Annotated in this window: 23 protein-coding genes and 1 pseudogene (1 of these 24 running past the window's edge); 17 read left to right on the top strand and 7 right to left on the bottom strand. The window is 43.6% G+C overall.

Annotation, left to right across the window (positions count from 1 at the left end):
• Positions 1–62: 62 nt before the first annotated feature.
• Both B7360_RS15785 and B7360_RS25270 read right to left on the bottom strand, forming a co-directional pair.
• Positions 63–803 carry a PLP-dependent aminotransferase family protein gene (locus B7360_RS15785; protein ID WP_254048130.1) on the bottom strand — a complete coding sequence of 247 codons (741 nt, stop codon included), beginning with the start codon at positions 801–803 and terminating at the stop codon, positions 63–65.
• Positions 804–836: 33 nt separating this feature from the next.
• A pseudogene (locus B7360_RS25270) lies at positions 837–1,052 on the bottom strand (GntR family transcriptional regulator); the annotation flags it as partial.
• A gap of 359 nt (positions 1,053–1,411) precedes the next feature.
• Between B7360_RS25270 and ampC the strand changes: the two are divergent.
• Together ampC and B7360_RS15775 are read left to right on the top strand one after the other, a co-directional pair.
• Positions 1,412–2,563: a class C beta-lactamase gene (gene ampC, locus B7360_RS15780; RefSeq protein ID WP_085343963.1), complete on the top strand. Its 1,152-nt coding sequence runs from the start codon at positions 1,412–1,414 to the stop codon at positions 2,561–2,563.
• Positions 2,564–2,657: 94 nt separating this feature from the next.
• Positions 2,658–3,302, top strand: a complete 645-nt coding sequence (locus B7360_RS15775; protein ID WP_085343962.1) for a CatB-related O-acetyltransferase — start codon at positions 2,658–2,660, stop codon at positions 3,300–3,302.
• Positions 3,303–3,485: 183 nt separating this feature from the next.
• Here the strand turns inward: B7360_RS15775 and B7360_RS15770 are convergent, their stop codons facing one another.
• A complete protein-coding gene (locus B7360_RS15770) occupies positions 3,486–4,484 on the bottom strand; it encodes a 2-oxoacid:ferredoxin oxidoreductase subunit beta (protein ID WP_085343961.1) in 999 nt (332 codons plus the stop codon).
• On the bottom strand, positions 4,474–6,315 hold the full coding sequence (locus tag B7360_RS15765) for a 2-oxoacid:acceptor oxidoreductase subunit alpha (RefSeq protein WP_085343960.1): 1,842 nt from the start codon (positions 6,313–6,315) through the stop codon (positions 4,474–4,476). The genes B7360_RS15770 and B7360_RS15765 overlap by 11 nt, the downstream gene beginning before the upstream one ends.
• Before the next feature lie 266 nt (positions 6,316–6,581).
• Between B7360_RS15765 and B7360_RS15760 the strand changes: the two genes are divergently transcribed.
• The gene (locus B7360_RS15760; RefSeq protein WP_254048129.1) at positions 6,582–7,511 is read left to right on the top strand and encodes a LysR family transcriptional regulator; all 930 of its coding nucleotides are present in this window, start codon (positions 6,582–6,584) and stop codon (positions 7,509–7,511) included.
• Positions 7,512–7,766: 255 nt separating this feature from the next.
• Here B7360_RS15760 and B7360_RS15755 read toward each other — a convergent pair whose 3' ends face one another.
• On the bottom strand, positions 7,767–8,741 hold the full coding sequence (locus B7360_RS15755) for a peptidoglycan DD-metalloendopeptidase family protein (protein WP_085343958.1): 975 nt from the start codon (positions 8,739–8,741) through the stop codon (positions 7,767–7,769).
• Positions 8,742–9,122: 381 nt separating this feature from the next.
• Here B7360_RS15755 and B7360_RS15750 point away from each other — a divergent pair, with 381 nt between their 5' ends.
• The 4 genes from B7360_RS15750 (at position 9,123) to B7360_RS15735 (ending at position 27,891) form a co-directional block, all read left to right on the top strand.
• Positions 9,123–19,520 (top strand): tandem large repeat, encoded by a 10,398-nt coding sequence (locus B7360_RS15750; RefSeq protein WP_085343957.1) that lies wholly within the window; start codon positions 9,123–9,125, stop codon positions 19,518–19,520.
• A gap of 782 nt (positions 19,521–20,302) precedes the next feature.
• Positions 20,303–21,997: a hypothetical protein gene (locus B7360_RS15745; RefSeq protein ID WP_085343956.1), complete on the top strand. Its 1,695-nt coding sequence runs from the start codon at positions 20,303–20,305 to the stop codon at positions 21,995–21,997.
• A 3-nt stretch (positions 21,998–22,000) separates the two neighbouring features.
• Positions 22,001–23,116 carry a hypothetical protein gene (locus B7360_RS15740; protein ID WP_085343955.1) on the top strand — a complete coding sequence of 372 codons (1,116 nt, stop codon included), beginning with the start codon at positions 22,001–22,003 and terminating at the stop codon, positions 23,114–23,116.
• Positions 23,113–27,891 (top strand): OmpA family protein, encoded by a 4,779-nt coding sequence (locus B7360_RS15735; protein ID WP_085343954.1) that lies wholly within the window; start codon positions 23,113–23,115, stop codon positions 27,889–27,891. Before B7360_RS15740 ends, B7360_RS15735 begins: the two co-directional genes overlap by 4 nt.
• Before the next feature lie 105 nt (positions 27,892–27,996).
• On the opposite strand, the gene B7360_RS15730 is transcribed toward B7360_RS15735, so the two are convergent.
• Positions 27,997–29,628 (bottom strand): sigma-54-dependent Fis family transcriptional regulator, encoded by a 1,632-nt coding sequence (locus B7360_RS15730; RefSeq protein ID WP_085343953.1) that lies wholly within the window; start codon positions 29,626–29,628, stop codon positions 27,997–27,999.
• A complete protein-coding gene (gene tssH / locus B7360_RS15725; RefSeq protein ID WP_085343968.1) occupies positions 29,615–32,293 on the bottom strand; it encodes a type VI secretion system ATPase TssH in 2,679 nt (892 codons plus the stop codon). The genes B7360_RS15730 and tssH overlap by 14 nt, the downstream gene beginning before the upstream one ends.
• Before the next feature lie 457 nt (positions 32,294–32,750).
• On the opposite strand from tssH, the gene B7360_RS15720 reads away from it, so the two are divergent.
• From B7360_RS15720 to tssC, 10 genes are all read left to right on the top strand, one after another.
• The gene (locus B7360_RS15720; RefSeq protein ID WP_005373415.1) at positions 32,751–33,269 is read left to right on the top strand and encodes an Hcp family type VI secretion system effector; all 519 of its coding nucleotides are present in this window, start codon (positions 32,751–32,753) and stop codon (positions 33,267–33,269) included.
• A 72-nt stretch (positions 33,270–33,341) separates the two neighbouring features.
• Complete coding sequence (gene tssI / locus B7360_RS15715) at positions 33,342–35,420, top strand: type VI secretion system tip protein VgrG (RefSeq protein WP_085343952.1); 2,079 nt, start codon at positions 33,342–33,344, stop codon at positions 35,418–35,420.
• Between the two features lie 2 nt (positions 35,421–35,422).
• Positions 35,423–35,905 carry a hypothetical protein gene (locus B7360_RS15710; protein ID WP_005392644.1) on the top strand — a complete coding sequence of 161 codons (483 nt, stop codon included), beginning with the start codon at positions 35,423–35,425 and terminating at the stop codon, positions 35,903–35,905.
• A 111-nt stretch (positions 35,906–36,016) separates the two neighbouring features.
• Positions 36,017–37,336, top strand: a complete 1,320-nt coding sequence (locus tag B7360_RS15705) for a hypothetical protein (protein ID WP_085343951.1) — start codon at positions 36,017–36,019, stop codon at positions 37,334–37,336.
• The gene (locus tag B7360_RS15700) at positions 37,317–38,309 is read left to right on the top strand and encodes a DUF2169 domain-containing protein (RefSeq protein ID WP_085343950.1); all 993 of its coding nucleotides are present in this window, start codon (positions 37,317–37,319) and stop codon (positions 38,307–38,309) included. The genes B7360_RS15705 and B7360_RS15700 overlap by 20 nt, the downstream gene beginning before the upstream one ends.
• Positions 38,302–39,246, top strand: a complete 945-nt coding sequence (locus tag B7360_RS15695) for a hypothetical protein (protein WP_085343949.1) — start codon at positions 38,302–38,304, stop codon at positions 39,244–39,246. Before B7360_RS15700 ends, B7360_RS15695 begins: the two co-directional genes overlap by 8 nt.
• A 237-nt stretch (positions 39,247–39,483) precedes the next feature.
• Positions 39,484–41,484, top strand: a complete 2,001-nt coding sequence (locus B7360_RS15690; protein ID WP_085343948.1) for a protein kinase — start codon at positions 39,484–39,486, stop codon at positions 41,482–41,484.
• Positions 41,471–43,039 (top strand): type VI secretion system protein TssA, encoded by a 1,569-nt coding sequence (gene tssA / locus B7360_RS15685; protein ID WP_085343967.1) that lies wholly within the window; start codon positions 41,471–41,473, stop codon positions 43,037–43,039. The genes B7360_RS15690 and tssA overlap by 14 nt, the downstream gene beginning before the upstream one ends.
• A gap of 26 nt (positions 43,040–43,065) precedes the next feature.
• On the top strand, positions 43,066–43,572 hold the full coding sequence (tssB, locus tag B7360_RS15680) for a type VI secretion system contractile sheath small subunit (protein ID WP_045377053.1): 507 nt from the start codon (positions 43,066–43,068) through the stop codon (positions 43,570–43,572).
• Positions 43,573–43,580: 8 nt separating this feature from the next.
• Positions 43,581–43,768, top strand: partial view of a type VI secretion system contractile sheath large subunit gene (gene tssC / locus B7360_RS15675; protein WP_085343947.1) — the 5' portion only. It continues 1,288 nt past the right edge of the window; only the first 188 of its 1,476 coding nucleotides appear in the window; its start codon is at positions 43,581–43,583; the stop codon falls past the right edge of the window.

The following is a 43,768-nucleotide window of genomic DNA, read 5'->3' as shown; positions in this document are numbered from 1 at the left end:
TGTGACTCTTCCAGAGATCGCAGGCTCTTTGGCATCTCGAATTAATGATAATTTTCAGGTTCTCAAGCCTGCATCTTCAAGTTGATTCGGTATAGTATTTTAGAGAAACTGCCTATCATAATGACGCAGTCATTTTTGTCTTGTGATTTGAGAGCTTGCTTACTGGTATTGAGATAGTGATATTCCGCATCATAATCATCTTCGATAATGATTGCGTTATTAACTTCTGCCCACCTCAACAGTTCTAACTTTCTTTCGACGGAGTAGCTAAAGCCTAAAGGGAACTGATGACTAGGCGTTGTATAAATAATTTTGGTATTAGAAGGGATTGATTCAACGACAACGCCTTGGTCGTCCATCGGCACGGTGCCTATTTGCGCGCCAAGTAATCGAGCTTGATTTCGAAAAACAGGATATCCTGGATCTTCCGTCGACACGAGGTCCCCCGGAGAGAGCAATGTAAGGAGAGTCGTCATTATTGCCTGCTGGCACCCTTGCGTAATGATGATATCTTCAGGGTCACAGATTACGCCTCTCGAATGTCTTACATACTCGCAGATAGACTCTCGTAAACAAGCTAACCCTTGCAAATCACCACCATGTGCAAACTCTGGAGTTAATGCATTGAGCCTACTCAGTCTTGAGTGTCGCCAAATATGCTTTGCTATTCTCTGATGATCAGGAACGCCTAAAGTGAAGTCATAGTCTAGATTCTTTGGTACGATGATCTCTGGCTTCTTCGCTGCGTTAGTGCCAAACACCCCTAGTTGGTAGTGTTTTATTGGTCTCTTATCTTGATTCATCGTTTGTTCTAGAGCATTACTTACGTACGTGCCAGACCCTGCCTTTTTTACTATCCACCCCTCGAACTGAAGTCGCTCATACACCGAAATGACAGTGTTTCTTGCTATGCCTAACTTTTTTGACAACATGCGAGTCGACGGTAATCTCTCATTTGATCGTAATCTGCCTTCTAATATCCCTTGGTATATCTCGGAATAAAGCTGTTGGCTGGTGACTTTTCCAGTTTCGAAGTGTAGTGAAAATGGCATCGTTTTCTCTGTAGACGTTGAAAAGTGGTTCTAAAGCGTTGTGAGGATGTGGATCTGTATACATTAGGTATATCTACCTAGTATACCGTTATCGTGATATGGAGAAAGCGTAATTGAGTACATTATTTCCCCATTTTGCAAACGGATGTTACTTACATTCGTATCTAATCGGCCTACCTATCAACGGTGATCAGGTTTAAACCTGTTTATATCGCACTAAAAATTTGAAGACACAGTGTTATTCATCGGGGGTTAACGATTGGAGTTCTTCAAGTCAGGATTACTTTTATATAAAAAGCTAAAAGCCTTGGAATAAACTAGAAATTAATTATAAGTGAAAATTAAAAATTGAGGGTTCAATGAAATTAAACAATGCCTTGGTGGCCATTTTATCGCTCACTTCTTTCGTCACGTTTGCGAAAACGGAGTCAACGGTTAGCAGTCAATTAAAGAGCGTAGTTGATGAATGTGCTAAAGGATTAATGAACGAATACGACATTCCGGGGTTGGCTGTTGCAGTAACGATTGATGGTAAGCGTTATTTTTACAATTACGGTTTCGCTGACGAAAGTAAGGGGAGTTTGGTCACTAACGACACAATTTTTGAACTCGGCTCTATCAGTAAAACTTTTGCCGCTACTTTGACTGGGTACGCCCAAGAAAAAGGTAAGTTGAACATGGATGACAAGGTCAAAGATTATATTCCAGAATTAGAAAATAGTGTCCTGGGTAATACCAAGCTAGTTCATGTCGCAACCTACACTGCAGGTGGTCTACCATTGCAATTCCCTAGCGAAGTAACGAACGACGCTGACATGATGCAGTACTACAAAACGTGGAAGCCGGAGTACGAAGCCGGTACTAAGAGGAAGTACTCAAACCCTAGTATTGGTCTATTTGGCTACATCGGTGCCTTGAGTATGAAGTCAGACTATACGGAAATGATGGAAACCGTCATCCTACCTGAGCTCGGTATGACCAATACGTTTGTCGATGTACCAAAGGATAAGCTTAACAACTATGCTTTTGGTTATAGTTCTGAGGGAAAACCCGTTAGAGTTAATCCAGGTATTCTTGATGCACAAGCCTATGGTATTAAATCAACAAGCTTAGATATGCTTCAATATATCGAAGCAAATATGGGTCAAGCGCAACTTAATACTGATATAGAAAATGCGCTAGAGCGAACTCATACTAAGTATTTTGATACCGACACGTTTACACAAGCCGTAGGGTGGGAGGGTTATGATTACCCCGTTTCACTTTCGCAATTATTGAAGGGTAACTCCAGCGACGTAATTCTCAACGCTAAACCGGTTCAAGCAAGTGAATCCGGTACTCTCGGTCGTGACGTTTGGTATAACAAAACGGGTGCAACAGGTGGCTTTGGGGCATATGTCGCATATGTACCCTCTGAAAAAATAGGCATAGTGATTCTAGCGAATAAAAACTACCCTAATGCAGAAAGAGTAGAGGCTGCTTACAATATTATTAGCTCGGTGGTGAAATAAATTTTAGTGGTAATAGGCACTACGTAATTATTAGAGCTTATTTAGATACATACTATCTGCAGTGTTTTATTCGATAGTATTTATAGGAGTATTCATGAAAACTAAGCATTGGTCTAAGGTGACTTTGCTACATGAAGTTGTTACGAACCCAAATATAACGATTAAAGGTAAACATAGTTATTACAGTGATTGTTGGGACGCCGGTTTTGAGGAGTCCGTTGTAAGATATCTACAAGGCGATGAGTTCAGCCGAGATTGGGAACCAAAATGGAAGATTGATAAGTTACATATAGGTGACTTTGTCTGCATTGCAGCGGAAGTTGTGATTGTTATGGGGGGAAACAGTACACATAGAGCTGATTGGTTCTCCTTGTACCCATTTATGGACTTTATTGAAGAAGCGTACGTCGGGAAAGGAGATACTCACATTGGCGATGGTGCCTGGCTCGGTATGCGATCCATGATAATGCCGGGTGTGACTATCGGAGAAGGAGCAATCGTTGCGGCAAACAGCGTGGTGACGAAAGATGTTGAGCCTTACAGCATGGTTGCAGGCTCACCAGCTAAGCATATCAAATATCGCTTTTCTCGCGAGACGATAGACGAACTGCTCGCCCTTAGGATATATGATTGGCCTGATAAGAAAATCGACAGTCTGAAGAGGTTGTTATGTTCAGACGATTTAGAAGGGCTGAAAAAGGCAAGCGCTGAATACGATAGAAACCATTCAGAAGAGTGACGATGTCACTATTTTAAAAAACAGAAGAGGCTCATTATAGAGCCTCTTTTTAGTGTGATGGATCTCTGCAACCACCACACTTCCTTATCAACTCATCATTCAGCAAGTCGCCAACTAGAATTGGAAACCTTTTAGTGTCATTTTTGCAGGGAAGGTTGCCTCAATAGTTGGCTCTTTCAATTGTTAGCAGAGACGCTCATAACTGTTTTGTTTGAGCAATTCGGTTAAGTCGCCTTGGCCATATTTTAGAGTTGCTTGGTGTTTTTGATGTCGAATGACCTGATCAAAAGTAGGTCGAGTCACTGAACGAAAAACGCCCACGGGTACGGGAAAGTCTGGATAGCTCAAGTTAGCAAGCGCATAAGCATAGTATGACTCCTCGCATTGACTGGAGTGGAGCAAAAGGTTCGGGGCCTCTGATTCGACAATCTCGAAACCAAACCCTCTATTGATCAACGCTTTTGAGTGTGTTTTACCAAACAATAACGGTTCATTATCTGAGAGATAAAGTAGATGTTCGCTTCTATTAGCTGGGCCGTTGTAAGGTTCGTGCACTTTATCGTTAAAAATGACGCAGTTTTGCAGGATTTCAACTACAGCAGTGCCCGAATGCGCGGCAGCAGCCTCTAACACCATCGTCATGTGTGTAGGATCATTGTCTGATGTTCGTGCTATGAACGTAGCACCTGCGGATGCTGCTAATGCCAGAGGTTTAAGCGCTTGATCGGGAGAGCCTTCAGGGCTCGACTTAGAAATGAAGCCCTGTTCGCTTGTCGGGGAAAATTGGCCTTTGGTCAGTCCATAGACAGCATTATTAAAAAGCAAAATTTTAATGTCTTGGTTGCGTCGAATCGCGTGAATAAAGTGATTACCGCCAATACTCAGTGCGTCACCATCGCCAGTTACAACCCAAACATCTAATTCTGGATTGCTAGCTTTTACACCAGTAGCGATGGCAGGGGCACGGCCGTGAATCGTATGAAATCCATAAGTATCGAGATAATAAGGAAAACGAGATGAGCAGCCAATCCCTGAGATGAATACGGTGTTCTCTTTAGTTCGACCTAATCGTGCTAGAACGGATTGCATCGTTTTTAATACGTTAAAATCACCACAGCCTCGACACCATTTGACTTCAACATCAGATGCGAAATCTTTGCGGTTGAGTACCTTAGTCGTCATTTTTAATATCCTTCAGGTGGTGGTTAATAGACTCAATGACCTCGTGAACTTTGAATGGTAACCCCTTAACTTGGGTTACGGAGCGTGCAGAAATGGCATATTGTGAGCGAATCACTTTGACGAGTTGTTGGTTATTCAACTCAAAAACAAGCACATGTTTGAATTGGCTAATGATCTCTTCCAAATTGATTGGAAACGGGTTTAGATACTTAATATGGGCGTGAGCAACCGATGCTCCTTGCTTTCTCAGATGCTCAATTGCGGTCGACACAGAACCTTGCGTGCCTCCCCAACTTAGCACTAGCAGTGAGTCTTGAGTACTGCCTGTTAGCGTTTGTTTAGGGATGAAATGGCTGATGTTATTTATTTTTTTTGCTCTTTCATCAGTCATGCGCTGGTGGTTTTCAGGATCATGAGAAGGGTTGCCTGTAATCGCTTGCTTTTCCAATCCTCCAATGCGGTGCATTTTCTCTTTTGTGCCAGGCGTGACCCACTCTCTGCTGTAATACACGTCATCACGGGCATAGGGATAAAACGGGCTTATGTTTGCTTTTGTTGCCTCGGCAGTGAGCTTAATCTCATCAGGGTTGGGCACGAGCCAAGATTCGGAGCCGTTTGCTAAGTAACCGTCACTCAATAAGATCACTGGCGTCATAAATGTAGTGGCAATTTGGCATGCCTCGATTGCCATATCAAAGCAGTCTGCAGGAGAGGCAGGAGCCAACACTGGGAGTGGTGAATCCCCATTTCTACCATACAAAGACAAAAGCAAGTCTGATTGCTCTGTTTTAGTCGGTAGGCCAGTGGAGGGGCCTCCACGTTGTACGTTGATAACAACCATTGGCAACTCCGCCATCACGGCAAGGTTAATGGTCTCTGCTTTCAAACATAATCCAGGGCCAGACGTTGATGTGACTCCTAAACCGCCAGCATAAGATGCACCTAAAGCTGAACAAGCAGCTGCAATCTCATCTTCTGCTTGGAATGTCGTGACCCCAAAGTGTTGATAGGTTGATAGCGTGTGTAGAATATCTGAGGCGGGTGTTATGGGGTACGAGCCCAAAAATAGCTGGCGTTGGAGTTTTTCTGCTGCGCATATTAACCCAAGCGATAATGCTTCGTTCCCTGAAACAGTACGATACAAGCCAGTTTTATCTGCTACGGGAGCAACCTGAAAACAGTCGCTGAATATTTCGGTTGTTTCAGCATAATTAAATCCCGACTTTATGGCTAAAGTGTTTGCCTCTCTCACTTGCGAATTGTCAGCGAATTTATTATTTAGCCATTCAATGGTCGGTTCTAGCGGACGGCTGTAAATCCATAAAACAATACCAAGCATAAAAAAGTTTTTGCTTCGCTTCACTACTTTAGGCGCTATGTTTAACTCAGAAAGAGATTGAACGGTTAAACGCGTAAAACTGTCACTAATCACTCGATAATCTGCGAGGCTACCATCGCTCAATGGGTTCGATTCATAGCCAGCAAGCTCAAGGTTTTTTTTATTAAAACCATCGAGATCAATAAGCACCAAACCGCCTTCAACGAGTTGTGAGATTTTGGTTTTTAATGCAGCGGCATTCAAAGCGATTAAGACTGAAAAATCGTCGCCAGGAGTATAAATCTCTGTTGAGGCAAATTGCATCTGAAAAGCCGATACTCCAGATGTGGTTCCTGCCGGAGCCCGTATCTCAGCTGGATAATCAGGTAACGTCATGACATCGTTTCCTTGTTTCGACGAGTTGTCTGAAAAGCGTTCTCCAAGTAATTGGATACCATCTCCAGAATCGCCAGCAAAACAGATCACTTCGCGTTTAAGTTGAATTATTGTCATTAAAACCTCTTACCGTGTTAGAGCAAGTTCAGTATGTTTCATTGCACTTAATGAGATGCAATGGAATTAAAGGTTGGAGAAAATGCCGTAAGCCCGAGCATTCTGAGTGTAGAGTTAATGGTGTTGGCTTTATTTGTCGTCTCTGAGGTCAGTAGAAATATCCATAGCTAGGTATGCTTTTCCGAAATACTAGAAAAGTTTGCATGACACAAAAATACTTTTTCTGTCATATTAGATGTGATTATTTTTCATTAATTGTGAGCGTTATGGATAAGCTGTCATTAATAAAGTTGTTTGTATCTGTTGTGGACTTAGGGAACTTTACAGCAGTCGCGAATCAATTAGGGCAGTCGCCTTCTACTGTTAGTAAAGCGATTGCTCGCCTAGAACAGGATTTGGGTGTTCGTTTAGTTCACCGTACAACACGTCAACTCCAGCTCACTGAAGCGGGGTTTAACTACCTTGAGACGGCAAGAGAAGTGATCAACTTGCTCAAAAGTAGTGAAGAGCAGCTTCATCAAAGTATTGCATCTCCGTTTGGTACACTTCGTGTCAGCCTTCCTTTATCGTTCGGGCAAAACTATATAACTCCGCTGATTCCAGAGTTTTGCGAACGTTACCCTGAAGTGAAGTTGGATCTTAGCTTTTCCGATGAATACACCAGTATATTGGAGAGTGGGATGGACGTTGCTATTCGAAGCGGGAGACTAAATGACAGCAACCTGATTGCGAGGCGATTATGTCCTATTGATATGGGTATGTTTGCCAGTCCGGAGTACATAAAGAAGTTTGGTCGGCCTCAGAGTGTTGAAGCGCTTAACCAGCACAAATGGATAATGTACCGCTATAAACAATCGGGGCGCTTGCTTACCTTGACGATGCCTTTAGATGGGCAATTAGTAGAATTTAGTCCTACACATCAAGTGACAGTAGACAATGGTTATGCGATGTCCTCTTTAGCGAGTTTAGGAGCAGGGATTGCACTGATGCCCCAATATCTTGCTCGAGACTTAGTACAGCAAGGTAAACTGATGTTGGTTTCTGAACCTCAAAGAACCGATGGTCAAGGTGTCTATATATACTATCCAAGTCGTAAGTTTGTGCCCGCGAAAGTAAAAGTATTTATCGACTATATTATTCATAAACTGGATGAGCAGGGAGAGGCGATCAACAGCAGTTGGATGCTGAACTATTAAAGCTCTTGCTGGAGGATGATAGCTTTTTCTGAAGTCTAAGCGTGTTACGTGCCAGTAAGTTTGCTACATTCAGTTGTGCCCACAAAAATATTAACTCATGGGTCTGTAAACAAAGATTCGCATCATTAAGAGCCGCATATAGCGGCTCTTTTTTTGTCCTGAAATTGGAAAGTGGCGACAGATCTTGAAGCGCTCAGAGGGTTACGAGGACTCGCTTCAGATAAATGAAGAAAGAGCGAATCGAAGTGAATGTTGTTACCTGTTTGACTGCCTATACCGTTGCCATTCCGCTGTTAATTCAGCTTTTTCTTTTCTCGCTGCAATCAGCATTTCTATATTAACGTCAGTGTTTGGGTGCTTTTGAATGTATCGCTCGTAATCAACCGGAATACCATTAATGTGCAGTTCAAGGTGTAAATGCGGCCCTGTTGTTCTTCCTGTGTTACCCGTTTTTCCTATCACTTGTCCTCGGCTGATCTTCTCGCCAACGTGGACGTTGCGTTGAGATAAGTGTAGGTAGCGTGATACCGCACCATTTGTGTGGCGGATATTAATGTAGTTGCCCGCAAAACGGTTGTAACGAGACTTTAAAACGATACCATCAGCAATACTACGAATCGGTGTGCCTACTGGTGTTGCATAGTCAGTGCCTAGGTGCGGAGTCGTTATATTAGTTACTGGGTGTGTTCGTTTTAAGTCATAGCCAGAGCTTACTCTGTAGCTTTTATCAAAGGGATCTGAAAATCGGAGTTTATTTTTTATTGACACGCCATGTTCATCAAATATGTTACCTTGCCCATCATTGATAATAAATAAATCGGTTTTACTACCTAAATAGTAAAAAGAACTAATATAGGTTTCATTTCTACTATTTAACTTAGTTCTTAAGATAAAATGGTCATCTCTCTTAACTGAATCAATAATATTAAAGTTACTTTTAATAAGGGCCAATAGCAAATTAATCTCTTTTTGACTTATCCCTGATTTTAACAATGAAGCGACAAACGAGTACTCAACCACACCTATGGTGATTTTTTGTCTAAGAGTACCCACCTCAAAAGGCGTTTGAACTCCCTCATTCTTGAACTCCAAAGGCTTAACGGTAGGCAGTCTATCCATGGGAGTGAGGATGTGGTGAGAAAGAGATACGCCAATAAAAATGAGTAAGGCAATGGTGAGAAGGGTTGCGGTAGGAGTTCGCACACTCCTTTTTATTATTAAAATGGTCATTAGTTTTGGTGCTTTATCAAGGCTGACAGTTGTGCGTAGAGTATAATATTTTAAACAAAACCTAGCATTAAAGTATGGCTAATTCCTCCGTTTTAACTAAGTGAATAATTATAGGTGATGATTTTAATTTGATAATTTAGTAAAAGTGACGGTTGGTCTGGTGTTTTTGGCTTTTTAAGTGGTGTTATTGTCACGTTGAGAAAATATTTTACAATAATATAATCTCGGCAAAATATATTTTGCCAAATTACTATGTTCGCTAAAAATACGCTGAAATTAACATTAGGTCTTACGCTTACATCTCTTTTATTGAGTGCATGTGGTGGTGGTGATGGAGGAGACAACACACCTCCAGCTAGAAGCAAAGGAAGCATTTCCGGTATGGTTTTTGACGCCCCTGTAAATGGCGCAAAGATTGAGGTTTTCGAATTCAAAAATGGAAACTTAGGCCGGAAGTTGGCTAACACGACGTCTGATGCGTTCGGAAACTATCTGCTAGAGTTTGAATCGTCTTCAATGCCTCTTTTTGTTGTTGCAAAAGAGGGGAGTTATACCGACCCGTTTACGAATGAAACGGTATCAGTGAGCAATGCGAAGACACTTAAATTTGAAGGTGTTGTGAACTTTAAAGAGGGGAGTGAGCAAAAGTTAATGCTTACTCCGCTGTCGAACTTGGCAGCAGGCTTGGCAAAGTACAAAATTTCTCAAGGATCCACAGATGATAGTGCCTTTTCAACCGCTTTGGATAGTATCAATAGCATGTATGGGTTTGACGTAAATGAGACCAAACCTATTGATATAACCAAAGGTGGGCAAAGCAGTTTTGCTAGTGCTGGGCATCAATACGGCGCTTTATTAACTGCATACTCGTCTTACTCTTACGATCTTATAAAAAAATACGGCAACAGCGATAACATCTACACTTCAATGCATTTCGCTGACATCCAATATCGGGATGTTATTGCAGATGGTGTTCTTGATGGTCTTGAAGTGAGCCAGACTTCAGGAGCAGTGACTCCCCTCAGCTTTGGACAGAAAAAGATAAATAGCGACATTTATACACGTGATTTATCTCAGCATGTTCTGATCGTGGTAAACGATCCAAGTGTCAATATCTCTGGTACTGATGCCGCAGACTATGTCGACTTTAGTAAGAAGCTTAATGACCTAGGTACATATGGCAGTACTGATGGCGTCATTCCGCCGCGAGATGGTACGAATATCGATACAGATGCGCCAATAGTTACTCGTACGGACAGTGATGTACTCGCTGGCACTGACAAAGTTGATCTAAAGATTGTTGATGATATCGGTGTAGAAGACGTATCCGCCTTTATTCAGTATCAGGTTAATGGCTCTTGGTCTGGTGAATTTCAATGTAACGACATACAAGATTTTGGAAGCACATTCTGTTCGGTTGAATTTGATGATTTTGAAGTTGGCCTTCGAGAGACCAACGTTAAAGTTAACATTAATACCAAAGAGATCGATAGTGTGGATATGAACCCTGCCACAGGGCTCTCAAACGTAACAGCAGCACGATTAGTCTTATATACAGCGGATGTATTGGGTAATGAGTTAATTCCAGGCAGCCATTCGGGTCTTCATATCAACTTTGAATGGGATAACGATGCGCCTGTTATTGATATTACATCGGCGAGTGCAATTAATAATCAACTTAAAGAGTATGTTCTGAAAGGGGTTGTAAAAGAAAGCTCGCAAGAGATCAGTTCGGTCAGTATTTCATTTAAAGATGGCTTACATGAGGACGTCACATGTTCTCCTGTCACTGTAGAGTCTGGAAATGCTTGTGAGTTTAGTAAGGCTTACCCAACTGATGAATTCCTATCTACGACGGTCTTTGAGGTTCGAGCGAAGGATAGCAAAGGCAATACGGGCACTAGTCAGCATGCAGTAAGTCGTGACGATCAAGCGCCAGCACAAACGATTACTTATCCTGAAGGTGCGTCAATGACGTACGTAAATGTCGGTTTAGATGGTGAACGAACCACTTACGATGGTATCTATTCTCAAGATACGTATACCCCAGACAATGTTCAAGCGAGCCGCGATTTCTTGAAGATTGACTATGCGTACGCAAGTATAGGGATTCAGAATTCATTAAAAGGGGTGGATTTTAGTAACTTCAACGCTAACTTGTTGAAAGAGAATAAAATCCCTTATGTTCGTGTGAAAGTATCGGACGTAAATACCGATACGGTTTTAGGCTCCAACGCCAATAAACTTAAGCTCGTCGTCAAGTATTATGTCAGCCAAAATAACGATAACAACTACTCACTTCAGCAAGTTATTGATACAACCGCATCAGATGACGATTACATCGCAAAAATTCCGCACGAAACGCTGTTAGACAGCAATGGGCGTGTAGAAGATGTCATCTATTACATTCCATTTGTAAGAGATATTTTAGGTGACAGCTTTAAATCGGTATCAGAAAACAGTAGTCAAAAGTTAGTCATTCAAACCGTCGATGAGTCTGATAACGAGAGCACTCCAAGAGAAGTATATTTTAGAAGTAGCTTTGATCTGCCAACTATAAAAGTGGTGACACCATTTATTGGTGCGCGAGCGCAACTTGAAGGGTTGAGTCCAAATGGTGAATTCACTTCACTTGCGAGTTGTACCACTATCCAACAATTGGAAAGTGACCAATCAATGGCTCTTGACGTCGCGAGTTGTGAAACCACAACTGATGTTGTGAATTATGACTTCATGCGCGTTCGTTTAATTGGTATCGAAGGCAGCGAGCCATACTACTATCAATGGAAAAGAGATCCAGGAACCAAAAAAGTAACGGTTGATTTAAACAAGGCCAATATTGGCGTGTACTTTAAGCTCAATGGCTCTCAGACTTACTATATTACTGAACTATCGACATATCAGACTAGCTTGTTTGATTTCCAGTGGGATCAAGTCACTGCCGGAGAGAAAACTTCTGAGCGTGCGATTCAAATTCTTGATGAGGTGCGCTACGCGTTATCAGGTACGAACAACAATTCATTCTTTGGGTTTGATCCAACGGTTGTGCCTTATGCAACGAACGAAATGCTTGCTACTAAAGCGATTCCAGAAAAGCCATCAAACGATTATCTACACCGATTTCTTGTCGAAGCCATCGATAGTATTGCTCAAGGAATGCCGAGAAATAACTCATTAGATTTTGCCTCCGCTATTTACGATGATTTGAGCTTTGATGGAAAAGCGAATGGTATTGGTGTTGGTGGACGTCAGGTTATGCTCGATTCTTATCAATTCGGTTCCGATACTTATCGAAAGGATTTAGCGCAATCGTATTACGAAATCATGGCGAGCAAATACGGTATTGAGACCAATATCGCGCAGCTCTATGCTGATGATATTTCGATGGCTAATCCTAACTTAAATGGTAAGAACATTTTTGATACAGAGGGTAGCAGTATCGATATCTTGCCTCCACAGCCAAAATTAACGATTGAAAGCGGTCGAGAGACGATGGTTGGCAATAAGCTTTATATTGCTGGTGAAGTTGTTTCTAAAATTGTCCTAGACGATCCTTCTGGTATTGTAGAAACCGACGCTTATGGTCCGAAGTTTAGCACGATGTGGTATCAAGCCAGTGAGCCAAACATTGAAATACCGCTGGACATCAACATTGTAGAGAACCCTGGCAACAGCAATGCTTATCGAAAAGAGTACCTCTTTACCCTTAACTCTCAGTCTAGTGAACTAAAAGATATTGTAGAGTTTGCTGTGGAAGCCAGTGCCATGGACCCACATGGTAATGCGTATGGTTACGATGGCAAAGCTCCGTTTATAGAAACGGTATTTATTGATAATGATTTCCCTAAAACGAGTTACCTCCCACCTAATGATGTCGATGGTAAACCTGTAGAAGACGGTATTTATTTAAATGCCAAAAATACCCATGAATTGACCTTCAAGGTTGAAGACGTTGTGGGTGACAAGCTTTCTTCAAGAGGTCTTGTTTTCTACCAGCAAACGGGTGAAAAAGTCACATACACACCAGAGGACTTTGCGAATAACTCGAAAGACGCCTTTAAAGTCAAATTATGTACGGGGGAGCTTTGTTCAAATCAAGGCGCGACGATTTACCCGGGTGATGGTGATTGGTTAGTCGTTGCAGCGGCAGAGGATAATTTAGGTAACTCCGTTTCAGAGTTAACTAGCACGGCTCCGAGATTCAATATTCGTATCGACTCTGAAGCTCCTATTGTAAAAAGTGAGCAGGTTCAAAGCCGTTTAGGCGGTAACAACCAATGGACACCTGTCATTGATTGGGGGACGTTAAGCCCCGGCAATAATGTAAAAATAGATCTTCGCCGAGGATCTGGTCAGGCACTGACATTAGAAAGCTGTGACCCTATAACAGAGACGTGTGACGTACCATACCTAGTTGGTGAACAACCTGACGTCAAAGTCCAACTGGTTTCAAAAGCATTTGATTACGATGAATGGAATGAATTTTATGTCACTGCGACGGACAACGCTTACCCTGCCAATGTTAGTACAACAGGGAAATTCACATTCCAAGTCGATAACAAAGGTCCAGAAATCATCCTAAATACGCCTTGGGTTGAAGACACATTGTCCAAAGAGAACTATGTTGTCGGGCGTGAGTTCAACGTGCGATTTAAATCCGTAATAGACGATTCAGACATTGAGCAAGTCTCTCTGTATCAGGATGGTAAAGATTCGCCAATTAAGACAATTGTGCCAACGGATTCATCTAAAGAGTTTGCAATGTCTCTCATTAAGAGTGACACAGATAAAATAGAAATTTTTGAAGATGAAAAAACCACGTCACTGTATGTAAAAGCAACCGATATTTACGGCTTTGAATCTAGTTCTAACACGAGCAAGGTTATTCTTGATCGTGATGGGCCAACATTAGGATTAAGTGGTTTCAATGCGAATGACTACTACTTAGGTAACTATGTCTTTGACCTAACGGCGCTAGACCTAAATGCCAACGGTGATGTTTCAATTAATGGTGTCAATCGAGAAAGCCTAGAGTATTGGACGTTTAGCGATCTGGAGCCATTACCTGGCTCTCCAGGTAAAAAAATCAATGAAGATCTCAAAGTGAGCCTTGGTGATTTAGGTACGGGTACACACAAGGTTCGTTTAAAAGGGTCTGATGTTCGTGGCAACACAACCTTAACCAGTGGTGAGCAAGATTTTACCGTTAAAGTGTACAATTCCATCCCGCAGGTAACGCTAGCGATGAGTTACACGGATGGAACGCCAATTACAAACAACACCATCTATCAAGATGGGAATATCGTACTTACGCTTGATATTGTTGATGACAGTGGCGTTGATCGAATTGACTCAACGTATAGATTTTCTGGAGAGCAAAACGGGACTAACTTTACGTTCTCAGAAACCGCAGATGGCACTTGGACGGCAACGCTGCTTTCTACACAAATTGCCAAAGATGGTAACTATGAACTTGATATAAAGGTTTACAACAAAGTTCGTTACCTTGACGAAAAAGACAGAAAGGTTGGAAAAGTAAACCAAACCTTTAGCGTACAGCGTGAAGGCGTGGTTCTCTCGGTTGCAAGTCCGCTGGACTTCCAAAACTACTTATCTGATGGTGTTCTTGATGTCACCTTTACTACATTGAGTGCGGTCAAAGCCAAAACGTTAGAGTGTTGGGTTCGTGAAGAGTACAACTCTCTAGATGCACCACCAACTAATGAGCAACCAACTTCTGGTGTTATCAACGTATCGCAAGAACCTTACAGTTGTAGTGTAAATGTTGTGCAAAACATGACAAAGGCACCTGTCACTTTGATCACTAAAACCTTGGGTACAAATGGGCGTGAAACGATCAACAAGTTCAATTTTTCGATGGTGGATATTGATGCACCAACAGTCGTTGATGGTAACTCATACAGTTTTAAAGGAAGTGATGTTTGGTTTGATGAAGCTTTGAAGAAGAAGATGCTCACATTTGAGCTCTCTTTCAATGATGCTTTATCAGGCGTGAATACTGAAAGTTCAGATAAGTATCCAAAGTTGGTTCGTAATCTTGGCAACAAAGCTTATACACCAACGACCTGTGCCAAAGGTGTTGGAAATATCAAGTGTACGTACTCTGAATCCTACGCCGATATTATTGATGGTCTGAGTACAACTCAAGAATACAAAATCAAAAACGTATCTGACTTAGCAGGAAACTTGACGCCAGAGCATGATCTACTGCTTGAATTACCTAAAGGTTCGGTAGTCGTTGAAATTACTGATCCGGTCGGAAACACAACCATTAATGGCCAGCAGCTTGTCGCTAAATTCAGAATTAAGTTGTATGAAAACTCTAGGCTAGACAATGTGATGGCCAGATTTGGAACGGAATCCTACAACTATAAAGATAATCCGGAGAAGTTTGCGCAATTGGAAGTGTGTGCAGATGACCCAACCTACAAGTGTTCAACATTTACGAGTGAACTTCCTAGCGATGCTGATGGAAAAACGCTCAGGACAATTATTACCGCAACGGATGTGTGGTCGAGAGTCGGTGAAGCGACCGTTGATATTAAAGTTGACAACACACCTCCAAGTGTTGGCGATGAGATTATCGTAACTGAATCGCCAACAAATCCAGATAATGTTCGTTTTCGTTTCGACATAACGGACACTGGTAGCAGCCTCGCAAAAGTAAACTACTCGGTTTTAAACCCGAGTTATCAAGAAGAAAGAGTAGAGGATGGGAATGGTTCATCTACGTACTTTGAACTACCGAAATCTCAGTTAGAGGGGCGTGGTTCAATCACAGTAGACATCAAAGCGACAGATAGCGTCGGACTGTATTCTGATATCAGAAAAGTCATTGATATTAGTGTTCCTAAAGTCACGGTTGATTTCGATGGAATTACGAGTTTGCAGGGTGGGAAACTGTTTTTAACCAAGGCGAGCCAGCCGTTTACGCTATCTACGGTGGAAGGAGAAAGAGTGAAAGCTTCACAATATTCTGTGGAGCTTATTCCAAGCCTCGGTGATTCCTTGCGTTACTCAGGTGATGTTATCTCATCTAGTGGTAATGGAATGATGAACTTTGCCGTCGATAATCAAGGGTCATATACCCTTAAGGTGACGGTGACGGACTCAGTTGGAAGAGAGAATACAAGCTTTGAATTACTAGGCAAAAGTTATGATGGACAAGTTATCGAGTCTATTGTTGATTATGACGTTCCAAGTATTTCTGGCTTAAGTGCTAATCAAATCTCTAAGATACCGACAAACGATAAGTATCAGCTAGAAATTAGCGCATACATTACAGATAAAAATTTAAACCTCGTCACGTCAAAAGCGGTGAGTGGTGGCAGCACTGTGGCTCCTCAAGCGATTACTGAGCCGACAACCGAAGCGGGGCCTTATGTCATAAGCTATTTGTTACCTAAAGGCGATCATACGATCACGGTGGCAGCAACAGACAAGGTGGATAACAAGAGTGAAAGTTCTATTGACGCGCATGTGGAAGCGGCAACCGTTCCCGGGCTAAGTATCTCTACCGCCTCAAGCGCCCCTCTTTTTGGAGGCGAAGAGATTACGCTCGCGTTTAACTTTACAGAAGAAGTTACGAACTTTGATATCTCAGATGTCCATCTTGTCGCTAGTGATAGCGGTGCAACAGGAACGTTAAAACAAGATACTTGGTCGACTTCAGACAATATTACGTGGACGGTTAATTACATCAGCCCAGAAAAACAAGATAAAAATATCACTATTCAGGTAGAAGATAATAGCTATCAAAGTACCAACACAATTCCTGGAAAAGGAAGCAGCTTAAGCATCGCGGTTGAAGGAACCTTACCAAAACTGACCAATGTGACATTTAACCCCGAGCATCAGAGCGTGGGTCAAAGCGTGAATGTATCGCTTGAGTTTGATAAAGAGATCCAAGAGGCGACCGCTACGCTTGGCGGCAATCGCATCAGTTCTCTGTCCGCAACGGCAGATAAAAAGGTCTGGGTTGGTGATGTACAAGTTCCGAGCACCACGCTGTTAAGTGTCGACTTGGTTGTTAGTCAGTTTAAAAATTTGACTGGTAACATAGGGGAGGATAACACCGCTCACGAATTACCGATCACGCCGACCTTAGCCATCACTCCAGTGGGCAGTGTGAATGAAATGCAAGCCGCCACGTTACAATTCGAAGGTACGTCAACACGTTTTGACGGCCAGTCCCTGCGCCTTGAAGTGAAAGCCCAAGGCAGCGCGACGGTACTAAAAAGCGGCATTGCGACAGTACAAGCCGGTGGTACTTGGACCAGTGACGCAATGGACATGAGTCACCAAACCAACGGCACTTATACCGTGATTGTGACAGGGACGAACTCTGCGGGTATTGAAGTGAGTGAAAGCCAGAGCTTTACACTCGCGCAATCTCTGCCAACCTTGACTAACGTGACGTTTACGCCTGAGCACCAAGCCATCGGCCAAAGCGTGACGGTGACGCTGGAATTCGATAAAGATTTGCAATCCGCCGCAGCGGAGTTAGGTGGTACCACGATCACCTCATTAGTGGCAACCGGGGATCCAAGCGTTTGGACTGGTGATGTGGTGGTACCAAGTACGTCAGAGCTCAATGTGGCGTTGCTTGTTCGTGACTACCAAGACTTATCAGGAAATACCGGTAGCCAGAACACGGCTTACTCCATGCCGATCACGCCGACCTTAGCCATCACTCCAGTGGGCAGTGTGAATGAAATGCAAGCCGCCACGTTACAATTCGAAGGCACGTCAACACGTTTTGACGGACAGTCCCTGCGTCTTGAAGTAAAAGCCCAAGGCAGCGCGACGGTACTAAAAAGCAGCAGTGCGACAGTACAAGCCGGTGGCACTTGGACCAGTGACGCAATGGATATGAGTCACCAATCCAACGGCACTTATACCGTGATTGTGACGGGGACGAACTCTGCGGGTATTGAAGTGAGTGAAAGCCAGAGCTTTACACTCGTGCAATCTCTGCCAACCTTGACTAACGTGACGTTTACGCCTGAGCACCAAGCCATCGGCCAAAGCGTGACGGTGACGCTGGAATTCGATAAAGCATTGCAAGGTGCTGTGGCGGAGTTAGGTGGTACCACGATCACTTCATTAATGGCAACCGCGGACCCAAGCGTTTGGACTGGTGATGTGGTGGTACCAAGCACGTCAGAGCTCAATGTGGCGTTGCTTGTTCGTGACTTCCAAGACTTGTCAGGGAATACAGGTAGCCAGAACACAGCCTACTCTATGCCGATCACGCCGACCTTAGCTATTACGCCGGTGGGCAGTGTGAATGAAATGCAAGCCGCCACGCTACAATTCGAAGGTACGTCGACACGTTTTGACGGCCAGTCCCTGCGTCTTGAAGTGAAAGCACAAGGTAGCGCGACGGTACTAAAAAGCAGCAGTGCAACGGTACAAGCTGGTGGCACTTGGACCAGTGACGCAATGGATATGAGTCACCAAACCAATGGCACTTATACTGTGATGGTGACGGGGACAAACTCAGCGGGCATTGAAGTGAGTGAAAGCCAGAGCTTTACACTCGCGCAGTCTCTGCCAACGCTGACTAATGTGACGTTTACGCCTGAGCATCAAGCCATCGGCCAAAGCGTGACGGTAACGCTGGAATTCGATAAAGATCTGCAATCCGCAGCGGCGGAATTAGGTGGTACAACGATCACTTCATTAATGGCAACCGCGGACCCAAGCGTTTGGACTGGCGATGTGGTGGTACCAAGCACGTCAGAGCTGAATGTGGCGTTGCTGGTTCATGACTACCAAGACTTATCAGGAAACACCGTTAGCCAGAATACGGCTTACTCCATGCCGATCACGCCGACCTTAACCATTACTTCAGTGGGCAGTGTGAATGAAACGCATGCCGCCACGCTACAATTTGAAGGTACGTCGACACGTTTTGACGGCCAGTCCCTGCGTCTTGAAGTGAAAGCACAAGGCAGCGCGACGGTACTAAAAAGCAGCAGTGCAACGGTACAAGTCGGTGGCACTTGGACCAGTGACGCGATTGATATGAGTCACCAAGCCAACGGCACTTATACCGTGATTGTGACAGGGACGAACTCAGCGGGTATTGAAGTGAGTGAAAGCCAGAGCTTTACACTCGCGCAATCTCTGCCAACCTTGACTAACGTCACGTTTACGCCTGAGCACCAAGCCATCGGCCAAAGCGTGACGGTGACGCTGGAATTCGATAAAGCATTGCAAGGTGCTGTGGCGGAGTTAGGTGGTACCACGATCACTTCATTAATGGCAACCGCGGACCCAAGCGTTTGGACTGGTGATGTGGTGGTACCAAGCACGTCAGAGCTCAATGTGGCGTTGCTTGTTCGTGACTTCCAAGACTTGTCAGGGAATACAGGTAGCCAGAACACGGCTTACTCCATGCCAATCACACCAACAATACATCTAGATGCTATCAACGATGTTGCTGGAGTGGAAAGCGTGACAATAAGTGGTAGCAGTGAACGATTTGAAGATAGTGAGTTCATAGATATCAAAGCAGTCGACGCTGATGGTACAGAAGCCACAGGCATGGCTACCGTGTTTTCAGACTCATGGACAACTGATTTAGATCTTTCAGGACTGAAGGACGGGGTGGTGACGATTTATGTGAATGGTACCAACAAGCTGTCTGCCTCTGCCGAAGAGGTCCAAGCAACATTGAACTATGATCGTTTCGCAAGTACAGCCTCCTTAGGTGCTGTCTACAACCGATATTTTAGTGAGAACAAAACTTAAAAAAATGCGGCATAAATAAAGCGAGCGTTTAGCTCGCTTTATTTATTTGGGACTTTTTGTGATATTTATCAAAATAATTGCCTTTATTGATAAGTTACTCGAATTAATGAATCGTCTTAATACAAGGCTGAATAACTATAATAACTAGGTCAATGTTGCTTTTAGGTGTGTATGACGTGATTGTGATGGTCGCTCGGCAGGTGCTGTGGTGAATGTGTCGCGTTGAAAATCTTTTTAAATATTATATATTTACGATCGTTTCTATACTCTGAGTATAGTGTTCTGCATGAGGTCGATGGGTCATACCTCGCCTCTTTAACTCGCGATGAAGCAAATTTAATCCTAGCAAGCTTCAGAGCAGTTACTTTTGTGAGTGCGTAATGCGCTCACCTTTTTATTTAAACTTCCTCAGTAACAGTCAATTTGTTGTTTGTTGCTGAGGAGGGCATCTCATCAGCTTCTGACTTTCCGAGCGCTTACCTCAAGCTCACGTTATTACGATTTTTGTTAACTTCAGTCCATAAATTAAATTTTTTTAGAGAGTAAGATTTTACCATTTTGACAAAGTGGGTGATGTTACTGGCTTTTATTGTGGTTAAATCGCATGTTTTGATAGTAAAAATCACCATTTGTTTGGTGTTTTTGAATTTGGGTGATTTTTCTATCTCGTTGAAAATAAATGGCTAAGTAAGTAGGATACGCAGACCAAATCGTACTTGTAAGCCTTATCAGCTTAATTGTCACCGCAGCCATATTTACGATGTTGGTTGTGGAGAATTCAAATGCATTTAGTTTGCAAATTTATACCTAGCTCGAAGCTATCCTCCAACGAGCTATCTTATGTTCTTACACCGGACGAGTGTATAGGACAGCTTTCGCGTTTGCGAAATTCAGATGACATCCTTAGAAACCTCCCTAAAGAATTGGCGCAAAAGATTTCCATCTCTGCCAAAAAAACGACCAGCGCATTGCTAGCTGCTATAAGAATCGAATTGGGAAAAGGCAATTGGGTGTCATTATCTACCGTTGCTCGTCGGTCGCCATTGACGGACTCTCAGCTGCAAAGCTTCCCTAGACTTAAAACACTAGTTGACTCTGTATCTGCTTCGAATGAAAGCAAAGCTTTTAAAGCAGGATACAAGCAGGTTACCGAAGATGTTGCTTTAGTTCGTAGTTACACGCATGTCCCCTCTGAGCCAAGTCCAGATCAAAAAATCGTTGTCGAGTTTGCAGGGCAGTGGTCTAGCAACGCGGCATGTTTGATGTTGGGAAAAACCGAAGCTCAAAAAGAAAAAGTTACTGTAGGCAAGGCCGATACAGAAAATAAACACCGCAGCCTCGCGACATTTAAAGATCTCGAGGCTGAGGGCAAAACGCTTTATATCAAAATCCCATGTACTGACCAGCCTCAGCCAATCCTGCTTAAACTCGCCGAAGACCTGCAACCCGTTGATAAAGATACTCAGATGGATGAGTGGGATAACGTGTTGGTGCCTGTGGTTCCTCTATACAAATCGGGTTCTTCATGGGATGGCTACACATCAGGGTGTTTTTACGTTATTTGGAAAGGAGAAGTCTGGCGTGAGTTGCAAGTGACTAGCAATGGTTATTTTGCAGATGTAGACATAAGCAGTAGCCGAAAAAAAACAACGGAGACAAGACATGTCAATATTGATGGCTCTTCATTGTTTCCCGGTGAGAACGTTGCATTTGAACCATTCTCAATTTTGCAAGATGGGGTAGAAGTATTTAGCGGTGAATTAGACATCAATGAGCAGGCAAGAGTGTTTAGCTTGGTTGCTGAGGAGGTCGAGATCAAGTTTGCAGGTTTTGAACATGAGCAATTGATGATTTCAACACATCCTAGCCCCATGAAGGCCTCTGGTGCGCCGAGTGATGAAGTGTTGGGCTATCCGCTGCCTCATATCTGGCTACCATACAAAGTTAAAGGCGAATGCCAAGATGTGTATCTGTATTACTCGTCTCAAGCCTTGAGTGATGGTGCTGTCTCTGAGTTAGAGAGTAACTATCAATCGATGGCAATTTCACTATCCGAGATGTCGGATTACAGCAGCTCTAAAGGTTTTACTCTACAAACGGTTTTTAAGTTACCAACGTTATCTGAAAGTCAAAAAGTGAAGGCGGTCGTTAATGAGCAGAACAATTGTAATGTCGCGGCAGTAAACATACCGCCTCCTGGAAGCGAGATCATATTACGCTATCGAGTCCTTGGCTCCACCGATCAGCCCGATGATTATTTTATGTTACAAAATGAAGAACATGGATGGTCACAAAAAGCTTACTTCAGGTGTGCCACTGCTGATGATGATGGTTACCTAAATTTACGATTTAGTGGCTGGCCTGAAAAGGTTAAAGAAGTCGATATTTTAAGGGGGGCTCATGCATCACGAGGGAATGAAACTCCCGAAACGTTTAAGTTGCGCGAAAAAGTAAAAGTTACGGATTTATTAGGCTAAAAAATGAAAAAAACACTACTAATCACGTTATTAGGCTTAGCAATCATTGGTTGTAATGACCAATCTCAACAGAGTGCTTCCCCTGTTTCGAGTTCTGCGCAAACAGAGCAAGAAAAACACCCAGATCGCGTTTATGTCGGCGAGCAAAACTACTACGTAATGGAATCGGCAGTCACCAATGAGAATTGGGTATCCGATGACAAAATAAAACCTATGCCGGGTCAGTTTCCTAAATACTATGTCTTTAATTCAGATGAATGGCCCAAGGAAGATATCAGCGACGCTAGCTCTTATGACCTGCCGCGTTTTCAATTTGCGTGGGCTAATGATGAAGACAAAGTGAACTTGAAAATTTGGAGCATGAAGACAGATGGTACAGATTTACGTTTAGTCGTAGAAGATACCGTTGGATATGGGGTTGTGCTAATTCGACGCTCTCCTAATTTACGTTACGTTTCATGGATTGACAGTGGTACCGGTAAGTACGTATACGATTTAGAAACAGGAGTGACAACTAAATTACTTGGAGGGGGCTATCCTGGTATGGTTTGGTCGGAGGATAGCCGTTTTCTATATTTTCACACAATGCCTGGGCAGAAAATTGATGCTTATAATGCGCGTTGGGATTCTGAAACAGGAAAAATAGAACCAATTGATTTTGGGATTGGTCCTGCTGCTGTTATGAAAGACAATCAGTTGATCACACTTAATGATTACGGATTAGTAAAAATAGACTTAGAAACTAAAGAAAGAAGCTATATCGACTTCGTTGATAGATTACCGGATAGCGACATCTTAATGAAATTTCGTTCGATAAGTCCTGATGGTCATTACGCTTGGGGAGAAAATAGTAAATACGATTTCTTCTTTGATATTAAAAACAACAACGTTAAAAAGTTCGCAGCAGAAGATGATTTCTTAAGGGCTCTCATTTTAGGGGCAGGTGCTCGATTTAGCGCGCGTGACAGAGTGTCTTACATATCAGTAGTTGATCGCGAGAAAAAACAAACTTGGCAATGGTATGCATTGGGTACTGGCGAAATAGGCGTTGACTCAAATATGAGCCTGTACAATGGCTTGGCGAATGATGGCTTGTGGTTTAAAGGAGTTTCGCGATGAGTGACTTGCATACTTACGATAGGTCGTTATACCTCTTAGGCGCAACTTATCAAAGAAGCAGAGATAAAGATCGAAACGTTGTCTTTTCCGATTGGAACCAAGAGAGTGATTTGACTGGTGACACTCAGTTAAAAAATGTTAGACCGATCTCTTTTACCCCAATACTAATAGATGCACTATCTCAAGACTCTTTAACTTTGCCTAGGTTTTGGGGAAGTGATCAATATGGCAGGCTATGTAAGGTGTCGTACTTAAGTGAAGCCATAGAAGGTAAACCGCAAGTACTTCTTCGCCAAAATAGCCCACTAACAACTATTGATGATGATCAAAGTTATGAGATGCTATTTCCATCCACTAATTTAATTGGTCAACTGGCACAAAGTTCATCCTCTATTACTCAAATTAAGGAACGCGTAAAATCCCTTTACACCAAAATGAGTCCTCGGAACAATAACTCCAGGCTTTTTAAACCGTCAAAAATTTCAGTAAAACAACTTGCAAGGCCATATGACGATGAACATGGGCAGTGGCTTACACAAGAGGAGAAGAACTACAACCAATGGTATGCAGACATCCAGTCGTCTGGTGTTGAGTTTATTGAAGGTTTTGTTGTTCCTACTGTAAATACAATCAGTATTGTATTTAGCAGCGATGTTTATGTTGGTGCGGAAGTGTCTTTACTAAAGTACGCAGATACCTTGAGTGATACTCAGCAAGAAACAGAAGTTGTAATTGCACGTGATATCGTTAGGCTGCCATTTTATGTTGGTGAGGATAGAAGCTCTGAGGACTTTAACAACACGCTTCCGTCTGTAACATTTAATTTGCCCTCTGTAATAGACAAATCGATGGTAGATTCCCTAAACGACGAGCAAGAATTTGTTGTCGGGGATGGCTTCTACGGACTTAGAGTTCAATTCTTTGTTAAAGATTATTTAAAAGCGAACGAACGTCTTCAAAATAAAGTTCCTGAAGTTATCAAGTCTGGACGACTTCGATTTGAACGTAATAAATCGTCAGCGGTTACTGGCGTAGCAGATCAGGATTGTTATACCTACGAACTGAACGAAAAGGTAACGTTTAAATCAATCAGCGGTTATGGAAAACTTGCTATTGTGTGCGGTGACATGATCTCTCTTGAAGAATGTTTGTTTTATCAGTACCCCCAAGCATTACCCTCCAATTACAGCGAGTTGATGACAAAAACTGGTAAATCCGTCCCTCTCTCTGGGACAGGTGTCAATACATTCGGTTTAGCGTCAGCAATCAAAAAGAACGCGGAAAGTTTAGGCGAAGGTTTTCTGATGGGAGGGAATCCATTTTCAGAAAACCTGAAAGAGACAATGTTCAGTGTAGCTAAAGGCATCTGGTCGGACATTGAGCAACAAAAATTGCCTGATTTAATGACTAGCAGCGTTGCACTTGCTTTTGGCTTTTCAGCGTTTAAGGAAAGCCGTAAAGAATTAGCCAAAGCGATAACATTTGCTAACCAAGGACTCGATTTTAATCAGGCGGCAGCCTTGGCGTTTCGCAAGAGCGGAATGAATATATCCTTTATTAAACGCGAACTAGATGTGATAAAGGCTAGCTTGATCACGGGTACATTCAGTGAGAACTCAACACGGCTCGCGAGGTCATGGTTTAATGGCTCCGTTATGGAGAAGATGAATCGCGCATTTCCAATTCTTGAATCTGGTTCTAGCCTAGTCGATTTGTACGATTTAGTACAAAAAGAAAACGAGCTTGAGAAGAAATCTCTTGAAGCCAAAGAAGATTTCGATGCGGTATCTCAAAGCTACCTTCAATCTATTTCGGTTATTAAGGCATATCAAGAATGGGCACAAGCGTTGGATGACGCTAAAAACCTCATCAATGGTAGTAATGGTGAGTCGATAGCTCACATAGTTGAGGATCGCCAAGGGTTGGCGATTCACATCAATTTTAAGTTCAACGAATGGCAATATGGCAATGAGCACGGCAAGCTGAGAACAGATATTAAACAAGTGTGCCAGAATTTGGCGCAATTGATGCTGGATAATCCGAGCTATAAGCTTTCGATAGAGGGGCATGCGGGTAGGATTGGTTCTTCTGATGCGAACGATCTTGTGGCGGCTAAACGTGCAAAGACTGTTACTAACGCGATTATTTCCATTGACTCTAGCTTGGAAGAAAGGGTTTACACAGCATCTTATGGCAATACTCAGCCGATCACGGCTGATAGTACCAAGAGTGATATGTCGCAGACCGGAGACAGTGCGCCTGCCGCCTTAGATCGACGAGTTGAAGTTCGATTGATTATTCCTAACTATCAAGTTGTTTTACCACCAAGCCGCAGTGGTATGGTGGAATTAGAGAAAGCACGTCAGTTGAAGCAGGCGCTGGATGTTGGCTTAGATGATACGCAGAAGGCGCAAATCGCGGCGGTGTTAACGACTCTTAACGGGTTTGCGATGTTTACACCGTTAGCTCCGCTTGCTGCGGGCATTTTGTACCTAAGGTCGGGAGCAGAACTCGCAGACTGCACGCTATCTGTGCTGGACGAGCTCATTACTGAAAAAGCCTATTCTGACTTTAAAGGACGTTATCAGAATATCGACCAACTAAACCAGTTGGGTAAAATCCATATTCGAGTTCTTCAACAGTACAGAGATCTAGAGGTAACGATTGAGCGTAGTGAGATAAAAACACGTGATGAAGTTGAATCTCACCTGAAGAATAAAGAAACGGTGCAAGAGTTGCAGAAACGATTTTTACTCCGTGCTCTTGCGCTTAATGGGCTCGTGGAACTGCTTGCTCGAATTTCGCTTTGGAACCCTAATGTTTCTAAGTTGCAAGGGTTGCTTGAGGAATATCGAGTTAAGGATTACATCGATGTTTATGTTATCAATGATAACTGGGAGGCACCGTTAAGTAGCTATAACACCATGGCTCAGAATTGGATACAACGAGTTAGGGATGATAAGTCAGGTGTAAGTGCTGCCCGTGCTTTTGCTCAATCTTGGAAAAATGAACATTCGCCACAATTGTCACCTTTGTTAAAGAGAGCTCGCATTCAAGGGGAGTTCAATAAAGGCTTCCCAGTACAAGCCCGTCTATATCAGGGAGATGCGGACAATGGCTTTTCCGATTTCGCGAAAATGTTCGATAACAACGTGGAGTCGATTAAATCGGACGATATTGGCTTCAGCCGTTTGCTAGTTGATAGTAAAGGGGATGGGGTTTCTTGGAAGCCGCTTGAAGAGTGGATTTCCCCAAATAAAACCAATCGAATTACGCCTTTTACACGTGTTAAGGTACAGATTGTATTATCAAGTAATGCCTCTAAATCTAAAAAGAAGATATTTAAGACAACTTTGCAATATTGTTGTGAGCGGTCGCTTTGGGACTTTAAAGGGCCAAGCTTTGAGGTTTTGATGGCGCCGCGAAAAGCGGATGATCTAACTTTGTGCGGAAGCAACGATAAGCTAAAAAGTTACTTTGACCAACACGCAGTTGAAGAGCATCTGACATGTGTTGAATTTGAGCCAACATATTGGTTCGGCGAATATGAAATCCCAGGTCTTAAGCCTTTATACTCAAATTACGAGATGCAAAGCTTCGATAAATGGAAACAAAGTGGAGAAGCTCGCTCAATGCAATACTATTTCACTGCTGATGGGAATACGTTGTCTCTAGCAGGTACTGAACAGCAGTTATCCAAGTTTAACTATGGTGTCGATGACAATAATACCTATGGTAAGCAGTGTTATCTGAATGACGATGGAGAAGTCGAGGTTGATGGTTTACCACTTGTTCTATACGACGGTCTGGCGAATAGGCAAGTAGTGATTAACGAATATGATTTACTAATCGAAGAGTTTGTTAAAAGTGCTTCTGCTAAAAAAACTGAAGGTATTGCTCCGTATCTAAAAGGTGATGTTTCGAGCTTTAGTGCTGTTTCGAAAGGGAGTGGTTTTGAGTGGTTCGATGACAAAGCACCAAAATCCTCCGTGCTTGATTGGTCCAATGACAAGCCAGTCACTATATATGTCGCTTTACTTTCCGAAGGGGGCGAAAAAGAGACATATAAGCGCATGATGGGAGAGGGCTATCGGGTGCCAATGCGGTTATCTTTGTCGATTGAAGAGCAAGAATCGATGTTTTCAAAAGATACGACTGAAGGGCCAAGTTTCTTTGGTTCATTGCTTGAAGTAGGCGAGTACACTTATAAGAAAGAAGTCCCTTCTCCTTATGCAAAAGTAGAAATTAAAGAGGTGAGTTTCACTGAGGCTGATACTGAGATTACATCGGATCTAGCCTCTTTCGTTCAAGAGTTTCAGACGAAAGTCAAGGACGCTCCAAATCGATACCTAGACCCATTTAATGACCGTAGAACGCTGCATATTGTTAAGTTTGAGCTTAGATACACCTCTCCTACGGGACGACGAGTGCCTACTTTAAGGCCATTTGGTCCTATAGTAGACAAGAAAAAAGCAGAGTTCTTACCGGTGCATATTTCCGTATCATCACTATCGCAAACGGGGCTTGCCCCCGGTGTAGGGGAGTACCCTATAAAGCAGTCTCAGAAATTGTCTTTGCCTGGTGGTCAAAAATACAGTGTGGAAGGTGTGCCTTGGATGGAGATTGAAGGAGATGCTTCTCGAATGAATGATTCGGCTTTTCTCTACTGGCAAAAAGAGTTAGCGAACAACCCAGTGAAACGAAAAGCATGGATCGAGGATTGGATTGTGAAAGAACCAATGAATGTTAGTGCTCCGCAGCAAGAATCAATATAAAAAAACCGCCTTCGGGCGGTTTTTCTTCTCTTACCAACGGAAACTGAAGTAAAGTTTTCTCGCTTCTCGCTTCTCGCTTCTCGCTTCTCGCTTCTCGCTTCTCGCTTAACCAGCTGCAGAAATGTCGTATTTCTTCATCTTATGGTTGAGAGTGCTCATTGGAAGTGCCAATTGCTCGGCGGCCTTCTTGGTGTGCCAATTACACGCATTTAAGCAATCGATGATCACTGTACGCTCGTATTGGCTAACGACGTCCTTAAGGCTCTTTGAAGCGTCTTCTAAATCCGCTTGTGCCTGCCGCTCGTAAGCAGGTTGGTCTGGGGTAGGAGAGGCTGCTTTCATGTCGATACTTGGTACATCTTCTGGGATTTGTTCGCCAAACTCTATGTGAGTAATGGTTTCAAAATCGGACAGTAGCACCGAGCGCTCGATGATGTTCTTAAGCTCACGCACGTTCCCTGGGTATTGGTAGGCAAGGAGCTGTTTACGTACGTTGGCACTTAACCCTGGCGCTTGCGGCAAACCTAGCGTGTTGGTGGTGTGTTGCACGAAATGCTCAGCAAGGGGAATAATATCCGACTTGCGTGCTCGCAGTGGTGGTAATGTAATAGGGAACACATTCAAGCGATAGAACAAGTCGGCACGGAATCCGCCATCTTTAATCTGCTGCATAAGGTTACAGTGTGTTGCCGCGATAACGCGAACGTCCACTTCAATCTCTTTGCTGGTACCGATAGGGCGAACTTTACGCTCTTGCAGTACACGCAGTAACTTCGCTTGTAGTAGCATTGGCATATCGCCAATTTCATCTAGGAAAAGCGTGCCGCCGTTGGCGGCTTCAAACAAACCGACTTTGTCTTTGTCCGCGCCAGTGAATGAGCCTTTCTTATGGCCAAAGAGTTCTGACTCTAATAACTGCTCTGGGATTGCGGCACAGTTCTGTACGATCAAAGGTTGTTCTGAACGATTAGAGTTTTCGTGAATGTATTTTGCGATCACCTCTTTACCAGCGCCCGTTTCACCACGCAACAGAACGTCGACAGGAAGAGATAGCACCTTATCAAGACGATTCAAGACATTGAGCATTTCTTCGCTCTCTGCAATAGGACCTTGATAGGCTTTCTGAGTACGTTTTTTGAGCTGAGTGTTCTCGCGCACTAGGGCTTGATTGTCGGCATTGAGATTTTTAATCACTTGCCCATATTGCTCTAACCACACAGCTTGGCGAATATTACTCGCGGCCATTCGACAAAACTCCGTCAAGGCTGCCTCGTTGTCGATGACGTTCAAATCGAGTAAGACTAACAGCCCAATGGTTTTGCTTTCGCTATCAATCAAAGGCCAAGCCAGTAAGTTCTCGCTTTTTAATCCCAGTGTCTGCTCAGTTTGATAGATGCTTTCGCAGTCATAGCCGTTGTACTTATACAACTCGTTAATCAACACCACTTCACCATTACGAATGGCAAAGTTAAATGGGTCGTTTTCACTGGCTGAGTCTAACTGCAATGCTTCCCAAGGGTGGGAAACGATTGTTTTATCGTTATGGTGAGCGGTACTTGGAATCAACGCCTGCCCAGTCTGGTCCAAAACGTAAATGATGCCGTGCTTTGCGAGGGTCATTTGTCTCGCAGCGGTCAACACGGCATCCAAGGTTTGGGTAAGCTGGCTGCGATCAGCCAAAGACTGACTGATCGCAAGTAGGGCGTTACTAAGTTCGCTATGGTTAGCTGAACGCATAGTTTAGTGTTCCTTGCTCATCGACAGACACTTCGATTTGCGTATGTGAATCATCCTTGTCATGCACTAATAGCTGAGTCGATAGTTGCGGCAGCAACTGACGGTTGATGACCGCGTCGATGTTACGCGCGCCCGTTTCAGCAAGGCGACAGTTACCTAGTACGAACTCAACCAAGCTTTCTTCGTAGCTCAGGGACAACTTGTGATGGCTCTGTAGACGCTGAGAAACTTTGTTCAGTTTGTGGTGAATAATTTCTGTCATTGCTTCATCAGACAGCGGAACAAATGGTAGTACTGACATACGTGCCAACAGCGCTGGCTTGAAGTGTTGGTTCAAAGTAGGGCGAATAGCTTCTGCGATGATGTTCGCATCGATGTCTTTGGATTGATGAACCAAAGATTCGATCTCATGCGTCGCAAGGTTACTGGTCATGATGATCAGCGTGTTCTTGAAGTCGATTGTGCGGCCTTCGCCGTCGTTCAGCGTGCCTTTGTCGAACACTTGGTAGAACAGGTTCAACACTTCAGGGTCGGCTTTTTCAACTTCATCAAGAAGTACAACAGAATATGGACGCTGACGTACCGCTTCTGTCAGCATGCCGCCTTCACCGTAACCTACGTAACCCGGAGGTGAACCGATTAGGCGAGATACCGTGTGCTTCTCTTGGAACTCAGACATGTTAATGGTCGTCATAAAGCGCTCACCACCAAACATTTGATCAGCAATCGCACGAGCTGTCTCGGTTTTACCCACACCACTTGGGCCAACCAGCAGGAATACGCCTGTCGGTGCGTCTGGGTTACCTAGGCCGGCTTTTGCGGTTTGAATACCTTCAGACAGTGCATCAATAGCGTATTCTTGGCCTTTGATGCTTTGTGTTAGGCTTTCTTTCAGTTTTAGCGTGGTTTCTGCTTCGTCTTGAAGCATCTTACCCATTGGAATACCAGTCCAGTCTGAGATCACATGGCTGACTTCATCTGGACCCACTTCAAAGTGAACCAGTGGGTTGCCATTGCGGATTGCGTCTAACTGTTCTTGGCAGGCTGAAATCGCAATGCGAACCGCTTCTTCATTCATTTCTGCATATGGAGAAACGTCTTGCTCTTGTTCTGAATCTTCGTCTGCAGCAAGCTCTTCTTCATTTGTTTCGCCAAAGACCAGTTCATGCAAGCGAGAGCGTAGCGCAATCATCTCTTGGATCTGCTCTTTTTCTTTGTGCCATTGGGCTTCTTGTTCAGCTAGCTCTTCTTTTGTTGTTTCCATTGCCAGTTTTAGGTCTGGAATGTTAACAAGGCTGTGCTTGTCGCCAGTTTGCTGCAGAGCATCACGCTCAAGTGCTTCTAGCTCGCGCTGTTGAGCTGCAAGTTCTTGCTGCAGAGTCTCAACAGAAGCAGGAATGGCATTAAGGCTGATGTTCACTCGTGCACACGCCGTATCTAGTACATCGATCGCTTTGTCTGGCAGTTGACGGCCAGAGATGTAACGAGCAGAAAGCGCTGCCGCAGCAGTGATGGCGTCATCACGCACGTAAACGTTGTGTGACTTCTCGTACGCTGGGCGCAGACCACGAATGATCAATGCTGCTTGTTCAGGAGACGGTTCGTCGAGTTTCACCAATTGGAAACGACGCGCAAGAGCAGGATCTTTCTCGAAGTACTTCTTGTATTCCGACCATGTTGTCGCAGCGATGGTTTTCACTTCGCCACGCGCTAGGGCTGGTTTTAGCAAGTTTGCCGCGTCGCTGCCGCCTGCTTGGTTACCACCGCCAACAAGGGTGTGTGCTTCATCGATGAATAGAATGATTGGAGTTGGTGAGTTTTTCACTTCATCCAATACTGCGTTTAGGCGTTTTTCGAATTCGCCTTTTACGCTTGCACCAGCTTGCATAAGACCCATGTCCAGGCCGTAAAGCTCAACACCTTTGAGGTTGTCTGGTACGTCACCTTGTACAATCTTAAGTGCCAAACCTTCTACTACTGCGGTTTTACCAACGCCCGGTTCACCAACAGCAATAGGGTTGTTTTTACGGCGACGAGCAAGAATGTCCACGATTTGGCGGATTTCTTGGTCGCGGCAGAAAACAGGATCGATTTCGCCTTTGCGTGCTTTACCAGTGAAGTCTGTAGTGAACTTGCTCAGTGCTGAACCATCTTCACGAGCTTGTGTTTTCTCTGAAGTAGCAACTTGCGCCTCAATAGAGTGGCTTGTTAGCTCTGCAAAGTTACGCTTAAGGCTGTCAGGGTTTACCGCTTCAAGGATAGAGGCGTAACCATGTTGGCCGTAACGGAGAGGGTTGCTAACAAGAGTAAGGAGTAAGGCACCAGAGCGGATTTGTGTTTCGGATAGATCTAAAGAAGAAACCAGCCAGCTTTCTTGCAACCATTCGATTAATAAAGCAGAAAAAACAGGTTTGCTGCCATTTCCTTTGGCGTTGGTGTCGAGTGTGGATCGAACCGATTGTCTTAATAAGTTCTCAGAACAATCAAAATGACTCAATAAGACGTCAAAATCACTATTTGGCCTTTCTAATAGACTCAGTAAATAATGCTCAATTTGAACTTCGTTTGCTTTTTCAGAGACTGCAAGTGCAGCGGCGTCTTCTAATGCTACTTTTGCAATCGGGTGTAGACGCTGAATTAATGAAGAAAGGTTTATATTTATCATAGCCATTTTATTCTTTAGAGGAAAAGAGGTAGCGGCTATTATACTAAAAGTGATTGCGTTCTTTTTTTATCAAGATATTTTGACTATCGTTTGTTGGTTATTTTTAATGATTATTGTGACATTAATGTTTGTGGTTATTTTAATGACGTTGTTATTCTAAATTAATTGATAGTAAAAGTGTCGGATTTATTGGTTTTAATGACTTTATTTACACAGTTTTATATGGTTATTTTCACTTTTTAAAATTAGAACAATTTATTATTATCTTAATTCAACTTTTTGGTTTTTTATCCAATAAATTGTACTCAAGATATTAGTGAATAATGCCTTGATTTGTTTAAGTATTTGTTTTTGTTGTTTTTTTTAAAGTTGGCACGGACTTTGATTATACCAAGTAGTCGCGGTGATAAGCGATTTGGTGATTTAAACAAAACAGATTTTAGAAAAGGAAATAGCGATGCCAACTCCAGCATATATGTCTATCCAAGGTGAGACTCAAGGCCATATTACTAAAGATACTTACTCTGCAGATTCAGTAGGTAACACATGGCAAGAAGCTCACGTTGATGAGTTCCTAGTACAAGAACTTGATCACGTGCTAACTGTTCCACGTGATCCACAAAGTGGTCAGCCAACTGGTCAACGTGTACACCGTCCACTTGTTGTAACTAAAGTTCAAGATCGCTCATCTCCACTACTATTCAACGCATTAGTATCTGGCGAAAAACTTCCTGAGTGTGTGATCCGCTTCTACCGTACTTCAGTTCAAGGTAAACAAGAGCACTACTACTCAATCAAATTGATTGATGCGCTACTTGTCGATATCCAAACTCGTATGAACCACTGTCAAGACGCAGCAACAGCTGACCGTGTGACAGAAGAAGTGCTTAAGTTCACTTACCGTGCGATCGAAGTAACTCACGAAAACTGTGGTACTGCGGGTAACGACGACTGGCGTGCTCCACGCGAAGCTTAATTGCTCGTCGCGTAAAGATTCAGGGCCAACGATTGTTGGCCCTAATTCGATTATTTGTATCAGGTAAAAGATATGGTGAATGACGTAAAATTTAAATTTGAAGTGCCTGGATGTGGGCATGAATTTCGGGTTGAGAGCTTTCATGTTCATGAAGAGTTATCTAAGCCTTTCCACATCAATCTCTCATTACTTTCACTTGATCCAGATATCTCGTTCGATGAGTTAATACGTAAAGCTGGAACATTGACACTTTACGGACAAGGTGTTGGGGCTGCGCGTGTGTTCAACGGCGTGGTGAATGAAGTTCGTTACTTAGGGACTGGACGTCGTTTTTCGCGTTATCAATTAGTTTTAGTTCCTCAAGCTTGGTTCTTATCTCAGCGCCAAGATTGTCGTATTTTCCAGCAAAAGTCAGCGCAAGACATCATCACAGAAGTACTCGATGATGGGGCAGTCACCGATTACCGATTTGAAGTGTCGGGTACTTATCCTCCAAAAGAATACGTTCTGCAATATCGTGAGTCTGACTTGCACTTCGTGCAGCGCATGATGGCTGAACACGGTATGTGGTATTACTTTGACCATAGCGATTCAAATCATACGATGGTCATTGTCGACAGTAATGACGCGATTGCACCTTTGATAAGCTCACCACTAAATGCTTCATACATTGGGCCGATTGTTTATCATGCCGATGGTGGCGGTGTTGCCGATCGCGAACATATCTCTGATCTCGAGTTAGTTAACCGCGTTAGAACGGGACAGGTTACGTACACAGATTACAACTACGAACACCCTAAAATTCCACAAGAGATGACACAGGCTGGCGAGCTCGACCAAGATCTCAAGCAGTTTGATTATCCTGGACGATACGTTGACCCGCTGATGGGCCAAGTGAGAACCACGGAGTGGATGTCGGAACACATAGTCGATAATCAACAAGTGGAAGCAACGAGTGACGTAATGCGCTTAGCATCTGGTTACAGCTTTAACGTCAGTGACCACCCACGTTCTGAGATTAACCGCGATTACCTCATGTTGTCTGTAATGCACACAGGGCAAGATCCGCAAGTGCATGAAGATGAAGCGAGTGGTATGCCAACCACTTACTACAACCAGTTCTCATGTATTCCACGTGATGTGGTTTTTAAAGCGCCTAAACTAGCAGCACCAGTGGTTGATGGCCCTCAAACGGCGGTCGTTGTAGGACCAGAAGGTGAAGAGATTTACACCGACAAACTTGGTCGAGTGAAAGTACAGTTCCATTGGGATCGCTATGGCGATAACGATGAACATTCAAGTTGCTGGATCCGCGTAAGCCAATCCATGGCGGCGCCAACTTGGGGCGCAGTGTACTTGCCGCGTATTGGCCATGAAGTCGTAGTGACTTTCCTTGAGGGGGATCCAGATCGTCCGTTAGTTACGGGCGCAGTTTACAACGGTTTGCATTTCCCACCGTACTCTTTGCCAGAAAACAAAACTCGTACCACGTTCCGCACGCAAACGCACAAAGGAACAGGTTACAACGAGTTGAGTTTTGAAGACGAAGCGAACCAAGAAGAAGTCTATATTCACGCTCAAAAAGACATGTCGACCAAGGTGCTCAACAACCGTTACCGTGATATCGGTCAAGATGAATTCTTAAAGGTTGCACGTCACCAAACGAATGAAGTTCACGGTGACCATAAAGAAACCATTCATGGGCATAAAACGACACAAGTAAACAGTATGTTTACCGAGACAGTCGAGCAAGACGTTACCGTCACATACAACGCGAATGAAGCTCAGTATGTGAAAAACAATTCTGACTTAGAAATTGGTGATAACCGTACGACTAAGATCGGTAAAAATGATGATTTAGATATTGGTGAAAACAGTAACCTTACTATCGGTGCATCTAAGAGTTCAGACATTGGTGCGGATGATAACCAGACGGTTGGTGGCAACTTAACGGTATCAGTGAAAGGTAACACCGCTTATAAAGCCGATGGTGCGACGCAAATTATCAGTGGCGACAAGATTGTATTGAAAACGGGTGGTTCCTCTTTAGTGATGAACAGTGATGGTTCAATAAAGTTATCAGGCTCGGCTATTACGATCGAAGGCAGTGACAAAGTCGTCGTGAAAGGTGGCAACGTAGTGGTTAACTAACAATGGAAAAACAACCTCTTACAACAGAAGTAATATCAGAGCAGCAAGCCGAATCAACGGCTTGCTTTTCGCGTTTTGGAATAATAGTGGCTATCAATGAGTCTACGGGCAGTGTGCGAGTTGATTTTGATGGTAACCCATTTAAGCAGCCACTCACTGCGAGACTAGGACGTGGCTTTCGTCGTTCTGAACTGCAAATGGCTATCGATAATCGATTAAGTTGTCGAATTGAGTTTTTGAACGACGACTTAAGCTTGCCTCTTGTGACGGACATTTTTTTCTCCATTCTGGATGACTCTGATGAGTTTGTATTGCGAGCGAAGAAGATGGTTATCGAGACAGAACAAGAGTTGGTAGTCAAAAGTGGTGAGACAGAAACTCGCTATAGCGGGCGCGATGGACGAATTACCACTAAAGCGAAGTACGTCACTTCTCAAGCAGAAAAAGCACAAAAAATTCAAGGCGGAACGATCGCAATTAACTAGTTACATCGCGTTAGCTAATGGTTTTGTGTTAACAAGTCACGCCGACTGAGCTAATTACTTCGAGTTAACTAATTGCAATCGCGTTATGGCACGCTAATAACGGACAACTAGATGCGACAAAGAATCGGTGCCGAGCACCTAAAGGCACCCATAACCAATCAAGAAGTCGAAGGCGCGTTAGCAAAAGCTGAGCGCGCTGTGAATGACCTTTCCCAGTTGCCAGTAACATGGCTGGATTTCTGTAATGAAAAGCTGTCCATTGCTTCTGAAAGTATCGGGTTTTTAATCAGGCAGCGAGTTCAAATTCACAAAAGGGGTTATCCAAGTCGTGAGTTGGAGTATCTCAAACTGATCGAACGCCAAATTGAAGAACTGGAGCAGGTGTACTTGTCGTTTTATCGATTAGCGCCGGGCTTACTCCATCAATTAAGAAGCAAAGAGCCAGAAATCTATATCTGGCTCATGTTACAAGGAGAGCTAGGTTCAGATCTTGATAACCTTTTGTGTGGACTGAGTTTGCTCGAAGATATTGACGCTAAAACTGCAATGGTCGTTGCCGTGCAATCTCCGGTTGAATCTATGGATAGCACGCTTTCGGAGCTTATTGAGGGTAATGCGACATCCAGTGCGTTTTACTTTGAATGCTTACGTGTACGTCAAACACTAAGCGTCTCTCTCATCAAGCGCTGGAACAAAGCCAGCATCATTAGCTCTCATGTTGCTTTGCCACTACTCGCTTTACAAGACGTGAAAGAGGGGATTGATTGGCTTAATGACAATGAAGGCAGCGAACAATATCTATTTGAACGCTTGATTACCAAACGTGACAGAGGCACTTGGTTCCGTCAGAGCTTTGGCATCGAACCAAGTGGATTACCATCAGCGCAAGTGCTCACTTATGCCAAGTTGCTTGAGTTAAAAGAGTTTGAGGCGTTTGATATCTCTTCTCCATTAGCACCTGTTGATTTTGCTCTGAGTGGTGATTGGAAGTTGATGCCCCCAATCATCGAGCACTTGGAAAGTCTGGAGGAAGCGGAGGGTGAAATTTGGCTTCAAGCCTTGTATGTCGTCTACGGAAAACTTCTTCCTCTGACTCCGCAAGATGCTGGTGTCGAGTATGAATGGGAAGATATCGTCGATCTTCTCAATGAGTGGGTGGAAGATGAAAAATATATCCAAAATCTACCAAGCCGCTTGGGTTACGCATTGAGCTTCGAGTCTACGTTAGCTGCGATGCAAGATGCTAACGTTGATGTGCTGTTCCGCGATTGGCTATGGCGTCAACTCTGTATTCAATCCAGAGCCTACGTGCCTTGGGATATGGCAATGCCGACTCATCAACAAGACTGGAACTTTAACAATTTAAAGGCCGCACCTTCTGCGAGCGAACGATTCAACTTAAGGAATAGCAATGCAGTTATGGGATATTGAGGCGCACCCTGAGCTATCACTTAAAGGTCGTTTTCAACGTGACGAAAACGGCGATGAAGTCTGGGTTGTGGTCGCCAAACGCACATGGCAGTTCGATGGTGTGGTTTGGCACGAATTAGGTGAAAGTGAAATCTTCGATGATCCCCAATATTTGGGCGAAGAAGGCTTCTCTGCGATGAAAGTTGACCATGAGTTCGCGTATACTAAAGACAACACAGATGTACTTGTTTACGGCAAAGCGCGCAGCTACGCGAAAAAGCCAGTGACATACCAAGAGTGTCGTGTGCTGATTGATGGTCATATCGATAAGAGTCTCGCTATTCACGGGGAACGCGTATGGGTTGAGCATGCTGGCAGTATCACGCTGAGTAACCCAGTCCCATTTATTGAAAAAGACATTGATTACACTTGCGCGATTGGTGGTGATTTACGCAACCGAATTGGCGGTGGTATTGCCGATTCCAACAAAGAGTTGCTTGAGCAGAAAGTGCCCTCGGTTTTTTATCCTCGAGAGGACTGGAGTGCCACCGCGAAAAAACTACGTGTTGCGGGTTTCGGGCCCGTGCCTCCTTTCTTTGAGTCGCGCCAGAAGCTGGCCGGCACGTTCGATGACGATTGGATTGAGAACCGCAAGCCAATGTTGCCACTCGATTTTGATAAGCGTTTCTTCCAAAGCGCGCCTATTGATCAACAGTGCAAAGGCTTCCTTCGTGGAGGAGAGCGTTTGATGATGAGTGGCTTCTGCCATGATGACACGCTTTCATTCCGAATTCCTAAAGAGAAATATCGCGCAATCGCGACGTTCAAAGACAACAGCTACCAAGCCGATATGGCGATGTACACCTTATTCGTGGATGCTGAAAAGAAAACCATATCAATCAGTTACACCGCTGCGTTTCCTTGTCAGGGTAAAGAGCATTTGTTGGTGTCGACATCGATCACTAAGTTGGAAGAGGTAAGTGAGCATGCATAATTCAACAGGCCGTTACGTGCTAGGTATGGAAGTGATGACGCCAACCGGTATGAATTTAGATATTGCCAGTGCAGTTTCGTATGCTGATTTAGGAAGATTCGACCAATGTGTAGGGGATGATGGTATCGAGCGTTTTACTTACGCAAAAATCGAATACACCAAAGAAATGGAACAGTTTGAGAAAACGTGTGAGTTAATAACCCACTTGCTTGATTCATTGTTGGAACAATTGCCGCGTTCTTTAAAGCCGATTCCGTTACTTATAGCGGTGCCTGCGTCTATTTCACTAGTAAAGGTGCAAGAATGGCTTGGTGAAAGTAACTATGCTGAATTTGTCTCTGTGGTGAATGCCGTTCATGCCAGTGGGCCTAGTTTCGTTCTCCAGGCCATGAAATCATTGGATAAATACGATGCCATGATGTGTATCAGTGTCGATTCCTTGGTGAATTCGATGCAAACACTCATCGACGATGCGATGGTAATGAGTACGAATAATCCATGGGGCGTTATTCCGAGCGAGGGTGGGGCAGGTTTAATTCTTTGCCGTAGAAATACCATAGAGACATTGAAACTTAAGCCTCAAGCGCAACTTGGCTATATTGATACGGAATTAAATACTTCAGACCGAAGAGGTATGTTTCGACTTGTTCAACGTGCGAGTAAAAAGCTCGATTTATTTGGTGAAGTGTATTCCGATATGACGAACCTTCGCATGCACACGGAAGATTACGGCTTTGCTCTGGGGGCTAAAGCAGAACGGTTCACGAATCCAGAACAACCGCAGCTTATTAACGAATTGTGGGGCACGTTGGGCAGTTGCTCTTCTCTAGCCTTAATCGCCTTTGCGGTCAGAGGTCGCCATTTTAGACAACCAACCACGTTGTTAATGTTTGACTTTCATGGTGACAAGGGGATTCTCCAGTTGCTGCAATGTTAGTAGGCACTCATCGATCAAATGGCAATGAAAATACACTCATATTATTAGGTTTACGTTTGTATCATGAAAAAGCGTATAACTGATGCAGTGAAAGCGTAAGTAAAAAACTCTAATAAGTTAGTAATAATAACTAAAATAATAGGCTTACTGTTTGTTTTAAATACTAGCCTTGATACAAGTATGTTCAAGAAAATATTATTCAACTCTAATAATATTTATTCTATGAAAGAGTACTAAGTGTCTAATAATCAGAGTACAGCCAAAGGATATATCGATCAGTTGGTTGTGAAAGCTATTGAGAAAAAGAAACTGAATGAGCAAAGGCTAGCAGAAAAAAATAAGCCAAAGCTTGAGTACGTGCTTTTTTCACAATTTGATGTATTAGACAAGCTTCCCTCTAAAAATGGTAAAACAACCGTTTATCATCTCGCAAAAAAAGGGCAGCCAGAAAAGCAGATCTGTTGCAAAGTTATCAATGATGACTCGTCAGAATTTGCGAGTAAAATGTTGGTTAACGAAGCGAGTCGATTAGAGCTTTCCCAACATCCTAGCGTGGCTAACTTCATAAAAATCGGCAACGAATTCGAACGCCCATATTTGATGTACGAGTGGATCCAAGGTGAATCACTGGCAGAAAAGATGGAGCGTCATTCTTCTAAAGGTTTCCGCCACGACCATATCGCTTGGTTGGTATATCAACTCGCTGGTGCCTTAGAGTTTATGCACACAAGAGGCATCTGCCATCTTGATATTAAGCCATCCAACGTGCTAGTGAGTGAAGGCGATTACGTTAAACTCATCGATTTCGGTGCTGCTCGTTATATTGGAGAAACGGAACCTTACGCAGAAGCAAGCTTGAACTACGCTTCACCTCTTTATATCGAAACTGGCATCGCGGAACCGCAAGATGATGTTTACTCCCTTGCTTTGCTCGCTGGACATTTATTTTTGGGTTCAATATTTGGTGATACTTGGAATAAACAATTAAAAGACCGAAAGCGTCCTGCATTGATCCCGGCTCATATTTGGAAGTTGTTGAAACAAGTCATCAATAAACCAAGAGGGCATGGCTATACCGCTATTTCTTTCGCCCAGCAGTTAGCACGAATCGATACTCAATCGATTAACTCAAATTCTAACGCACCAATTTTCAGTAGCTTGCGTAATGCGGATCTTCTGCTTACACACTGTAAGTCGAATGATAAAACAGCGTACGGACGCTTCAAACTATTGGAGGCGAGTTTAGTGTTGAGTGTGGTGGCAATGACAGGAAGTTATTTGTATCAGCAAAATTCGGATGCATTGGATGCTGTTTTTGCCAAAGAAACGACACCTTTAAGTCACACAATCACGCCCACAGATACTGCTTCTTTTTTGGCTGAGCCGCCATGGAAAATCAAAGAAGTATTAGCAAAAACTGAGCAGAGCGTTGATACGACTGAAGCCTACCGAGAAGCGTATCGAGTTCAGCAACTAAGCCTTTCGGGTTTATATAATGAAAAACAGACTCAGTTGAAGTCTTACCAAGCTTTAGCTGATGGACTACCACAGACACTAGTGGATTTACGCAAGGAGCTTGTCACGTTGCGAGAGGAACTCGTTCGTGATGGTGCATTGTTTCCTGATGCGGACGAAACGCTGACTAAAGTGATGTCGGGTTTGAATGTCGCCTCTGTTGATTCCATGAAAGTATCTGCCATTGCTGGCAGTCGTGATAAGCAGATTGCTCACTTAATTTTAGATGGTGAAGCTAAGCTCGCAGAAGAAGAAATGAAAGAGGCGTGGTTATTAAACCAGTCACAGGCATATTTCTATAGCCAAATCTTACCAAAGAGAGTGATGGAAAAAATTAATGACTCCATTGATAAACATGCAGAAGCGCACTTTTATACCAAAGCGATTGAAGAAGCTGAATTAGCCAAAGACTACTTTGGTAATACGCCAGAACTAGAAAAAAAAATAACAGACTTAATCATCGCAAGAAGCGAATTTATTTTGTTTAGTACGGTGATGGAGCAATCCATTTTCGACAAACAGAAATTGCATGAGTCCCTTGCTGATTTAGAACGAAATGCGCCAAGAAAATTTACAGAAATCACAAAAATTCTAGATAGCATGGCGTCGGATGCGATTAATCAGAGTCATCAGTTTTCTAAGCCTGCAAATGGTGCCATTGCCGTAGCTCGTGCATTGAGAGACTACTTGACTGAAGGAGATGCGAATTTTGTCCAACATTGATACTGATCACCTTCTTAAACCGATTTCTGATGAATCTCCTGCGGGTAACGATGCTCGTTACGAGTTTTGCTATGAAATGATGGAAGCCGAGGTAAAAAAGTTCGGCTCTCTATTTGGCGAAACAGTCGACTGGAATGTAGTAAAAACCAATGCGATGGAAGTGCTCGAGCATCATAGTAAAGATTTAAAAGCACTTTGCTATTTAGTAAGAGCGCTTGCCGAGGAATCTGGGCTCAAAGGTTTTGAGCAAGGTCTGAAACTGATTAATGAGGCGTTAGCTTGCTTCGGTAGTGATCTTTACCCGTCACGGAAACGCGGTAGAGACGGAGCGGTGGAGTGGTTGAATCATCAATTTAAATTGATGAGCACTAAGCTTGCGGACAGTGCGCAATCTTGGGAATTAGTTTCAGGCTGTATTTCGGCGATTGAAGAAGTGCAGCGTCAGTACGACGATGTTTACCAAGACTCCGAAGCTGACTTCTTTGAGATTCGCACGCAGCTCAATGTTTTATCTCAACAAGCAGCTGCCGATGACCAGAGCGATGACTCAGTCGCTACCATCGAACAAGCGGCACCAGCTACGCAGCCTGCCGCGGTAGAAACGCCAGCACAGAACGATGTTCAAACCGCTTCAGCGAAGACGGTTCCGCCGGCCCCTAAACCTGCGCCAGTTAAGAAAGCCGTAGCAAAAGAAGTCGATGTCGATACAGATTTCTCATCGCCTACGGCTTCAAAACGCACGTTAAAAAAAGTCGCGGAAGTCATGCTTCATGCGAATCCAAGTGATCCGCTGGCATACCGAATTTATCGCCATCTGACTTGGGATGACATTGATGGTCTTCCTGATCATCAAAACAACGAAACGCCATTGAGCTTGGCGGTGTCTTCGGATCAACAGGCGGACTATCGTGACAAAGCTAATCAAGAAAGCGACATCGACACGATCAAACGCTTGGAGCGTACGTTAACCGACGCACCATTCTGGCTGACGGGGCATCACTTCGTGTTCTCGATGCTCAATAACTTGGGCTTTGATGATGCGGCAATCGCAGTAAAGCAAGAAGTGAAACGTTTTGTTGATTCATTAGAGGGCATTGAACACCTCTCATTTAAGAATTCTATACCATTTGCAGATGAAGCAACCTTGAGCTGGTTATCGACTCAAGATGCAACTTCTTCAACTTCTCAACCTGTAGTGCAAACAGTTGTGATCTCTGAAGAAGATTCGCTGCCGATGGAGGATATCACTCTAGAAAACCTAGGGGAATATGCCGCAGAACTTGCCCGCAAACTTGAGCTGGATAGCTCGGGACGTGGACAGTTTATGCTGTATTTACAATTGATAGCAGCTTACCAGTCTGTTGGATTATACCCATTGTGTCTGCCTTATCTTGAGAAGGGTTGGGAAGTACAAAAAGCGTTTAATCTCGCGAGCTGGGAACCCCACTTATCGTCACAGTTAGAAGACCTGATTCGAAAAACACTCCATCAGTTATTCAGAAGTAAGGATCTTTTGCCTGAGAAGTATGAAGAGTGGCAAGCAATTTATGACTAATTAAAGAGTTAAATAAGGAACTAATTATGTCACGTGACGGCTCGGTGGCTCCTAAAGAGCGAATTAATATCCGTTATGTTCCAGCAACTGGTGATACGCAAGACGACGTAGAACTGCCGCTGAGCATGATGGTGGTTGGTGACTTTACTGCACGTGCAGATGAGACGCCTATCGAAGAACGTACTCCAATCAATATCGACAAAGACAACTTTAACGAAGTGCTAGAAGGCATGTCTCCAAACGTTAAAGTGAACGTTGAAAACCGTCTTTCTGACGAAGAAGGCGGCCAAATCGGTGTTGACCTAACGTTCCAAAACATGAAGGACTTCTCTCCTGAAGCGATCGCGAAAAGCGTACCTGAGCTGAACAGCTTGCTTGAGCTTCGCGAAGCGTTGGTTGCATTGAAAGGCCCTCTAGGTAACGTTCCTGCGTTCCGTAAGAAGATCGCATCGGTTCTTCAAGACGAAGAAGCGAGAAAGAAACTGTTGGATGAACTAAGCATTGGCAACGACCAAGAAGCGAAAGAAGAGTAAGGGATATCATGTCTGCAGAAGCACAAGCTCCAGAACAAGAAGCAGCCTTAGTTGAATCAGGCTCACTTCTGGATAGCATTCTTAACGAAACTCGTTTAAAGCCAAGTGATGAAGGTTTTGACGTTGCAAAACGCGGCGTAGAAGCATTCATCAGTGAGCTACTAAGCAGCTCGAACACAGAGAAAGTAGACCAATC

This window comes from Vibrio sp. ArtGut-C1, from assembly GCF_002105475.1.
GTDB lineage: Bacteria > Pseudomonadota > Gammaproteobacteria > Enterobacterales > Vibrionaceae > Vibrio > Vibrio diabolicus.
This window is presented reverse-complemented; position numbering and strand designations above follow the sequence as displayed.

Excerpts from the sequence above, each read along its gene's own strand:
- ampC (WP_085343963.1), top strand. The coding sequence starts at position 1,412 with ATGAAATTAAACAATGCCTTGGTGGCCATTTTATCGCTCACTTCTTTC.
- B7360_RS15710 (WP_005392644.1), top strand. The coding sequence starts at position 35,423 with ATGGAAAAACAACCTCTTACAACAGAAGTAATATCAGAGCAGCAAGCC.
- B7360_RS15760 (WP_254048129.1), top strand. The coding sequence starts at position 6,582 with ATGGATAAGCTGTCATTAATAAAGTTGTTTGTATCTGTTGTGGACTTA.
- B7360_RS15750 (WP_085343957.1), top strand. The coding sequence starts at position 9,123 with ATGGTTTTTGACGCCCCTGTAAATGGCGCAAAGATTGAGGTTTTCGAA.
- B7360_RS15770 (WP_085343961.1), bottom strand. The coding sequence starts at position 4,484 with ATGACGACTAAGGTACTCAACCGCAAAGATTTCGCATCTGATGTTGAA.
- tssH (WP_085343968.1), bottom strand. The coding sequence starts at position 32,293 with ATGATAAATATAAACCTTTCTTCATTAATTCAGCGTCTACACCCGATT.
- B7360_RS15695 (WP_085343949.1), top strand. The coding sequence starts at position 38,302 with ATGCATAATTCAACAGGCCGTTACGTGCTAGGTATGGAAGTGATGACG.
- B7360_RS15785 (WP_254048130.1), bottom strand. The coding sequence starts at position 803 with ATGAATCAAGATAAGAGACCAATAAAACACTACCAACTAGGGGTGTTT.
- B7360_RS15730 (WP_085343953.1), bottom strand. The coding sequence starts at position 29,628 with ATGCGTTCAGCTAACCATAGCGAACTTAGTAACGCCCTACTTGCGATC.
- tssB (WP_045377053.1), top strand. The coding sequence starts at position 43,066 with ATGTCACGTGACGGCTCGGTGGCTCCTAAAGAGCGAATTAATATCCGT.
- B7360_RS15755 (WP_085343958.1), bottom strand. The coding sequence starts at position 8,741 with ATGACCATTTTAATAATAAAAAGGAGTGTGCGAACTCCTACCGCAACC.
- tssI (WP_085343952.1), top strand. The coding sequence starts at position 33,342 with ATGGTGAATGACGTAAAATTTAAATTTGAAGTGCCTGGATGTGGGCAT.
- B7360_RS15705 (WP_085343951.1), top strand. The coding sequence starts at position 36,017 with ATGCGACAAAGAATCGGTGCCGAGCACCTAAAGGCACCCATAACCAAT.
- B7360_RS15765 (WP_085343960.1), bottom strand. The coding sequence starts at position 6,315 with ATGACAATAATTCAACTTAAACGCGAAGTGATCTGTTTTGCTGGCGAT.
- B7360_RS15700 (WP_085343950.1), top strand. The coding sequence starts at position 37,317 with ATGCAGTTATGGGATATTGAGGCGCACCCTGAGCTATCACTTAAAGGT.
- B7360_RS15720 (WP_005373415.1), top strand. The coding sequence starts at position 32,751 with ATGCCAACTCCAGCATATATGTCTATCCAAGGTGAGACTCAAGGCCAT.
- B7360_RS15775 (WP_085343962.1), top strand. The coding sequence starts at position 2,658 with ATGAAAACTAAGCATTGGTCTAAGGTGACTTTGCTACATGAAGTTGTT.
- B7360_RS15740 (WP_085343955.1), top strand. The coding sequence starts at position 22,001 with ATGAAAAAAACACTACTAATCACGTTATTAGGCTTAGCAATCATTGGT.
- B7360_RS15735 (WP_085343954.1), top strand. The coding sequence starts at position 23,113 with ATGAGTGACTTGCATACTTACGATAGGTCGTTATACCTCTTAGGCGCA.
- B7360_RS15745 (WP_085343956.1), top strand. The coding sequence starts at position 20,303 with ATGCATTTAGTTTGCAAATTTATACCTAGCTCGAAGCTATCCTCCAAC.